Origin of the sequence: Maribacter algae, from assembly GCF_047345745.1 — a bacterium.
In the GTDB taxonomy this organism is placed as follows: domain Bacteria; phylum Bacteroidota; class Bacteroidia; order Flavobacteriales; family Flavobacteriaceae; genus Maribacter.
On the sequence record NZ_JBLFES010000003.1, the window covers coordinates 403,698 to 461,368 of the forward strand.

Below are 57,671 nucleotides of genomic sequence, written 5' to 3' on the forward strand. Positions count from 1 at the left end.
TTTTGGTGACCAGATATGCTACTTGATACCCTCCCCAACTTTGACCTTGAAGAGCCAAATTGTCACTATCTACATAACCTAATTTCTCAACCGCTTCAATGCCGGATACAATACAATTATAAGCGCTTTCACCGGGTTTTCCATCTTTATAGACTATGTCCGGTACGAACATTACGTATTCGTTACTTACCAAATAAGTAGGGTTTACTATAGACCTACTTGGGTTCGGGGTGGAATGCCGCGTATAATTGTCCGAACGCTTTTCATAGAAATATGTAATCATGGGATACTTTTTGTTTGCATCAAAATTTTCCGGTTTGTAAATGAGTCCATCTAACTTGGTACCATCGTAAGCATTCCAAGAAAATTGCTCTACCGTACCCCATTTAAAATCCTTTTCATGGGGATTCAAATTCGTAATCTTCACATTGCTCTTGAACCCGTCTTTGGTCACATATGTATCCGGATATACCTGAAAATTCTCTTTGGTATAGGTTAGAACAGGGGCATTTTTAGCCATTGTATAATTTTGAAGATAGAATTTGGATGGTTTTATCTTTTCCTTCAGTTTCCCTCTTTTATATGTGTACAATCCAGAAGCCTTTGTTTTTCTGTCAAAACTGGTCAGAAGCAGTTCATCTTTTAGGTAGGATGCTAAATCGGGATTTTCCTTGTCCAAATTCAAAACGCGATAGGTTGTATTATCCAATCGACCTGTTTTGGAAATGTTCTCCGGTGTCCTACTCCCATCCAAGGTTAACTTCCAAACATCATATTTATCATAGACCAAAGCATTTCCGGAACTGTCAAAACCACCAAAACCGTGAGGAAACGCCAGGGCGGGATGATCGTCGTCCTCATCATGAAAACTGACAGACAGCGCTCCTGTCAAATCCTTTATGGAGCCGGTCTTTAAATCAATAGAAAACCAATGTTGCTTTTCCATATCAAAATACAGCGCATATGAACTTTTTGAACTTATGAATGCCGTATGCCTGGCTTTTTCCAAAATTGGCTTTGTTTCTCCCGTAGCAGAATTAATGCTATAAAAATCCATGGCCCATGGCCATTCCCAAGAACGCGAAATAGCATAGGAAGCATTAGATGTGCCGATAATATAAGGTTGTTCCTTTTCCTTGTCAAAAATCAAATTTTCAACAACATTATTCTGTAGCTGAACGTACGTATTGTTTTTTGTGTCGAAATAGGATAAAAAGGCTTTTGCCTCTAATTCTTCTTCCCGAACTTTTTGCTCGGGTTGCAAAATTTTATCTTTCCAAGTCCATACATCCACTTCCGGTAATTCGTCATCCAGTTTTGTCGTATCCCTATTCAACTTTGGTTCCGGTTTTGATGAAAAATACAGCCGCTTTCCGCTTTTGGAGAAATAGGGCTTATTGTTCTTACTTAAAATCCATCCGTTTTTTATATTGCTCCCAAGCGTATCCACCAGTGTGCGTAATGTATTTTCCCTGTAATAGAATAGTTGGTGTTTTAATGAATCGGTATGTGTAGAATCACTGGCCGCAATGTAGGCGAACTGATCGGATGTATTATCAACAGCCAGTTTTGAATATTGATATTGTGTGGTATCGATGCTAATCTTTTCTTTTTTTATAATATCATATTTATAAATACCGATATCCTTCTCTTCCTTTTTGGAATTTTTTAAAGAGAAGAGAAATGAATTTCCGCTTTCCGGAAGCGCATATTCCTTGATTTGATGAATCGTATCCTTTGATTTGGTCTTCAGATGATAAACTAAGGCGTATGGTTGTTTGTAGGCTAGCTTTACTTTTTTCTTTAGGCTATCCGTTTTTGTTTCAACTATTGAATCTTTCGCGGTATTCTCCGAGACCGAATCTTTCCTTTTTTCTTCTTTGTACTTTTCTATCACCAGCCAGTCTGAATTCTTTTTGGGCAAATCGTATTTTTTTACCCTGACAATGGAGTCTATAATCCTATTGCTCAAGGCGTCATAGACAAAGAGTTTTTCTTTTGCCCGATTTTCTTTTTTAACCTCTTTCTTCTTCTCCTGACGGATACTATCATATGCTACTTTTTGCTTAAAGATAACATACCGCTCATCTTCTGTGATAGCGGCATGATATCCCCTCGGAAAAGTAAATTTTTCATCCGTTACGGTGTTGTAAATTTCAATATGCCCGTCCCCTCTCTTGGTCAGCAATTCAATCTCGGAAACTACCAGTTTTCCCTTATTGGATATTTTAACATCAGAATTCACCTTCCATAAATCATAATCATCGTGGGTAATGGCCCTTTTTTGGGAAAAGGTTACGATAGAAATAGTAAAAAAAATGAGGGTAAGTATTCTCGTGAGCATAACAGAACTTGTTTAGAATGGACAAGATAAATAGATTGACTTACTTTTTACTCTAAAAAATAAAAAACCTCAAAGACCCAATAAATGAGCCTTTGAGGTTTTTAGTATTTTATAAAGTTGATGGAACCTAATCCGCCAGAACGATCACTTTGTTATCCTTCATTTCAATAGTGCCGCTTCCGATGGAAAGTATGGTTTTACCATCTTCTTTAGCAAATTTGTTTTCATGAGCTTCATCTATGGCGATATTTCCTTCGATCTTTACTTTTCCTTGTTGTAATAAGGATACGATGGGAGCGTGATTTGATAATAATTGGAACTCACCATTTATTCCCGGAACCGTTACCGATGTTACATCGCCTGAAAATAATGTTGCTTCCGGAGATACAATTTCTAAATACATATTCTTTAGTTGTTCGTTGCTTGTTGTTGGTTGATGGTTTACTTACTGAAAACCTCAACTATCAACTGACAACCATTTAAGCCTCAGCTAACATTTTTTCACCTGCTTCAATAGCTTCTTCAATAGTTCCTTTAAGGTTAAAGGCAGATTCTGGCAAGTGGTCCAACTCCCCGTCCATGATCATATTAAATCCTTTAATGGTATCCTTAATATCGACTAGAACTCCTTTAAGGCCTGTAAATTGCTCCGCTACATGGAAAGGTTGTGACAGGAAACGCTGTACACGTCTCGCTCTACCTACCGCAAGTTTATCCTCTTCGGATAATTCCTCCATACCCAAAATAGCAATAATATCCTGAAGCTCTTTATAGCGTTGCAACAACTCTTTTACTCTTTGAGCACAGGCATAATGGTCATTTCCTAAAATTTCCGGAGTAAGAATCCTCGATGTAGAATCCAATGGATCCACCGCAGGGTAAATACCTAATTCAGCAATTTTACGGGATAATACCGTAGTGGCATCCAAATGCGCAAATGTAGTTGCTGGAGCAGGATCCGTTAAATCATCAGCAGGTACATATACTGCCTGTACCGATGTAATAGAACCTCTTTTGGTCGATGTAATACGTTCTTGCATAGCTCCCATTTCCGTTGCCAAAGTGGGCTGATACCCTACCGCCGAAGGCATACGACCTAAAAGTGCCGATACCTCTGAACCTGCTTGTGTAAAACGGAAAATATTATCTACGAAGAACAGTACATCTTTTCCTTGGCCATCACCAGCACCATCACGGAAGTATTCTGCTATAGTTAATCCGGATAAGGCAACACGTGCACGTGCTCCCGGTGGTTCATTCATCTGTCCAAAAACAAAAGTTGCCTTGGAATCTTTCATAGCTTTTTTATCCACTTTGGATAAATCCCAACCACCTTCTTCCATGGAGTGCAAAAAGTCATCACCATACTTGATAATGCCCGATTCCAACATCTCACGAAGTAAATCGTTTCCTTCACGTGTACGTTCCCCAACACCTGCAAAAACAGAAAGACCACCGTGACCTTTAGCGATATTATTGATCAATTCCTGAATCAATACTGTTTTACCAACACCGGCTCCACCAAATAGACCAATTTTACCCCCTTTTGCATAAGGTTCAATTAAATCGATTACCTTAATCCCGGTGAACAATACCTCTGTAGAAGTAGATAAATCTTCAAATTTTGGTGCTTCCCTGTGAATTGGCAAACCATCTTTTCCAGCTTTGGGAAGGTCACCAAGACCATCGATAGCATCTCCGATTACATTGAACAAACGGCCATAAACATCATCTCCAATTGGCATTTGAATCGCATTTCCCGTAGCAACCACTTCCGTTCCCCTACTTAATCCATCCGTAGAATCCATAGAAATAGTTCTTACGGTATTTTCACCAACGTGGGACTGTACCTCTAAAACCAGTTTGGATTTATCCTCCTTTATTATCTCAAGGGAATCATAGATTTTTGGAAAGTCATCACCCGATTGAAATTCTACATCAACCACTGGTCCAATGATTTGCGAAACTTTACCTGTAACTTTTGACATTACTTTTATGTTTATGTATTACGTTTAAAAACAGCTGAAAAATGGTTTCATTTTCAGGCTGCAAAGATATATCATTCCCTTTTAAAGAAAAATTGTTTTCCACCTTTTTTGCAAAAGAAAAAAGGCGCTTTAACAGCGCCTTTTCGTTTTGGTCTTTTAAACTGATAATCAGTAGTTTATTGAAGTGACGGAGAATAGTTTGTGGGATAATCACCTACATTCACAAAGTTCCCCGATGCTTCAAAATTAGAGCCATAGGTAGCATCGATAGCTCTCATAAATTCATTCGCCAAAAGTGCATATCCTCTTGCCGTGGGATGTATACCATCCAAAGAGAAAGCACTCCCCGTTACCAAATTAGCGGTTAGTGTAAAATCTCCGCTGGTGATTCCCCCATTGGCCAATTGGTTCAATAATGTGTTTGCATCTACCAAGGCCAAGCCTGCGCCACTGGCCGCATTTGCTATAATTGCATTAAAAGCCTCGGTCGCTACTGCTATCTCTTCCTGTTCGCTGGGTATCAGCACCCACTTATCCGCTAGTGGCAAAGTAATCCCTTCCACGGAAAATTGTCCTGCCAAGGCCAATGGAAGTTGAGTTGATAAAGCAGCTACCGATGCTTCATTCACTGTGCCTATTACATTTGAACTTGGCAATACAAATAAATCATCTTCTGTAGCCTCACGTGTTTGGCCATATGTGTTCCCTAATAAAGTAGCTACAGCTGGCGCGGCAGCGGCAGGCAACCCAAAGGATTGTACAAAAACTGGAAAGGTATCACTAGCAAGTAAAACATCTCTTATCTGTTCGGATATATCAATCAATGTTTCGTCATATATGACCACCTCACTGGCACCTGTTGTAGAAAATTCAATAGAACGTTCCTCCGCAGAAATTGCCGGATTCACACTTTCTAAAAAGGTATATACTTGATTTAATTGTCCGAAGATTCCGTTTAAAGTAGGAATCTGAGGTCCGAATCTCGGATTAGTTGGATCTAGCGGGTTATGCGGGACCGTTGTAAAATGTGGTATGCTAGTCACATCTGGAATATTGGCCACCACCCCACTGGCTCCATTGGCTGTAAGCGCAGCAATTAATGCCCCATATGAACCATCAAAACCTACACCTGGCATACCAGATACCGGTGTAATAGGATCTGTACCATCTCCTCCCGAGGTTGCATAGCCCAAAACGTCATTATTTCCAATCCATAATGAAAAGAAAGTAGGTGCTTGTGCAACGGCATCACCTATCACAGAGGCATCTGGGGCAGTAGCCATTCTTACAAAATATGGATTTGCAAGTGGTGGGTCCAATGACAAACCTGCAATGTTACCATATCCCGGAGCCAACAGATGAAAGCTTTTTGCTCCCGGCACACCCATATTATTAAAAGGCCCTGTTGGATTGTTCACACCTAAACTTGATGTAGGCAAAGGGGCGGAACCACCCTGTTCTTCAAAAAACTCATTTAAGCGTTGTGGTCCAGACCCATTAAAAATGAGCCTATATTGAACAACTGGCGTCGCTCCTAACAGAAGTCCACCAGTATTATCGCTCATTAGTGGTTGATCAAATGATCCCCCTCCTGCAAGTGCAAACTTCTGGGATAGAATATTGGGTATTGAATTTTCCTGTCCCGCAATAAAAAGTGCTCCGTCCGTAAAACCGGCCGTTAAAGAATTACCTAAAGAAACATAATTGGTAAAATCTGCCGAACCTGCGGTAAGTTCGGGAAGTGCCGCAGTCTCTACATCGGGTGTCAAATCAATATCTTCAATGTCGTTACAAGCTGCAAAGCTTATGGTTAACATTACGAGAAATATATATTTAAAAGTTTTCATATCGAATTTTTGATTTCTTTTTTTACCTAGTTATTAATGGTCCATGAAACATAATAGATAGACCCTATAAATCCGGTTCCGAAGGCCGTAAAATACTCATCTCCCAAAATGTTGTTTCCACCAAGCTTAAACGTAGATTTAATATTTGGCACATCATAGCTGATCTGGGCATCCACAACATGAAACTCCGGTACTATACCATTACCAAAGGTGGCTTCCCAGAAATAATCATCACTAAAGCGATAGTCAAAATTGAATCCGAAATTTTTGAAGAGTTGCGTGTTTCCAAAAGAAGCTTTAAACTTATGCTCGGGTGTATTGAACTGTACTTGAAAATCTGGATTGGCTTCCCTATCAAAATCCAACTTAGTATAAGTATAACTTCCGCTCAAATCAAAATCACCAAATATTTTTGTGGTTAACCCAAGTGAAGCGCCAAACGAATTTACATCTGCATCTGAGTTGGTATAGGCTTGATAGGTTTGAAAATCTCCATTGGATATGGCTGCTAATGAAAGTGAACCATCACCTGCCGTACCGTATAAAGGTGCTACAACATTTTCCGGTGAAATAAAATCCGTGTAGCTGTTATAGTAAGTACTAAAGTCTACGATCAATTTGTTGATTTTTCCTCGATACCCTACTTCAAAAGAGGTAACCTGTTCCGGTTGTACCAAGCCTGGGTTGGACACTACCAAGTCTGCAGGATTTCCTGATGCAGCCAATCTTTGAACAGATCTTGCCGAATATGAATTCTCATAAGCCGCTCTACCGGTCTGGGTAATTGTTTCGGGTTGGCCCAATGCTTGACCACCACCACTAACATTATAATCTCTAGAAAAACGATCTAAGTTGTCAGGAGCAGCACCAATCAAAGTAGCTCTACCAGCATTAAGTCCAATAAATAAATCCTGCGTAGTCGGGTTTCTAAAACCTGTTTGTACAGAAGCCCTAATATTGTGGTCCCTGTTCAACGTAAATCCGGCAGACAGTCTGGGTGAAAAGAACCCATCGAAAAATTCCGATTTATCATATCTCACTGATCCTGTAAGTTTTAAGCTTTTTTCATTTTGAAGTTCAATAGTTTTCTGAACTTGTGTATATAATCCAAATTCTGAATAATTGATAGGACCATCCACATCCGTATAAATGGTTCCCGAAGAATTCAAGCTATACTCCCTAAAAGATCCTCCGATTTGGATTTCGGCCCAATCAATCAAATGGCTAAAATTATAATTGGCATCTGCGTGATAGTATTTAGATGCATCTTGAAATCTTGAACCCGTTGATAAGTCAGGGTCTTGGATAATTCTATTAAAAGCGTTTTGAAATTCTGGGGTTCCCGGAAGAAAACGACCCGATTCTGCTTGTGCTCTTGCAGCGGCATGCGCCTGCTCATTGGTTGCTCCTCCTAAAGTAGCCTGAACATAAGCACCCGTGTATTCCCCAAAATAAGTTTGATCATCTTTCCATGCTCTATTGATATTGATGCCTGTAAAAACCATATCATAAGAATCCCCAGCTTTATCAGCTACCAAATATCCTCTTACAAAAAAGTTATCGTTCCTAACTTCCAGTTTGTGCTGTTCTTGAAAAAACCCATTAATGTTATATCTATTGGTTCCTTGATAAATTGTGGAACCGGTTCCTACTTTCCCCACATAAGAAATTTCAAAATCATTTTCCCAAGGGCGATAGTAGAGGCCCCAATCTGCCTTAATACTTTCCGCTCTATAATTGGTTAAATCTGCCTCATTGTATCCAATCCTAGTAACTTGTTGTGAAGGCACTAAAGCATTGGCTCCAGCAGGAAGCACTCCAAGACCTTCCAAGGTAACCGCTACATCTTTGATATCGACCGAGAAATCATCACCATATACATTTATTCCATCGTAATCCAAATCCGCCCTAGTTCTGGTAGGATCAATTTTATCCGTTTCATTGGTTGCGGCCCAGTCGGTTCCTCTTAAATAACCGAAATTCACCTTTCCAGCAAATTTATCACTGAATTTGTATGCCGCACGAATTCCAACATCTGTATAGGCATTATCTCCAGCGGCTTCTTGTGAAGTTATTCCCCTTTTCACGGAAACACTGATGCCTTCATAATCAAAAGGATTTTTGCTTCGCATAAACAGAATACCATTGAAGGCATTTGCGCCGTACAATGCCGAAGATGCACCTGGCAAAAGTTCTACACTTAGAACATCTGTCTCTACCAGACCTACCAAATTACCTATAGGAAAGTTAAGGGCCGGAGTAGAATTGTCCATACCATCTACCAATTGCATAAATCTTGTATTGGCAAATGTGGCAAAACCTCTTGTATTAACAGATTTAAAAGTTAAACTGTTGGTGTTTACATCCACCCCTTTTAAATTTTCGAGTCCCCCGTAGAAATCTGCGGAAGCGGTATTCTTTATCGTTTCGAGGCCCATACGTTCTACCGTTACGGGCGATTCAAAAATACGTTCTGGCGTTCTTGAAGCGGATAGTACTACTTCATCCAAAAAGGTCTGTGCTTCGTTCAAAACCACGTTAATCGTTTGATTGTTCGTAGTAATGTTTTCAGTTGCCTCCGTATAACCAAGACTGGTAATCCTCAATTGAAATGGGGGATCTTCCGAAGTTTGTAAGGTGAAATTACCGTCAAAATCAGAAACCGTACCTATTGCTTTGCCGACTATAACAATATTGGCCCCGGGGATAGGCTCGTTGTTTTCATCAACAACGTTTCCATTGATCGTAGTTTGGGACATTCCTATAGCCCCAACCATGACCAATGCTAAAAATAGTATTGTTCTCATTTGAAATTTGAGTTAAAATTAGTTTGACAACCAAGATACAGATTATTTAATCTCAAAAGTAAGAAAATGAAAAAAATTATGCATGCATAGTATTATTTTAATAAAATAGGAGGTTGAAAATCGGTAAATTCATAAAAAACAAAAGAGGCGCATTGATCAATGCGCCTCTTTTTATGTTAATATAATGGGTTTTGTTTATTTACTCTACCGTTACGGATTTTGCCAAATTACGGGGTTGATCTACATTACAACCACGCATTACCGCTATATGGTACGACAATAATTGTAGTGGGATTGTCGTCAACAAAGGCGAAAGACTTTCCAAGGTTTCCGGTACTTCGATTACATGATCTGCGATTTCGGTGACCTGCTCATCGCCTTCCGTGACAATCGCTATGATTTTACCTTTTCTGGATTTTATTTCCTGAACGTTACTTACTACTTTTTCGTAATGGCCTTTCTTTGTCGCTATAACAAAAACGGGCATTTGTTCATCTATTAGAGCAATAGGGCCGTGTTTCATTTCAGCTGCAGGATACCCTTCCGCATGGATGTAACTGATCTCTTTAAGCTTTAAAGCCCCTTCCAGTGCTACTGGGAAATTATACCCTCTTCCCAGATATAGGCAGTTCGTAGAATCTTTGTAAACATCCGATATAATCTCAATCAATGGATTGGATTCCAGTGCTTTTTCTACCTTATTTGGAATATTTTCCAATTCTGTTAAATATTCATGAAACTGTGTTTGAGAGAAAACACCTTTTTCCTTTGCCAGTTTCAAAGCAATTAAGGTCAATACCGTAATTTGCGTAGTAAACGCCTTTGTGGAGGCCACTCCAATTTCCGGACCTGCATGAGTATAGGCTCCGGCATGGGTTTCACGAGCAATGGAAGAGCCTACTACATTACAAACTCCAAAAACGAAAGCTCCTTTTTCCTTTGCCAATTTAATGGCCGCCAACGTATCTGCCGTCTCACCGGATTGAGAGATGGCAATCAGTACATCTTTATCGGTAATTACGGGATTTCTATACCTGAATTCAGAAGCATACTCTACTTCCACAGGAATTCTGGCCAAATCTTCAAAAATATATTCCGCTACTAAGCCAGCGTGCCAAGACGTGCCGCAAGCTACGATGATGATTCTATTCGCGTTAAGGAACTTTTCCAAGTTTTGGTCAATTCCCGCCATACGGATCAGGCCTTGCTCGGCAAGTAACCTTCCTCTATAGGTATCCTTTATTGCCCTAGGTTGCTCATAAATTTCTTTGAGCATAAAATGGTCGTAGCCTCCTTTCTCTATTTCCTCCAAGTTCATTTGGAGTTCCAATATTCTGGGATATGCTACTGCATCGTCCTTAATCTTTCTCAGTTTTATCTCTTTACCCAATCTGATGATCGCCATTTCTTCATCCTCCAAATAGACGGCGTTGTTGGTAAACTCAATAAATGGCGAAGCATCCGAAGCAATAAAAAATTCATCTTCCCCAATTCCAATAGCTAACGGACTTCCTAATTTCGCTACTACGATTTCATCCGGCTTTTTTTTATCGAACACTGCAATGGCATAGGCTCCTACGACTTGATTTAAAGCTATTTGGACAGCTTGTCCCAACTTTACATCTTCCGTTTTTTTAACTTCCTCAATAAGGTTGACCAAGACTTCGGTATCCGTATCGGAAGTAAAAGTGTATCCCCTTTTGGTCAACTCCTTCTTTATGGATTCATAATTTTCAATGATTCCATTATGAATAATTACCAAATCACCGGAGTTGGAATAATGAGGGTGAGAATTAACATCATTAGGAACCCCATGGGTAGCCCATCTTGTATGACCTATCCCCAAAGTTCCTGCTTGTGATACTCCTTTTGCCTTATTTCTTAAATCCTCTACCTTGCCCTTGGTCTTAGTAAGATTTATTTGTGAGCCATCGTATAATGCAATTCCTGCACTATCGTAACCACGATATTCCAATCTTTGAAGTCCTTTGATAATCACCGGAAAAGCTTCTCTATGACCAATATATCCTACAATTCCACACATGATTTAATATTTTATGATTTAATAAAATTCTTACGCAAAAATAATTCAATACCCTTTTAAAAGCGAGTTTCTTAGCTATTAAACGTGTAAATTCTATGAAGTGATATGTATCTGGTAAAAAAACCTTTGTAAATGGTAAATTTTGGTTTTGGTCAAACTAAAAACTAGTCGATTTCAGTAAAAAAGATTTCTAATTTCAATCTTTTATCAAAATCGGGGTTATCCAAAGGAATATTTGGACCATAAAGTACGGTGCCCAGAGGCGTTAAAGTGGATGTAACTGGTAAATCCTTTTCTGCTTCTACTAGCATTGCATTTGCAAAAGAGTTGTTCAAAATATCAGTGGTCAGTGTTAGTCCCAAAGGGACATTATCCGCATCTCGGACCAAAATATTATTTATATGGTCTGTAATCTTAATCGAATATTTTATGCCTTTCCCATCGGTATCCTTTTCAATTATTCCGTCATAATTGAGAAATGTTCCAAAAAGACCCTGCGATTCATTATTCTGCTCGGTAAATCTGTTTATAAGCTCCGTATTAGTATCAGCATTATAGAGATAAAGACGCGGTGGCTCGGTTATAGCGCCCGCATTATCAAGTTGCTCCCTGTCTATATAAAAAACCAAATTGGCCTCATTGATCACCCTATTTTTAGCCCTAAGTTCCTCAATTATATTTTCTGCACCTTCTTCGGCCTCAAAAAGATTTATTTGGGTCGTAACCCCTGCGCCTCCCTTCACATAAATGCGAGATGCATTGGTTTCATTATCCAGTTCCTCTTGAATATTGGTAGGATAATCTTCGTTTACAAAAGTATTAACAGCATTGCCCCCCGCTTGTAGTAGTTGCAATTTAAAAGTCTTCTCCAATTTTACTATACCGTCATCACTGGTGTCATCAGTAGTGCCTCCATTACTAAAACTATCATGATTGTAGACAATATCTATTTCCGCTTGCGAAATATTTAGCAATAACAGCACATCAGTATCAATGGACAAATGCAGCCCTCTAAAGAATTCCCTTAAATTTGCATTGGACAAAAGCTCTGAAGATCCTTCCTTATCCAAGATATTTTGTTGAAAAAAATCGTTATTTAATGGCACTCGTATACCAGGCGGCAATGTGGAAGATATCGTTCCCTCCTCATTCACATCTTCCGTATCAGGGTCATCATCTTCCACAACAAAAAGTATTTCTTTATTGCTAATAGTGACTTCCCCGTCAAACAATACCTCATCGGTAAAGGTTGGGGAAAATTCCTGTGAAGAAAAGTATTCTTGGGACTCCTGGAAATTTGTATTCGGGTCCAAATCCCTCAAGAAAAAAGTAGAACGTTCCACTTTTAGATTAAAAATCTTTGAAAACGCTGCATCATCCTTTACCTCATCATACCGTCTTCCTCTGATATAGATACTATCTAAATCTCGTTCAATGGCAAAACGATCTCCAAAGGTTTCTTCGTCAACATCATCATTTATACCGTCATTATCCGTATCCACCTCTAAAGGATCGGTATTATTGATACTTTCCTGTATATCAGTAACACCGTCATTATCACTATCACTATTGGGATCGTTTGGATCGGCATCCTCGCTATCCACAACCCCGTCCCTATCCGTATCTATACTATTATTTAAATAGGGAATGTACAAAAATACCTCTTGAACCGTTTCATTTTCCTGAATTTGATTTTGATTTTCGGGATCAGGATTTTCCTCAACGTCCTGTGTTAGTATTCCAAATGTTGGGTTGGCTTCACTGCTGTTGGCAGTAACCATGAAGTTTACTTGTGCCGTAATACTGGCTTGTGTTCTTCCAAAAACGGGATCGTTAAAACTTCCCAGCTGATAAATTGGCAATCCATTGGTTCTTACCGCTTCAATATTTTTATTAAAAGCAAATACATTGAATACTTCTTTACCTGTTTCAAAAGGTTCAGAACCTACCACGCCAGATCCAATATCCGTTAAATCTTCTTCGCAAGAAACAAAAAGTAGTACAACCAAAACCATACCCAAAAATTTGGGAATAGAGAACTCTGTATTAAAATTCATTCAGATTATTTTAAAACTTTCGTGTTATAAAAGTCAGCATACGCTTCTTCAAATTCTTGGACAGAAACATAAGGCAACACCGGTTTTTCTTGGTTGGCAATGTGTGTGTTCAATTCCTCTGGAATTTCTTCCGATGCTAAAATAACGGCATCTGAAAAATCTACGGCAACCTTTAACAAATTATTATACGTAGGCTCTCCCAGAGATGCTATCTCTTCTTCAGGAATACCATCAAAAGCAATTCGTTTTAGCATATCTTGATCAAGGGCACCATCAAACGTTTTTCCATATACGGAAAGTACTATTTTACTATCGGCAAAAAGAGGTTCGTCCGCGTAATATTTTTTAAGATAAAGTGGCAATAAGCTGGCCATCCACCCATGTACATGGATGATATCCGGAGACCAGTTTAATTTTTTAACGGTTTCCATTACACCTTTTGCAAAGAAAATTGCACGTTGGTCATTGTCAGGAAACAGATTGCCTTCCTTGTCCGTAAACGTAGCCTTACGCTTAAAATATTCCTCATTGTCTATAAAGTAGACCTGAATTCTTTCCCTTGGTATAGAAGCTACCTTGATAATCAAGGGCATGTCCATATCATTGATTACCAAATTCATACCCGATAGACGGATTACCTCATGTAATTGATGCCTCCTTTCATTAATATTACCGTACCTGGGCATAAAAATCCTTATTTGGCCACCATTGCTGTTGACCATTCTAGGCGTCTCGTATGACATTAAGGAAACTTCGTTTTCGGGTAGGTAAGGAACTAATTCTGAAGATACAAACAATATCTTTTTCCCATTCATAAAGGCTGTTTTTTATTTTTCACTTGAACGTAGCGGCAAAATTACAAAAAATAAAGAGATTAGCCGTATTTATAGTAAGTTTGCTCGCCTAAAACAGCTATTGGATGTTAGTTTTTGAAACAAAAAATGAACTGGAAGAAAGATTAAATAAAATCTGGCCCAGTAACAATCTAGGGTTGGTTCCTACCATGGGTGCTTTACATGAAGGACATGCCTCACTGATCAAAAAAGCGTTCCTAGAGAATAAACACGTGGTTGTGAGTATTTTCGTAAACCCTACCCAATTCAACAATGAGGAAGACCTTAAGAAGTATCCAAAAACGTTATCGGCAGATTTGGAACTGATCAAATCCTTATCTAAGGATATTATCGTTTTTGCCCCAAAAATCAATGAGATCTATGCTGATGGTCCTATCCTTAAGAAGTATGATTTTGATGGGTTGGACAAGGTCATGGAAGGTGAGTTCCGCGAAGATCATTTTAACGGCGTGGGCACTATAGTAGCATTATTATTGAAACTTATAAAACCTACAAGGGCTTATTTTGGAGAGAAAGATTTTCAACAACTACGTATCATCCAAAAACTGACAGTTTTAGAAAATATACCCGTAGAAATAATTGGCTGTCCCATAGTTCGGGAACCACACGGATTGGCCATGAGTTCAAGAAATGAAAGACTTTCCAAGGATCTGCGACTAACGGCAGGTTTTATTTATGAAACCTTAACAACTGCCAAAAGAAAATTTGGCACAAAAAGTGCTTTGGAAACAAAGAAATGGGTACGGAAGATGTTTAAAAACCATGAAAAACTCAATTTGGAATATATTGAGATTACCGACGTTACATCTTTAACACCCGTTAAGCGAAAAAGCAACAACAAAAAATACAGGGCTTTTATCGCTGTTTACGCCGGTGATATTCGGCTGATAGACAATGTAGCACTGAATTGATTAATTTTGAACCATGCAAATAGAAGTAGTAAAATCTAAGATTCATCGCGTAAAAGTTACTGGGGCCGACTTGAACTACATAGGCAGTATTACCATTGATGAAGATTTGATGGACGCCGCCAATATCATCAGAGGTGAAAAAGTCCAAATCGTGAACAATAATAACGGAGAGCGTCTAGAAACATATGCCATTCCCGGACCAAGAGGCAGTGGAGAAATTACCTTAAACGGAGCAGCATCCAGAAAAGTGGCGGTTGGTGATGTTTTAATATTGATCACGTATGGCCGTATGGATATTGAGGATGCCAAGACCTTCAATCCTTCTTTGGTATTCCCTAACGAGGAAAACAACTTATTATCCTAGTTAAAAACAAGAACTTGGTTAAATTCGAATTAAAATAGCAACGTAGATTTTGACCAATTCCCTAAAAAAAACCCTAAAAACAATTCTTCCGATTGCTATTGGAATTTTTTTGGTCGTCTACTGGTATAATAATACAGCGGCGGCGGATAGGGAAAAAATTCTCTTTTACATTAAAGAAGCCGATGTTTTTTGGATTATCCTTTCCCTTATCCTTGGGCTACTGGGCCATATTTCCAGGGCCATTCGTTGGAATTATTTATTGGAACCCTTGGGATATAAACCCAAGTTGATCAATAACATATTAATGATATTTATGGCCTATTTGGCCAACCTTGGTGTTCCAAGAACTGGAGAGATTTTAAGGGCAACGGCACTTACTACGTATGAAGGTGTACCTTTTGAAAAGGGTTTTGGTACCATAGTAACGGAGCGAGTAGTAGACGTATTCATGCTTTTGGTCGTCGTTATTATTACACTTTTACTTCAAACCGATATTATCATTGATTTTTTCCAGCAACGCGGATTAAATTTAAACGGCATCTTCTTATTGCTTGGAGCAGGCATCTTTGGATTCGTTATCTTTTTCCTTTTTATCAAAAAGTCAAAGTCCAAAATAACACAGAAAATAAAAGTCTTTGTAACCGGGCTAATGGACGGTGTTTTCAGCATTTTTAAAATGAAAAGAAAATGGGCCTTTGTTTTCCATACACTGTTCATTTGGATTTGCTACATCGGTATGATGTGGGTCATTAAATTTACCGTTCCGGAAACCGTTGCTCTTTCATTAAGTGAAGTCATGGTAGCCTTTGTATTCGGGGCGTTTGCCATGGCCACTACAAACGGTGGCGTAGGCTTATTTCCCATTTTGGTTAGCAAAGCCTTGGCACTTTTTGGTATCAGTAGTGTCTCCGGAGATGCCTTCGGATGGATCATGTGGATTGCACAAACCCTTATGAATGTGGTTTTTGGTGCAATATCTTTCCTATTATTACCGTTATTGAACAGAAATCGATAGTATTCTTACACTATCAACCAATAGTCGTACATGAAAAGAATTGTGCTTATTTTATTTTTGAGCTTGGGCACAATGGCTACGGCTCAGGTAAAACAAGAAATCTTTGAATCCTTCAAACTTCAGGAAAGGCGAGACGTTCAGTATTATTTTCCCGAAAATCTGGATGACACCAAAAAATATCCTTTGATTATTGTTTTGGATGCCGAGTACCTGTTTGACCAAGTGGTGGCAACATCCAAACTCTACAGTAGGTTTCATGGCATGCCGCAAAGCATCATCGTCGGTATCAATCAAAGTAAAAATGATTTGCGATATGAGGATTGCGCCTTCAATGACGAAAACGGGCTTCCCTCGGAAAAAGGTGAAAAATTCTTTGAATTTATAGGGATGGAGCTCATCCCTTATTTGGATTTGAATTTTAGTACCGCACCCTTCAAAATGATCGTGGGGTATGATATTACTGCAAATTTTCAAAACTATTGGCTCTTTAAGGGCAATTCTCTTTTTAGTGCTTATGTAAATATTTCGCCAACTTTGGCCCCAGAAATGGAGACTAGAATACCCTCCCGACTTTCCGTTTTTGAAAAGCAGCTATTTTATCAACTAATTGTAGAGGGAGAACAAAGCAAGGACACTCCGGCAATCATGGCATTGGACAGAGGAATCAAAGCTTTGGACAAAGAGACCTTGCATTACTTTTTTGACGAATACAAGACTGCGGACCATATTTCAGTAGTCACCTATGGCCTTGGAAAAGCTTTTGATAATATTTTTAGTATGTTCAAGCCTATAAGTCCAAAAGAATATAAGACAAAGATTTTGGCCTCGGAGGAACCTGTTTTTCAATATCTAGACGATAAATACCAAGGAATAGTTGATGTTTTTGGATTCAGCAAGCCGGTTGAGCTAAATGATATCATGGCAATCTATGCCGCCTCCAGAAAGAAAGAAGATTTTGAATCGCTTAAACCGTTATCGGATTTATGCAAAAAAGAATATCCCGAGACTATGCTCGGCTTTTATTTTGAGGCCGAATATCTAGAACAATTAGGAGAGCCCAAAAAAGCTTTAAAGACTTTTGAAAAGGCTTTCCAGATGGAAGAAATAGATTTTTTAACCAAAGAAATGGCACTAGAAAAAATGGATGCACTCAAAGCCGATTTTGGCTTTTAATTTTTATTAAACTGGCATAACACTACCCCAAATCGTGTTATTCCAAAAAAACCTACTTATGATGATTAAACCTAGATCATTGTTTTTAATATGCTCCGGTATATTATTTACATATTATGGATTAAAAGGCGAATTTATTCTGGCCTATAGCGGTTCTGCCCTAGTTATGGCCTGGACTTCTTTCTTTCTTGCCTTTTCACAAATCAGTAAAGAAAAAGCCAAAATCGATAATCGGTCGGAATGATTCAATTGATTTATAAATAATTTTCGGTTCAGCTTTTATGCTTTTCGCATCTTTTTTCTATATAATGGTGTAAAATGCCTGCGAAGCCAAAGAAGATGTTACGATCAATAGTCCACAAAACATTTGGATTATTTTTTAAACTTCTTGTTACCTTTATCCCAAAAGGTAAAGGGTAAGCATGGCCAAAACGAAAACAGCTTTTTTTTGTCAAAATTGTGGAACACAGTACGCCAAATGGGTAGGACAATGTTCCGCTTGTAAGGAATGGAATACTGTTGTAGAAGAAGTTGTTCAAAAAGAGGAAAAAAGTAACTGGAAGACGCAGAACAATACGAGTAGAAAGGTTTCGAAACCCTTGCGTGTCAATGAAATCAGCACAGAAAAAGAACTACGCCTAAACACCTTTGATTTGGAGTTTAATCGTGTTCTAGGAGGTGGTTTGGTACCCGGTGCCCTAGTCCTTTTAGGCGGTGAACCTGGTGTCGGAAAAAGCACCTTGCTTTTGCAGATCGCCTTAAAACTACCCTACAAGACCCTTTATGTTTCCGGTGAGGAAAGCCAGAAACAAATTAAGATGCGTGCGGATAGAATACATCCCCACAGCGAGACTTGTTTTATTCTTACCGAGACGAAAACCCAAAATATATTCCAACAGATTGAAGCTACCGAACCTGACATTGTGGTCATAGATTCCATTCAGACATTGCATTCGGACTATATTGAATCTGCTGCAGGAAGTATCTCACAAATACGCGAATGCACCGCAGAACTCATCAAATTCGCAAAAGAAACCAATACTCCTGTTATCTTGATAGGTCATATTACCAAAGACGGGTCTATTGCCGGACCAAAAATATTGGAACATATGGTAGATACCGTTCTCCAGTTTGAGGGCGACCGTAATTATGTATATCGCATTTTACGTTCCTTAAAAAATAGGTTTGGCTCTACGGCAGAACTTGGTATTTATGAAATGCATGGCAGTGGTTTAAGAGAAGTAAACAATCCGTCCGAAATACTTATTTCCAAAAACGATGGTGGACTTAGCGGAACGGCAATTGCCTCTACCGTAGAGGGCATGAGGCCTTTATTGATTGAAATCCAAGCGTTGGTCAGTACCGCGGTCTATGGTACGCCGCAACGTTCTGCAACAGGTTATAATGCCAAACGCTTAAATATGTTATTGGCCGTTCTGGAAAAAAGGGCTGGTTTTAAATTAGGGGCCAAAGACGTTTTCCTGAATATTACTGGAGGTATTTCGGTAGATGATCCTGCGATAGATTTAGCGGTCATTGCCGCAATTTTGTCAAGCAATGAAGATATTCCTATTGAAAAAGGGGTCTGTTTTGCCGCGGAAGTTGGACTTGCCGGCGAAATACGTCCGGTACAACGTATTGAACAGCGTATCATTGAAGCCGAAAAATTGGGTTACACCTCAATAATTGTATCCAAGAACAACAAAATAGGATTAAAGAATACCAAAATCAAAATACAATTGGCCTCCAAGATTGAAGATGTGGTGAGCAACTTGTTCGGTTAACGCTTATCTCGCATAATTCTCGCTATTACCATAAAGATGATTACCACGGCAACGATAAGTACTATTTGCCAAAAGCCTATCTTTAGAAAAACCAAACTCATCAAGGTGCAGGGTTTGGAATTTCTTCATGGATGGCATCGATCTGCTCCAAAATTTCGTCGGAAAGCTCCATATTAATGCTAGCAATATTTTCTTTTAGTTGCTTCATGGTCGTAGCTCCAATAATATTGCTTGTCAAAAAAGGTCTTGAATTTACAAATGCCAATGACATCTGCGCCAATGACAGATCGTTGGCCTGTGCCAATTCATAATATTTTTGCGTAGCCTTTATAGCCTCCGGTTTTATATATCGATTGTAATTGGGGAATAAAGCCAGTCGTGAGCCTTCTGGCATTCTGTCCCCCAGATATTTTCCACTTAAAACGCCAAATCCCAATGGTGAATAGGCCAAAAGTCCTATTTGCTCTCGCATAGAAATTTCGGACATCCCAATTTCAAAAATACGGTTCAATAGGCTGTAAGGGTTTTGTACCGTAATCGCTCTAGGCAAAGTAGCATGGACCTTACTTTCTTCCAGATACCGCATTGTACCCCAAGGGGTTTCATTAGAAATACCAATATGTCTTATCTTGCCTTCTCTGACCAAATCCCTGAGTGTTTCCAAGACTTGGTGAAAATTATCTTCCCAATGGTCCGTGATATCGACTTTATAACCTCTCTTTCCAAAAAAATTGGTGTTTCGCTCAGGCCAGTGAAGTTGATACAAATCTATGTAATCCGTTTGCAAACGCTGCAAGCTGCCTTCTACCGCTTCTATGATAGATTCCCTTTGAAAACCTGTTGTTCTTATAAATTTTGTGAACTCGGCCTTCCCGGCAATTTTACTGGCCAACACAACTTTGTCCCTATTACCTGTTTTCTTAAACCAAGTGCCTATGATTTTTTCCGTATCGGATTTTCTATCAGGATGTGCCGGTATGGGATATAACTCTGCCGTATCAAAGAAATTGATTCCTTGTTCCAAAGCGTAATCCATCTGCTCGTGGCCCTCTGCTTCCGTATTTTGATTTCCCCAAGTCATTGTGCCTAGGCAAATTTTACTTACTTCAATATCCGTATGGGGCAACTTGGTATATTTCATTGCTGATCGATTTGAATTTTAAGCTTGCAAAAATACAAAATTAACAGGGTTAATCTGTAATCTCCACCAATATTGGGCAGTGATCACTATGTTTTGCTTCGGACAAAATGACGGAACGCTTTAACCTATCTTTTAGGGATTCGTTCACCATTCCATAATCCAGCCGCCAACCTTTGTTGTTGTTTCTTGCATTTGCCCGGTAACTCCACCATGTATAATAATCAGGTTCCTTATTAAAATGGCGGAAACTATCTATAAAACCACTCTTTATGAAATTTCCGATCCATTCCCTTTCCACTGGTAAAAAACCGGATACATTCTTAAGCCCTACCGGATTGTGGATGTCAATAGCTTCATGACAAATATTATAATCTCCAAGCACTATCAGATTTGGGTTCGTTTTCCTAAGCTCATCTGCATACTTTTGAAAATCTGCCATGTAGGTAAGTTTAAAATCCAAACGGTCCATATTGGTCCCGGATGGCAAATACATGCTCATCACGGAAACATCCCCAAAATCGGCCCTTATATTCCTACCTTCAAAATCCATATAGTCTATCCCAGTTCCATATTCTATATGATCTGGCTTGGTTTTGCTCAATATGGCAACCCCACTATATCCTTTTTTTTGAGCACTGTACCAATAATTATATCCATAACCTGCAGCCTCAAAAAGAGATAAATCCAACTGCTCCCGACTGGCTTTAATTTCCTGTAAACAAACCACATCAGGATTTACGGATCGCAACCATTCCATAAAACCTTTTTTAAGTGCCGCACGGATTCCGTTTACGTTATAGGATATTATTTTCATTCATACAATTTTGCCTAAAAATAGCTATTTTTAGGGCTTATCCCATTTTAATGAAACAAGTTTTTTCGCTTCTCTTTTGCTGTCTTTTTTTTTCTTTTTTTTATGGCCAAAACGATTCCATCACTAAGCTGGATGAAGTCATACTTTTGGATACTTTCACATCCTCTGAGATTTTAGGCATTACGGCTTCTTCTATTTTACAGCCTGCACAAATAAGAACCAATAGCCCCATTGATTTTGCCACTACCTTAAACCAAGTAGCGGGGGTGTATCTTCTTTCAGGGGCACTAAACACAAATAGAATTACCATACGCGGGGTTGGTGCAAGAACTCCTTTTGGCACCGATAAATTGCGATTATATTTTAACGGAATTCCTGTTACCAATGGCACCGGGTTTTCAACTATTGAAGCTTTTGACCTTGAAAATCTAGGCAGTATAGAAGTCATTAAAGGACCTAAGGCAACAGCTTACGGAACCAATTTGGGAGGGGCCATTCTTCTGAATACCTCGAAAAATAGTATTGTAGAAACTAAGTTGTCCAATAACTTCAGTGTGGGATCTTATAATATGTTGAAAAACAATTTATCCTTTCGCCATTCGGATGAAAAATTCAATCTCAACTTAAATTACAATCACTTGGAAACTGATGGATTTCGTCAAAACAATCGTTTTAAGAGGAATGGAATATTATTAACAAGCGAAGCCTTTCTAGGACCTAGCACTACACTGGGTCTTGTTCTCAACCATATAGATTACAATGCACAAATTCCAAGTTCCCTTAACCAAACCGATTTTGAGGAAGACCCAACAAGAGCGGCCGGTAATTGGCTCGCGGCCCAAGGTTTTGAAGACAATAAATATACTTTGACAGGATTGTCATTGGAACAAAAATTAGGCCCTTCCATAAAAAATTCCACAAGCTTGTTCTATTCTTATTTGGACCATTATGAGCCACGCCCCTTTAATATTTTAGATGAATTTACCAACGGTTATGGCTTTAGGACACAATTTGAAGGAAATCTAAAAAAGTCCAAATTTGTTTTTGGTGCAGAGCTGTACAAGGACGAATATCATTGGGGAACTTTTCAAAACAACTTTGCCGACAATAACGGAAACGGAAGTTTACTTGGTGATAGATTAAGCAAAAACAAAGAATTCAGAAATCAACTCAATCTGTTTGGAACATTAACCTATCCCCTGAACAACAATCTTTCAATACAGGGTGGCTTAAATTTAAATAAGACAGATTATGATTTTAGGGATTTATTCAATAACGAAAACAATACTTCCGCAGCGCGAAATTTTGATGCCATTCTTTTGCCCAGTTTGGGCATTCGTCACCAAACCATAAATACAACGCTTTATGCCAATATAAGTCATGGTTTTTCCAACCCCGGTTTAGAAGAAACCCTGACTCCTGATGGTGTCATTAATCCGGAGATAGCTCAAGAAAAAGGAATAAATTATGAATTGGGGAGTGATTTTTCCTTTTTTAAAAACAAACTCAGCGTAAACGCCATTGTTTATCGCATGAACATTAAAGATCTATTGGTTGCCCAGCGTATTGGTGACGATCAATTTGTTGGAAGAAATGCCGGTCAAACACGGCATCAGGGGTTTGAGTTAGAAGTAAATTCCAACCTCCAAGTTTCCAAAAAAATAACTGTTATACCTTATTTGAATTATACCTTAAGCGACCATAGTTTTATTGATTTTATTGATGGAGAGGATAATTTTTCAGGAAATCCTTTAACCGGGGTTCCAAAACACCGTATACAATCCGGGTTAAATATTCTTTCCAAAAAATTACAATTGAACTTGGTGCATCAATTTGTAGATGAAATTCCATTGACCGATGCTAATTCGCTAAGTAGTGATTCTTTTAATGTTTTCAATATGCAAGCGAAATATCAAACCATATTATTTTCAGATTTTAATTTGGGGCTCAACTTCGGAATCAACAATATATTCGACATCAACTATGCACAGTCCGTTCTCATAAACGCTTCCAGTTTTGGTGGAAGGGCACCAAGGTATTTTTATCCCGGTAATGGAAGAAATTACTACTGTGGCCTACGAATACAATATGTATTATAATATCGCCATATATAACGAAAAAACGCCCTGATTACATCAGGGCGTTTTCATTTTCATAGCAATATAATTTGCTTATCAGGCTAAATCGAAACGATCTAGATTCATCACTTTTGTCCAAGTGGATACAAAATCCTTAATGAACTTTTCTTCTGAATCTTCACAACCGTAAACCTCGGCATAAGCCCTTAACTCCGTATTGGAACCGAAAATAAGATCTGCACGAGTTCCCGTCCACTTAACCGAACCCGTCTTGCGATCGCGACCTGCAAAAATGGTTTCATCATTAGAGGTATCTTCCCATTTTACGCTTAAATCCAGAAGATTTACAAAGAAATCATTTGTCAACACGCCCGGACGGTCAGTCATGACACCATGAGTAGAGCCATCGTAATTTGTATTCAACGCACGCATACCACCAATTAAAACCGTCATTTCTGGTGCAGTCAAGGTCATTAATTGGGCACGGTCTACCAGCAAAGCTTCTGCGGAAGCCTTAAAATCAGGGTTTTTGTAGTTTCTAAAACCATCTGCCCTTGGTTCAAGTGCTTCAAAGGAATAAGCATCTGTCTGCTCTTGAGAGGCATCCGTTCTTCCCACAGTGAAAGGCACTTCAATATCGTGTCCCGCATTTCTAGCTGCCTCTTCAATACCTGCACTGCCCCCAAGTACAATCAAATCTGCCAAAGAAACTTTCTTGTTGCCGGATTGTGCATCATTGAACTCTTTCTGAATTCCTTCCAAAACGGATAGAATTTTAGATAGCTCGGCCGGATTATTGACTTCCCAGTTTTTCTGAGGTTCCAAACGAATACGTGCACCATTAGCACCACCTCTTTTATCCGAGCCACGGAAAGTGGACGCTGATGCCCAAGCCGTAGAAACCAATTGAGAAACAGATAACCCAGAAGCTAAAAGTCTCTTTTTAAGCTCAGCAATATCGGCATCGTTTACCAGCTCATGGTCAACCTTTGGTATTGGGTCTTGCCATATAAGGTCTTCTTCAGGTACTTCCGGACCTAGATATAATGCCTTGGGACCCATATCCCTATGCGTTAATTTGAACCAAGCACGTGCAAAGGCATCTTCAAGTTCCTCAGGATTTTCATGAAATCTTTTTGAAATCTTAAGATATTCCGGATCCATCTTTAAGGCCATATCCGCATCTGTCATCATCAATTCCTGTGTTTGGGATGCATCACCTGCTCGAGGAGCCTGTTTTGCTGCTGATGCTGCCGTGGGTCTCCATTGGTTAGCTCCCCCTGGGCTTTTTGTGGGCTCCCAGTCATATCCTAACAATACTTTTAAATAATCGTGATCCCATTGCGTAGGGTTTGGCGTCCATGCCCCTTCAATACCGCTTGTAATTGTATCATCCAACACACCCGTTTGGTAGTTATTTTTCCATCCCATGCTTTGCTCTATAATACTGGCACCAGCTGGTTCGGCACCTACATATTCATCAGGATTTGCAGCACCATGTGCCTTTCCGAAAGTATGGCCCCCAATGGTCAGAGCCACGGTTTCTTCATCGTTCATCGCCATACGACCAAAAGTTTCTTTCATTAATTTTGCTGTTCCCAAGGGATTAGAGATCCCATTTGGTCCTTCCGGATTTACATAAATAAGCCCCATGTGTGAAGCACCAAGGTTTGCTTCCAATACGTACTCCCCTTCGGAGAAACGCTCTTCATTACCCATCCATTCCGTTTCGGAACCCCAGTAAATATCTTCTTCGGGTTGCCAAATATCCTCTCGGCCTCCAGCAAAACCAAAGGTTTTAAAGCCCATGGATTCCAGTGCACAATTTCCGGTCAAAATCATTAAATCTGCCCAAGACAGTTTTTTGCCATATTTTTTCTTGATGGGCCATAGCAATAATCTCGCCTTATCCAGGTTTCCATTATCCGGCCAACTGTTCAAAGGTGCAAATCTTTGAGATCCCGAGCCCGCTCCTCCGCGACCATCGCCTATACGATACGTACCCGCACTATGCCATGCCATACGAATCATAAAAGGCCCGTAGTGTCCATAATCTGCCGGCCACCAATCTTGAGAAGTAGTCAAAACCTCTATTATATCTTTTTTTACTGCTGCCAAATCCAAGGATTTAAACTCTTCTGCATAATTAAAGTCCTCATCCATTGGATTGCTCAACTCAGAATTCTGACGAAGTACGTTTAACCTTAACTGGTTGGGCCACCAATCTTGATTTGTAGTTCCACCACCGGCGGTCTGTTTTAGTTCCCCTCCCAAATACGGGCATTTGCTGGAATCGTTTATGTCCCAAGCTTCCCCGTGCGGGTTATTGTTTTTATTGTCCATGTTATTATTTTTTAGGTTTTGAATTATCTAAAAGTACAGCGATGATTCTGAAAATTAGAAACAATCTTATTTTTTTGAGCTATCCAATTATTGGTAATGTTTATACTACGCAACAACTTTAATTGTTTTTGACTATGTCAAGTATGATAGCTTAGCAAATAGCATTTGAAATTTAAACCCGATGCTTTCTTATATTCAATAAAATCGGTCAGTAAGATTCAAATTTTTTGCAACCACTCCCGCATATCCACTTCTTTGGAAATAATGGATTTTAAATCGGTAATTTTTACACGTTGCTGATCCATTGAATCCCTATGACGCACGGTAACCGTTTCGTCTTCTAAAGTTTGGTGGTCTACCGTAATACAGAAGGGTGTCCCATTAGCATCTTGTCTACGGTACCTTCGGCCAACGGCGTCTTTTTCGTCATAGGCAATATTGAAATCCCATTTCAAATCCTCCACTATATTTTTGGCCAATTCCGGAAGTCCGTCTTTTTTCACCAAAGGCAAAATGGCGGCCTTGGTCGGTGCCAATACAGCAGGCAACTTCAAGACGGTTCTCATACTACCGTTTTCCAACGTTTCTTCTTGTAAGGAATTGGAAAAAACGGCCAGAAACATCCGGTCCAGACCAATGGACGTTTCCAATACATAAGGTACGTAGTTGGTATTCGTCTCATGATCAAAATACTGTAACTTTTTGTTGGAGAATTTTTCATGTGCCCCCAAATCAAAATCAGTTCTGGAATGTATGCCTTCCAATTCCTTAAACCCGAACGGAAAACGAAATTCAATATCGGAGGCAGCATCTGCGTAGTGAGCCAATTTCTCATGATCGTGAAAACGATAATTGTCCGCTCCCAGACCCAAGGAAAGATGCCAGTTCATACGTTTCTCCTTCCAAGTTTCATACCACTCTTTTTGAGTGCCCGGTTGAATGAAAAACTGCATTTCCATCTGTTCAAACTCGCGCATTCTAAAAATAAACTGTCTAGCGACAATCTCGTTTCGGAATGCTTTTCCGGTCTGGGCAATCCCAAACGGAATCTTCATTCTTCCCGTTTTCTGGACATTTAAAAAGTTAACGAATATACCCTGGGCCGTTTCCGGTCTCAGGAACAGATCCATGGCATTTTCCGCACTAGCGCCCAGTTTAGTGCCAAACATCAAATTAAACTGTTTTACATCTGTCCAGTTCTTGGAACCTGACATGGGGCAAGAAATATCCAACTCTTCTATAAGGGATTTTACATCTGCCAAATCTTCATTTTCCAAAGATTTTCCCAATCTTTTTAAGATAGCATTACCGCGTTCTTGATATTCCAAGACCCGTGGATTGGTTTCCAAAAATTTTTCTTTGTTAAAGGAATCCCCAAAACGTTTGGACGCCTTTTTGACTTCTTTTTCGATTTTTGCATCGATCTTGGCAACATAATCCTCCACCAAAACATCTGCTCGGTACCTCTTTTTGGAGTCTTTATTATCAATCAAAGGATCGTTGAAAGCATCTATATGTCCCGAAGCCTTCCATGTGGTCGGGTGCATAAATATGGCAGCGTCTATCCCAACAATATTATCATTGAGTTGTACCATGGCTTTCCACCAGTATTCGCGTATGTTCTTTTTTAGTTCGGCACCGTTCTGACCGTAATCATAAACAGCACTTAAACCATCATAAATTTCACTGGACTGGAATACGTAACCGTATTCCTTTGCGTGGGATATAACTTTCTTGAAATCGTCTTCTTGTTTTGCCATGTGGCAAAAATAGAATTTTAGCTAAAAAGAAGGATAATTATTTTAATTGAAATTCGGATGAGGCCAGAAGTCTTTCATCCTCAAAAACATTTAATGTGTACATACCTTCTTCCAAAGATTCTTCCGGGATAGTGATGAAATCGCACACATCCATCTGCTCACCTCTGTAAAGGACTTCTACCCTTTTGCTATATACGTTGCCATTTACCGTAATCGTATTCGCATTGTCCTCTATAACCTGTTTGTCAGGATTCAAGAACTGAAGATAAAGTACCTTTTCTGCCCTTGTTTCGCTTGGGTCCGGCATAATGGTGAAGCAACCCCTTATTTTTTCAACGGTGGAAGCTTTGTTGGTTTCTATGGGCCTAGAACCGCGTAATCTAAAGGAAGCCGCTTCCGGAAATTGCAACTTTAAATAACTCTTGTTCTTTAGTTTTTGATTCAGTTCCAAGATTTTCCTGCGTTGCAGGGCTTCTGCTTCGGCCAAGGTAGTGCTACTGGCCCTGAGCAATTCCGCTTCTTTGCGCATTTGTTCATACTTATCGGTCAACAAAGAGTTGTTATATCTTAGAAAATTATTTTTCAACTTAAGACTGTCATTTTTAGATTCCAACCTGCGAAGTTCGGTTTTGAATTCCCTTAGCCTTTCAACCGTAAAATTTAACCTGCCTACGGAATCCAATAGTTGTTGTACCTTATCTTTTGAGTCCTGTAGTTCTATTTCGTTTATTTCGTTCAAGGCAGAAAGTCGGTCAACATCAGCCTTCATTATGGTAAGGTCCTTTACCAAAATGGCTTTTTCTTGCTCCAAGAAATTAATTTGGCTTTGAGATTGGGCATAACTATAATAAAAGGCGATTAGGACCCCAATTACCACAGCAACCAAAGCAGCAAGGATTATTTTGTAATTGAATTTATTATCTTGACTCTCCATCCAAACAAATGGCCTTTTGTAGGTTAATTTAATTATAAAGATTTGTTACGCGCTAAGCTTGTAAATATAATAAATGATGTGAACACCGTACTCCTGCCTATAGCGTGTTTTGGATGTAATGCTCGATTAAATAGAGGAGAGAAGCACATCTGTACCGTTTGTCGACATCAATTACCACTCACCGAACACACCTTTAACGTAGAAAATAGTGTTGACCGTATTTTTTATGGTAGAATTAACATAAAAAAAGCAAGTTCCTTTCTCTTTTATGCTGAGCAGGGGATTGTAAAAAACTTGATCCATCATTTAAAATATAAGAATCAGGAGCAAATCGGAGCTTTTTTGGGAGATTGGTATGGTGCGACCATTAAGGAAAATGGTTTTCTCACAGCAATCGATTTTGTAATCCCTGTTCCGCTTCATCAGAAAAAGTTAAAAAAAAGAGGCTATAATCAGGTGGCTCTTTTTGCGGAGAGGCTGGCTTTTCACCTAAATAGCAGGTATTGGCCGGATGCCCTTATCAAAACGGCCGATACCCGTACCCAGACCAAAAGAACCAGATTAAGCCGTTGGTATGACAACAGGTCGCTATATGAGCTCTCCGATTCAAAATTGCTGGAACACAAAAATGTTCTCTTGGTAGATGATGTCATTACGACCGGTGCCACTATGGAAATCTGCACCCAGGCGTTCAAAGATGTTAAAGGAATATCAATATATGTAGCCAGTATGGCCATAGTTCCCTAATTTCATTTTTCAATTAAATATATTGTTTCTTTGCGGAAGAGTTATATGAACATGCTACGAAGAATTTTAGCTTCACTTTTTCTACTATTCATAGCCTTAGGGCTATACCAATGCGCTAGACGGGGAACCCCCACCGGAGGACCTAAGGACGAGACACCACCTGAGTTGTTACGAGCGGACCCACCGAATATGACCCTTAATTTTGACAAACAGAAAATAAGGCTATATTTTGATGAATTAGTGAAGTTGAAAGACGTGCAGGAACAACTTATTGTTTCTCCGCCCTTAAAATATCCACCCCAATTATCTCCCCAAGGCGGTACGGCCAAATATGTGGAAATTCAGTTGAAGGATACCCTGTTGGAAAATACTACCTATACCTTGAATTTTGGACAAAGTATTGTTGATAATAACGAAGAAAACCCTAATCCGTTTTTGACCTACGTTTTTTCAACCGGCGACTATATAGATTCCTTGGAATTGGCAGGTGTGGTCAAGGATGCTTTCAATAAGGAGGCCGATGAATTCATCAGTGTGATGCTCTATAAGATAGATACCGCATATACTGATTCTACCATCTACCGGAGGCCACCTGATTACATCACCAACACCTTGGATAGTACCGTTATCTTTAGGCTGAAAAACCTAAAAAAAGGAAAGTATTCGCTCTTTGCCATCAAAGATGCGAACAAGGATAACATCTTTGATCAAAGAACGGACAAAATTGGCTTTGTTGCGGACACCATCAATTTGCCTACGGATTCTATATATCTGCTTAATCTTTTTAAGGAAGTACAAGATTATGCGGTTGCCGTACCCTCAATGGTTTCTAAAAACAGAATCAGTTTTGGTTATTATGGGAATGGAAAGAACATTGAAATAAAACCTTTGACCACTTTACCGGATACCGTAAAAACAACCATTTTGAAAGAACCAAAAAAAGATACGCTGAACTATTGGTTCACTCCCTTTGAAATGGATTCCATCGTCTTTACCGTTACCAATGAAACGCTAAAGGTCATTGACACCTTTACCGTGAAGAAGAGAAAGGTTGCTACAGATTCACTCATTCTGAGTGCGGAACCAAGAGGAAGTATAGATTTTGGCCAAGAATTCAATATTAGTCTGAATACACCTATTGTTTCTGCGGATACTTCCAAAATTTCCATGATGGTAAAGGATTCCATACCAATGGATTTTAAAGTAAAATTAGATAGTGAAGAGAACAGGTTGAATTTTGACTTTCCGTTAGAACCAAACGAAACGTATAAGATAGCATTACTGCCGGGTGCCATAGAAGATTTCTTCGGGAATAAAAATGATACGTTATTCTATGGTTTAAACACAAAAAGTTTGGCGGATTACGGAAATTTGACATTGAACCTAAACGGTAACAATATAAAGTATCCCCTAATTGTGCAACTGACCAATGAAAAGGGCGAGACGCAACGGGAAATCTATGCGGAACAACCAACTGTATATGAATTCAATAATATAAAACCGGCCAGTTATATGGTCAGGGTTATTTTTGATGAAAATAAAAATGGGAAATGGGATACCGGGAGTTTATCGAAAAAACTACAGCCCGAGAAAGTAAGTTACCGACCTAATATGATTGAAATAAGGGCCAATTGGGAAGTAATAGAAACGTTTAATCTGTTAGATTAAAGCTATCCCTATCCTTTAAAAAGCCGAGTTTGCTTCTTGTTTTTTGTAAATGCCCTAAGCTCAGAGAAACTTCGAGAACTTGATTTTCATCAGAAAAACACAACTGCTTTCCTAAACTATCAAAGGCAGCGGAATGTCCTGAATACGCATGCCCATTGATATCAGTTCCTACACGGTTAACGCCTATGCAATAGGACATATTCTCAATGGCCCTAGCCTTTAACAAAGTGTCCCAGGCCGCAATCCTGACTTCTGGCCAGTTGGCAACATAAACAAGTACATCATAGTCTTCCGTATTTCTGGACCAAACCGGAAAACGCAGATCATAACAAATCAACGGGCAGATACGAAATCCCCTAAAGGTTTCAATCAGTTTTTCAGTGCCTTTACGATATTTTTTATCCTCTCCGGCCAAAGTAAAGGTGTGTTTCTTATCATAGAACGATAAATCTCCGTTAGGCTTAACAAAAAAGAGCCTATTGTAATATGTACCGTTCTGGTTATATACAAAACTCCCGACTACAGCCGCATTCTTTTGGGCTGCCTTTTCCTTCATCCAAGAAATGGTCAAGGCACCTTCATTTTCGGTAATATTTTCTGGAGACATGGTAAAACCAGTTGTAAACATTTCTGGAAGAACGATAAGGTCTACGTCATCTGAAATTTCTTGGATTCTGTCTGAAAACATTTTCCTGTTTTCCATCGGGTTTTCCCAGTGTAGTAAAGTTTGTACCAAGGCTACTTTTAAACGCTTTCCCATTGATCTATAACTGTTTATTGTAAGACATTGATCAACGCGGGCACTCCTTTCATTTTTGCATGGTCCAAAGCCGTATTGCCCTTTGCATCCTTTATGACCTTGTCCGCCCCGTTCTCAATTAATAACTTTGCAATCTCCAAGTGATTGAACGTAGCCGAATAAATAAGACTTGTGGCTCCCATGGTATTTCTTTCGTTAACATTGGCTCCTTTTTGGATCAATAACTTGGCAATATCAGTGTAACCCTTGAAACAGACCCCCATCAACGCTGTATTTCCTGAAGCATCTTTAGCATCGATTGCGGCTCCTTTATCAATAAGTAATGAAGCAATATCTCCTTTTTTATAATACGTTGCCAATATCAAAGGGGTAGAGCCTCTTTGGTCTTTGCTATTTATCAATTTGGGGTCTTTTTCAAGAATTATATTAACTTTTTCCAAATCTCCTTTCCTGATTTCTTCAAAAAAGCGCTCTTTTGTATCCATACCTAAATGTATAAAAAAACTGATACATCCTAATACAATTTCAATAATCCCGCTCCATACCCGTATTCTGTTTTAAAGGTGTTAAACTCAATATTAAAAGTTAACAAATTGCCGGTGTTCATTCGATTTATTTAATTTATTGCAATTTATATGTATTTTCCTACGTTACTTTAAAATCTTATATTTACCTAAAACCGTTTTTAAATGGAAACCCTTTCCACCAACTTTTTGATAAAGGATTCACCAGCGGCAGTTGCCATCTTGGATACACAATTAAGATTTAATAGCCATTCCGATGAATGGTACAATAGATATGCCACTAATAAAAATTCCTTGATCGGTAAAAAATTCTCTGTGATTTTTGAGGAAACTCCAACAGAACTAAAAAACGCTTTGCACGAAGCGTTAAATGGGAATACACAGTTGAATCCAGGTTCTAAATGCTTTTTGCCAAGTGGGCGCACAAAATGGTTCAAATGGAAAATAAAAGCATGGAAAAATCAAGATAATACCATTGGTGGGGTAATTGTTATACTTGACGATATAACCAGTGAACAAAGGGAGAAAGAACTGTTATTAAAGGCCGAAGCTGTTGCAAGAATTGGTGGATGGGAAGTAGACCTTACAAATAATAGCGTGTACTGGAGCAGTATTACTCATGATATTCATGAGGTTCCCGAAGGTTTTACGCCTGATTTGGAAAAGGGGATCGATTATTACAAAGAAGGTGAACACCGAGAGAAAATTACAGAGTTAGTGAGCCTCGCCATGACGGAAGGGAAACCTTGGGATACGGAACTGATCATTACTACCCATAAGGGCAACGAAGTTTGGGTCCGCACAAAAGGGGAGGCAGAGATTATAGATGGTAATTGCGTTCGCCTTTTTGGAACATTCCAAGATATCAATGAAAAGAAAAAATCCGAATTAAAATACCAAGAGACTGCTGAACGCTTAAAAGTAGCGACAGTAGCTGCAAATATTGGTATTTGGGAATACGACATCTCAAATAATTCCCTCATATGGGACGATAACATGTACCGCCTCTACGGTATAGATAAAAAAGATTTTTCGGGTGTTTATGAAGCATGGCAAGCTGGCGTGCATCCAGAAGACAAGGAAAGAGGTAATCTAGAAATAGAGCAGGCCATTTCTGGAGAAAAGGAATTTGATACGGAATTCCGCGTACTATGGCCCAATGGCGAGGTCAAAAACATAAAAGCAATAGCAAAAACAGAAAGAGATAGCAAAGGGAATGCCATTAAAATGGTCGGTACCAATTGGGATATCACAGAGTTAAAACAGACTAAACTAAAACTGGAACGTAGCAAGGAGTCGTTCAAGAATACTTTTAACAACTCTGCCATTGGTATGGCTTTGGTAGGATTGGATGGGCGTTGGGTAGAAGTAAATAAGGGCCTATGTGACAGTTTGGGCTATACCGAAGAGGAACTGCTTGAATTAACATTTCAGGATATTACCTATCCCGAAGATTTGGATACAGATTTAGGTTTATTTAATGAAGTAATTGAAGGAAAAAGAGATAGTTATCAATTAGAAAAAAGGTATTATCATAAAAGCGGACGTACAGTGTTCGTAGTGCTCACAGTAACCGTAGTAAGAACCATTGAAGGAAAAATTTCCCATTTTATCTCCCAGATAATGGACATTACACCCAGAAAAATTGCCGAACTAAAACTTGAAGAAACCGCTAAGCGTTTAAAAGTGGCCGCCCGGGTAGCAAAAATTGGAATATGGGATTATAGAATTGAAGAAAATATGGTTATCTGTAATGATAATATGTATGAAATGTACGGTATTCCAAAAGATTCTTCGGATTTGTTAAATGAGTGGATGAACAGAATTCATCCAGAAGATAAAGAAAGAGTTGGTGAAGAACTACAAATGACAATTTTAAAAGGAAAGCCTTTTAACACGCAATTTAGAGGTATCAGACCCAATGGCACTATGATTCACTTAATTGCATTTGGAGAAGCACAAAAAGGCCCAAGTGGAAAAGTCGAAAATATTATTGGAGCCAATTGGGACATTACAAAACTGAAACAAACTAGACTAAAACTGGAACGCAGCAAGGAATCTTTTACAGAAACTTTTAAAAACTCAGTAGCGGGTATGGCCTTAGTTGGCCTAGACGGTAAATGGATTTCTGTAAATGAAGGACTCTGTGAGAGTTTTGGATATACGGAAGAAGAATTCTTAAAAATCACTTGGCAGGAAATTACACATCCGGACGATTTGGATGCAGATATGGAATTATTGCAGCAGGTATTGGATGGTAAAATCTCTACATATCAATTTGAAAAAAGGTTTTATCACAAAAATGGCCGTTTAATACATACCATTCTCACGGTTACCGCCGCCAAGGATTTAAATGGAAAATTGAGCCATCTTATTTCTCAGGTTTTGGATATTACCTCTAGAATAGAAGCGGAAAAGAAATCACAGACTTTAATAGAAATTACAAAAGGCCAAAATGATAGCCTATTGAATTTTGCACATATCGTCTCCCATAATTTAAGGTCTCATTCCAGTAATTTGAGCATGTTATCAAAATTTCTTGATCAAGAGAAAGATGAGAACGAACGAAAAAACCTAAATGGCATGCTTACCAATGCCACCGAAAGTTTATCGGAAACTATAGCCCATTTGAACGAAGTAGTCCAGGTAAAAACCGGGGCATTGGAAAAAATGGAAAGCGTTGGTGTTTTAAATACAATAACACAAATCGAAAAAAGTATTGAAGGATTAATTCTAGAAAAAGGCTTGACATCAGAAATTAATGTCGCTAAGTCTCATTTTGTAATGGCAGTACCTGCCTATCTTGAAAGTATATTCTTAAATTTGTACACTAATGCCATTAAATATAGTGCTCAGGAACGGAAACCCGTCATAGAAATAACATCTACCGTTAAAAATGGTTATGTTCAAATTGAGTTTAAAGACAATGGTCAAGGAATAGATTTAAAAAGGCATGGCAAGACGATATTTGGAATGTACAAGACCTTTCACAAACACAAGGATGCCAAAGGAATTGGATTGTTTATTACAAAAAACCAAATAGAATCAATGAACGGAAGTATTTCCGTAACCAGCGAGGTAGACAAAGGAGCTACTTTTTGCATAAACCTTAAGCAAGGATAAAATGAACACTACAAAAATTGAAAGTTGCTGTCTTATAGATGATGATCCCATTTTCATTTACGGGACCAAAAGAATCATGCAAGAAATTGATTTTTGCGATTCTATTATCATCTACAATAATGGTCAAGAAGCATTGGATGGGCTAATGGCAATTTCCGAAGCGGGAGAAAAAATACCACAGTACATCTTTCTAGATTTAAATATGCCCATTATGAACGGTTGGGAGTTTTTGGATGAATTTGCACAAATTCCAAATGAAAATTTGCAAAAAACCGTTATATATATTATAAGTTCTTCAGTAGACCCTAGAGACTTGGAAAAGGTGAAGAACTACAAAACGGTGAACAACTATATCTTAAAACCAATTACTCCAAACGATTTGGAAAGTATTTTAGGAGGTGCAGTGGCTTAATATTTAGGCCTTTATTATTTTTTGGACTGAAAAATAAACTTTTTGTTTAACTTTTTTGATATAAAATCTGCATTTGAAAAAGTAATGTTCAACAAAATAAAAGTGCCTTACTTTTTTTAAAAAATTCTCATTAAAATTCACTAATTTATAAAAACACTTATGTGGATTTGCTTACTGGTTAAGAATGGGGAATTTTAACACATGTTGTATTGTAGATGATGATGATTTTTTTGTTTTCAATACAAAAAGAATCATGAAAGATACTGGCTTTTGTGATAATATTATTTCTTACGGAAATGGCCAAGAGGCCATAGATGGTCTAATAGGTCTTCTCGTCGAAAATATTCCTTTGCCGGAAATCATTATATTGGACTTGAACATGCCTAAAAAAAATGGTTGGGAATTTCTAGAGGAGTTTGTAAAAATCCCAGAGAGCAAAATCCAGAATTGCGACATTTATGTTGCAAGTTCGTTTATTAGTCCTGAGAACATAGCAAAATCCAAAAAATATGAAGTCGTCAAGGACTATGTTTTAAAACCTATTTCTGACGATTCTTTAGATTTGATTTTATCCTCAAGACGCGTCTTTTAAATTCCCCTGACTCCAGGATTAAAATCCTCAGGTGCACTCTGAGGTTCATTCGTTGTTCCGGCATTACCGGTATCGTTAAAAATAGTCCATTCCGAAAAGGTAAAGACGGGATTGCCATTTAGAATATTTATATTCCTTACTGCCCTGCCATCCTCAAACTCATGATCCGTATTTGTGCCATCCTCGCCAATTCTTCCGAATACATCTATTACTTCTCCAAAGGGGTCTACCAATTGCAAGTTGTCGTCTCCATTAGAATCTGCCGGAGAATTTGTTCCAATGCCCAAATCTGGTATAAAACCATATACTATTTCAAACTCCTCCGTATTTGGCGAAATGATAAAAGTACTTTCTGCTGCAATCGTATAATCCGACAAATCTATAAAAGAACTAACCGTTGTGCTAGCGTTCGTATAACGCTCCAATCTCCAACCCTTTAGAGACAAAGACGAATCGGACGAATTATAGAGTTCCACAAATCTAGCTCCAACATTATTGTCCGGATCGGCCAACTCGGAAATGAAAATATTCCGGGATGTAAACTCATCAATCAAATCTTCACATCGTTCCTGATTAAAATTGATGTCCTCCAAATCTCTAACCACTAAAAGGTAATCATCATTTTCACGCAATAGAACCCCAGTTATTGACCCTCTTCCTTCTGGTAATATCTCAGCCTGAAAATCTGAGAAACCACTATTCAATAAAGTCAATTCGTTATCATTACAATCAATCAAGGTACGTTCCGTTTCTTCGCGCTCAACTGCATAGATTTCCCCTATTTCCGCTTCTGAAATTTCCATATCCATGAATTGAACCAGAGTATTGGTCAAATTCTCGTTTAGACCTTCAATAGAAACAAGGTTCGGCTCCAAAATGGCCGGAACATCACAAGAAACAAAGATATGATCGGCTACCGCCGCGGATGGCAATCTTCCAACGGAAATATTTCCAAATGCGCTAAAAACACCTCCCAGTTTAAATACCCCCTTTGATTTACCCAGATATAATCCCTTTAATTTGATAAAAACCTTTTGCCCAAGCCCATAAAACAGATGAGAATCCCTAAGGTCGATTTCAATTTGAAAGCCTTCCGTAGGATTTACGGGGCTATCCTGAAAATAAAGTACACTAAAGAAATTACCGGCCTTATCAGATGAACTTATATAGCCTTCAATAATCAAATCTTCCTGAATTTGAACGGTTTCTTCATTAAATAAGGATTTGACTTCCGCATAAGTAGTATTTGCCGTAACATTATCTGAACAAGTAATTTCAGGGGCATCAAAGCTTCTATTTTTGACACATCCTACACATAGCAATACGCTTACCAAAACTCCAAAGACATGTATTTTAAAGACTTTAAATTCCATTTTAAAAACTAAAGGCCACATTTAAAAAATAGGTGCGCCCATAACCGTACCAATATTTAGGAGCAAAAGATGGCGAACCGCTGAGATTATCTTCTTTCAACTGTCCAAAATTCCCATTCCTACTCTGTTCAAAGCCGCCAGTCCTAAAAATAGTGTCCAATGCATTATTTATACTTAGAAAAATACCTAGATATTTTCCTTTTCTTAACCATGATTTTCCAGCTGTAAAATTCAGTAAATAGAAATCATCCAAAGGATTTTGTCTCAATAGCGAAGCAACATTCTCTTCCGTAGCATCATTGAATTGCTCATCTGTTTCAGGGTCTATCAAAAAACTATTGGTTCTCGTAATCGTAGAAATATTGGCATAATTATTTGCCAAATAGTTGACCGTCATACCGGCCCACCAATATTTTGGGTCTCTATATTCTATGCCCAAAGCAAATGCTTGTTGCGGTCCTTGCGCCAATTTATAACCTTTTATAGTAGCAACGCCCAAATCTTTTGAACCACTTACGTCTATTAATTCCTCATCCGCCGCTGCAGTATCAAAATTTATGGTAACGTATGGATTACTGGCATAAAGATATTTTCCAATGGAGGCAACGCCCGTAAGCTTCACGGATGCGGACAACTCATACTGTAATCCCAACTCAATGCCCATGTGCAGTTTGTCCAAATCTGTCAATACTTCCTGTACAAAATCTGAGCCCACACCGGAATCCACAAAAAAGAAGTTGATATCCGTTGTATTTTGAAACCGAGTATAAAACCCGGACAACCTCCCCGTAAGGCTTGGCATTCTTATAAAGTAGTTTGCATCTACGGTAGAAATAGTTTCCGACTTCAAGTTTGGCACCGTTGCATTGGATTCCCTTGGGTTCACAAATACATTCTGAAGCACCGGAGCCCGCTGTATATAGGCCCCGTTTGTAGTAATCCAATGCCTACCGGTTATTTTTCGTGTAAGACCTCCCTTTATGCCAAAGTTCGAAAAGTGAATAGCTTCGCTTTTTCCAAGGGAATTTTCCAAAAACCGTTCGTTCTGGAAAAACCCGTTGCGCTGATAGTTTATATTTGAATATTGCCCTGCCAAAAAGCCTTTCCACTCATTAAAATCTAGATTCAATTGAACAAAAGCTTCGGTTTTATCAGCTTTCAGTCCATAATCATAATTGAAAATATCGCCTTCTATTTTGTTCACTTGGCTCAGAACATTATTCCTAGTATCCGAAAAAGTATCGATATCCTCGTGGAAATCGGCTCCCAGCAAATCGAATATTTTAGCATAGTTTTCAGAAGTCAACCCCGTAAAACCAAGTCCAAAGTCCAATTTAAGTTTTTCGTTTATGCTATAATTCCCGTTTATTCTAGCTGACAATTGGGTATCGGCCGCTGTATCATCATACAGCACATATGCCGCCTTACCATTTTGCGATACACTGCTGTTGGCGTTAAAAACACTATTCCAATTTAGCTGTGGATTTTCAAGAAAGCCATCCTTGGCAATATTGGCACTAATAAAGTTGGCCCCTATTGGGCTATTGATGTAAAAGCTTGGCAAATATCTGTAATAGGTGGGGTCCGGATTGGGAGCATTATAATATCCTAATCTGCCCCTAGCATTCTTACCGGTCTGGAAAGCTAGGCCGGCCCTCAAATTAAAAACATCCGCAGTATAAAAATAGTTTAGCATTACCACAGGTTCGGCAATTTTACGTTCCCTTGCGTTTCTTATTTTGCCATCCTGTTCTCCCCAGTAGGGATTATACTTATTACCGACCAAATTAAAAACCTCCTCAGTAATCGCGGAAGACCGCCCCCTTCTATTTGAAGCTAAAAACGCTGTCAAGGAAATCGTGTTTTTATCATTAAACCGATACTCCAAAGCACCAAAAACAGAGTACGCATCATACAAAGTACCATCTATATAGCCTTCCTTGGCCCATCTCCTAGAAGCCGAAAACATATAGGCCAAACCGTTCTTTTGCATACCGGAATTGTAAGTGGCCATTACCCTACCTGTGTAGGTGCGGTTGGATGCCGAGGAGGAAATCCTGTATCCCGGTCTGAGTCCACTAGGCCTCAAATCAATATTTGTATTTCCCAGAATTCCTCCAAAGGTATACACTGATGGATTCAATCCGTTTGAAAACTCCTGATTCCGCACCACGTCGTTCAGTCCCCCAAAATTGTTCCACTGTGGTCTCCCATCAAAAAACTTGTTTATAGGAATTCCGTTCAACAATACTTCCCCGTTTTGAGCATCATAGCCCCTTACCCTGAAAAAGGCCTGCCCAAAATCAAACGCGGCCCTAGTGAGAAAAACATCCCGCGTGGATTGTAAAAGACCTAAAGCATTGGAGCTGGACTCATCATCTAAAAGTTCGGCATCCGTTAACGTAATGAGATTATCATTCTTTTCAAAACTAATATCCCGCGTTAAATAGATGGTCCCCAAATCCAAAGGTCCTTTTTCAATGTTCAAAGGAATCCTTTTTACAGTGTAATTCGGATAGGTTATGTTCAGGATATAGTCACCTTTAAGAGAAATGTTCAATATAAAATTCCCCAAAACATCCGTTTGGTTTGAAATTTGCTCTCCCTCAATACCAACAATAACATTCGCTAAAGGAAGCTGACTTCCTTCTTCCAAAATAATTCCAGTAATGGTGACCGGGGCTTGAGCACAAACGTAAGCTATTTGCAAAACAAGGAATAAGGCTAGTTTTAGTTTGAGCATTTTAATGGTTGGTGCAATGCTATTGTATGACAATATAGAAAATAATAAATACAGGTCGGAAATTTCTTTATAATATGAAGTACTTTAGATGTAAATCTGATGTAATGCACATTCTATTTTTGAGTTCTTTTATTTTTCTATTTCAGCTCTCTATTGCACAGGATTCTGGAAAATATCAGTTACGGACCATTGCTTTTTATAATTTGGAAAACTTATTTGACACTAAAAATGATTCGCTCATATATGATGACGATAGAACTCCGGAAGGTAAGGATAAATGGACCCCGGAACGATACCGAAAAAAAATAGCGAACATGTCCAAGGTGATTTCCGAGATAGGCACTTCGGAAAACAAGAATTCACCGGATGTCATTGGTGTCTGTGAAGTGGAAAACAAACAAGTCCTGATTGATTTGGTCAACCATCCAAATCTTAACATGAAAAATTATGGGATAGTCCATTATGATTCTCCCGATGAAAGAGGTATTGACGCAGCGTTGCTATATAAAAAAGCATCCTTTTTACCGATTTCCTCTAAAAGTCATCGTTTGTTATTGTTTAATGAAGATGGCTACAGGGATTATACGAGAGACCAATTATTGGTAGAGGGGTTATTGGATGATGAAAAAATATTCTTTTTAGTGAACCATTGGCCCTCGCGAAGTGGTGGCGAGCTAAGAAGTAGGCCCTACAGACTGAAAGCCGCAGAATTGAATAAGCGCATCATTGATTCCGTTAAAAGAATAGATGTAGCCGCAAAGATTATTGCCATGGGAGATTTTAACGATGATCCGGTTGACCCAAGTTTAAAAAAGATACTTGGTGTTAAGGGGAAAAAGAAACGTTTGGATACCACCGATCTGTTCGGTCCTATGGAAAAACTGTTCAAAAAAGGATCAGGCTCTCTTGCCTATAGGGACAAATGGAACATTTTTGATCAAATCTATATGACCTCCAATCTCATTTCCGAACCCTCTTTTTCCTATAGTTACTGGAAAACAGGAATATTCACCCCTCCTTATTTATTGGACCCCAAAGGCAAATACAAAGGATATCCGTTACGAACTTATGCAGGTGGAAGTTATATAGGTGGCTATAGCGATCATTTTCCCGTGTACATTCACCTCATTAGAAAAGTGAATTAATTTTTTCCCCTGTACGCAACTTTTTTTAAATATCCCATCTTATCGGAAACCTCTTAACATGAAAATGAATATTAGCTCATTATTGACGTTTTTAATTATTTTATTTTTAAGCTGTAATAATAATGATAGTGATCCGTGTGAAGGACTTGTTTTAGATGTAATTCAACAAACATTGATAATTGAAATAATAGATGCCAATGGCAACAATCTCATTGAAAATGGCACCTATGCTGCATTAACTATTTTTACGGAGCGAAACGGTTTCCAAACGATACCTGTTGTGTTTGACAAAGCGCAATTGCCCAGTGTATCCGAAGAACTTAAAAACGTTGTGGTCGTACCAATATTTGACGGTAACACAATTTCACATACTGTGAACATTCATTTGAACCAAGATGAGATAGATGTCTTAACGATGGATATAAGAGCGGAAAGTATGGGTTGTAGCGGTACCTTTTATGAAATTTTGGAAATAGGCTATAACGAAGAAAAAATAGATTTTCAAGATATAGGAAACAATTATTACAAGATTACTGTAGTGAAATAATCAGTGATTAGAACCATTGGCCCCAAGGAATTCTGCTCAATATCAGTACCAAACCAATCCCATAAAAAATAGCGATACTTTTAAATTTTTTATCGCCTTCCACAAATTTCTTATGTCTTGACCATCCAACGGTTATAAAGGCAATGGCCAAAATATTGATAAACGGATGTTCCACTGCCAACAAACGCGCTGCAGCCGTTAAACCGCCCATTCCAAACTCCTGTATGGCGTTTAAACCACTTGGAGAAACGAAATACAGTATTAGACCCACTACTAATTGTATATGACAGAGAATGAGGGCAAAAAGACTTAGACGCAAGTCCTTGTTCATAGTAAACATTCTTTTTGATAGCAATCCCGTAATCGCATTTGCTGTGGCCAAAAATAATATTGCCAATGCTACATAGGCTAGGTAGGAATGAAGCATTTGGATAGTCTCGTACATGATTTTGTTTTTAGAATCTTAAAAGTACTGATTTTTGATCATAAAAAAAGCCCTGCCTAAGGCAGGGCTTTTTAGTATTTATAAAGCTGAACTTAGAAACTATATCTTAATCCAACTTGCATTTGCCATCTTGAGGAATTCAATCCAGCGTCATCAATAACATTTCTGTTTTCGTTTGCCCTATCATTAAATGTATACGTTGGAGTAGTACCGTCTGCTTCGAATCCTCTAAAATTGAGCAACTGAGCTTGATTAAAGTTTGTAAACGTCCTTACACCCCATTCTTTATTCAATAAGTTGGTGAAGTTAAAGATATCTGCGGTTAACTCAAACCTATGCGTAGTATTACCTCCAAAATTAAACCGAAATTCCTGAGCAAATTTCAAATCAATGATATGTGACCAATCCGAACGGCTAGCATTTCTTTCTGCAAACTTTCCTCTTCTTGTTCTTAAGTAATCATCTCCTTCAATAAAAGCATCAAAGGCTTGCCATTGTTCCGCAGCAGAGGTAATAACCGCTCCTGTGTCACGATCGGTTATGTCTACAAATTGAGCATCTGCTTCGTTTGCAGGAATAAATGGTAACGCTGTGGCAAAACCACCTGTATCATCTAATAATCCGTCGCCAACTACGACGTAGCTAAAAGGACTCCCTGCCGCACCTTCATAAAACAAACCTATTCTAGTTCTTACGTTATCTGTCCATTTTAACTCTACGGTTGAGTTAGCAATAATTCTACTTCCCGGGGAAAAATCAGATCTAGAAAGGTCAGGTCTGTTAGAACCATTTACAGATTCTAAATTCTGCCACTGTGAGCTGTTCTGTGATGAAGTAGCATCAAAAAGAGCATCAGAATCTCCATAAGAATACGTGGCCGAAGTTCTTACGTCTACCTTTTCCGAAAATATATTTTTGGTCAAAGTACCACTCACATTATAAGAACTACCTGCCCCTGTATTATACCCCAATAGAATAAGATTATAAGTATCATCTATGATTTCATTTCCATAGTTAGGCCTTGAACCTGGACCTGTAGTTGTAAACTGAGGTCCTGCTAAGTTTAAGTTTTCATAAGCTACCGCTGTTATGTTATCATTCCATAAAAAATCAGCAGAAAACACGAAACCAGCAGGTAATTTCTGGTCAATAGCAATATTAGCTTTGAATGTTTGTGGCAATTTAAAATCCTCTTCAAACAAGTCAACATTTCCGCCAAGACCACCAGAACCAGGAACTGGATCAGCAAACTGTGAAGTAACATCTGGATTAAACTCTACACTGCGATCTCTAATATCCAAGCGTCCAGAAGTTATACCATTATTATTGTATGCACCGCCTGGCCATACTAGTGGCAACCTTGAAGTAAATACCCCGAGACCACCTCTTAATTGTGTACTTCTATCTCCTTTTAGATCCCAGTTAAACCCTACACGTGGAGAAAAGTGAGCCGTTGCGTTTATTCCTTGACCTACACGCGCTCCTCTTAAATCTTTTCCGTTAGCCTCCAACAATGCTATTCCCCTTGAGTTAAAATCTTCATTTTCCGAACCGTCCGCCCAGTAAGGAATATCTATTCTTACACCCATGGTGAATTTGAAGTCATCGGTTACATTAACTTGATCTTGTATATACAATCCAAATTGAAAAATATCAAATTCTGCAGCACCTTCGGAATCATCACCTAAACCACCCAAAAGAGAGTATCCGTAACGGTATCTATTTGCTCTTTCCTCATTAATAAAATCATCAAGACTATCGAATCTGTAGTACCCAAAATTACGTCCAAAGAATACATTCTTTACAGATGAAAATTCATTGTTCGTACCGATGGTAATATTATGTGCTCCTGAGTAAATCTCAAAGTTATTAGTTAACGTTAAAACACTTTGTTCCAATAAGTTTGCCGTAGAGAAAGGCTCAGAACCAAAGAAAATTCTATCATTGGTATCACTATCATTAATTTCTACAGCAGGAAAAGGGTCTCCTAAGATTTCTCTATTATCGTTTACAGTAGTGTAACCAATTACCAAATTATTGGCCATATTATCTCCAATTTGAGAATTCAATTCCAATGCCGTTGAATTGGTAACAGATTCAAAATTCAATCCATTATTGAAGAATCCTATACTTCCTTGATTTGAAGCATTAGGATCTAGTTCTACTGCCCTAACATAACTGTGTTTTAAAGATAATTTGTTGTTTTCATTGATATTCCAGTCTATTTTGGCAATTAATTTATCACTCTTCAATGAAGATGTATTATTATCATATGTCCCCGGATCGTATCCATATCTACTATCCAAAATATCTACTAGTCGATCTAGATCTGCAGCAGTTGCACCACCTCTGTAAGTGCCAATATCAAAAGGCTGAGGAGTTTCATTATTCTGTCTTTCGTAATTTACAAAATAGAACAACTTATCCTTTTTTATAGCCCCACCCACTCTTACACCATAGGTTTGAGCTGTAAAATCAGCTAAGGGAGTCCTTTCATTATCCCCTGCAATACCTACGGGTGTTTTACCAGATAAACTTTGGTCTCTGTAGAAACCATAAACAGAACCTTCGGTAGTATTCGTTCCAGATTTTGTAATAGCATTTATACTACCTCCAGCAAAACCTGATTGCCTAACATCAAAAGGTGCAACGTTAATTTGAAAGGATTCTATTGCATCCAAAGAAATCGGACTAACACCTGTTTGGCCACCATTTGTGCCGGAAGCTGCCAGACCAAAAACATCATTATTCACAGCTCCATCAATGTATATTGAATTGAATCTGTTATTTTGCCCTGCAATAGATATTACGTTATCACCAGTAATTTTAGCTTGCGGCGTTAACCTTGCGAAATCAGATATATCTCTAGAAATAGTAGGCAATGTATTTACCTGACGCTGACTTACATTGGTTTCTGCACCTGTTTTACCTGCATCAAAAACTCCTCCTGATTGTGCCGTAACAACAACTTCATCAAGTGCATTTGCCTTCTCTCCTAATTTTGCACTTATTCTTCTCGAATCACCTAATTCTAAATAAAGGTTCGCATTTTCGAAATTTTCAAACCCTACATAGGAAATGGTTACTTTGTAGGGTCCACCAGTACGCATTCCGGATATACGGTAATACCCATCAAAATCGGTAGCTGCGCCATAGGTAGTACCAGATGGTGTGTGAATGGCCACAACACTTGCTCCTGGTAAGGGTTCACCTGTTTCGTCAGTTACCTGACCTCCGATTGCAGAGGTAGTCACCCCCTGCGAAAATGCTGTTGCAGCCATAAAAATGGCTACAATTGCCAAATAGATTTTTTTCATCTTTTCTAGTGTAAATGTTAGTTTTTTACTCGCTGCAAAAGTCCTTTATTTTAAAACTTTAAATGTTAAGCGAACGTTAAATTAGCCATGCTAAAATTAACTTAAAAAAACATAATATTACCCTGTAGATGAATGTGTTACAAAAAATAAAGAAGTATTTGATTAATTCTTAAAATTTTGAAGAAGTCGCAATGTAGAAGCGTCATGCTTTGCAATATCCGAACCTTGTATATCCTGTAAAATAGTACCCGCTAACTGCTTTCCCAGTTCTACGCCCCATTGATCGTAACTGAATATATTCCAAATAACCCCTTGGACAAATATTTTATGTTCGTACAAAGCAATTAAAGAACCTAGTGTCTTGGGTGTAAGTTTCTCGATAAGAAGTGTGTTGGTAGGTTTGTTGCCCGAAAAGACTTTAAATGGTGCCAATTTATTAATTTCGGCTTCCGAAAGTGCTTTTTCCTTTAACTCGGAAACTACTTCTTCTTTTGTTTTACCGTTCATCAACGCTTCTGTTTGCGCAAAAAAATTGGCCATTAATTTATTATGATGATCCACATCCCCGTAAAGCGATTTTTTAAAGCCGATGAAATCTGTAGGTATGAGTTTTGTCCCTTGGTGGATCAACTGAAAAAATGCATGCTGTGAATTCGTTCCCGGTTCTCCCCAAATAATAGTGCCCGTTTCATAACCAACGGGTTGTCCGTTCCTATCTACACTTTTTCCGTTGCTTTCCATAATACCCTGTTGCAAATAGGCGGAGAACCTGCTCAGGTATTGCGTGTAGGGAATAATGGCTTCTGTTTCCGCACCGTGAAAATTGTTGTACCAGATGCTCAACAAAGCCATAATCACGGGCATATTATTGTGAAGCTCGGTTTCTTTGAAATGAACGTCCATTTCATTGGCACCTTTTAATAGCGATTCGAAATTATCATACCCTATGGCTAAAGCAATGGAAATGCCCACGGCACTCCATAAGGAGAATCTTCCCCCTACCCAATCCCACATGGGGAAAACATTATCCGAGGAAATCCCGAATTCCCTAATTTTTTCTGTGTTTGTGGACACCGCGGCAAAATGCTTGGCGATATCATCTTGTTCAGCATACTTCAAAAACCATTTTTTGATCGTTGTAGCATTACTCAAGGTTTCTTGGGTTGTAAAGGTTTTAGAAACTACTACAAAAAGTGTTGTTTCAGGATTCAATTCCCTGAGAATTTCCTGAACATGGTCCCCATCTACATTACTAACAAAATGCATCTTCAAATAGTTCTTATAGAACTTCAATGCTTCGGTAACCATGGCAGGTCCCAAATCTGAACCTCCAATACCAATATTTACCACATCTGTAAACGATTTATTGGTAAATCCCTTTTTATCCCCGTTAATTACTGCATTACAGAAATGCCTCATCTGATTTTTCACTTCCGCAACTTCTGGCATTACATTTTTCCCATTGACCACGACAACGTCATCCTCTTTGGATCGCAATGCCGTATGCAATACGGCACGACCTTCCGTTTCATTGATCAAGTTTCCTCCAAAATATTTGGCAATGGCATCTTTAAGTGCTACTTCATCAGCCAAATCGAGAAGCAATCGCAACGTCTGATCCGTAATTCTATTTTTAGAAAAATCTAAAAGAAAATCGTTCCAAGCAATACTAAAATCAACAGCCCTGTTGGAATCTGAGGTGAATAATTCTTTTATGTGAAGTTGTTTTGTTTCTACGTAGTGGTCTGTTAGTTTTTTCCAGGATGCTGTAGTGGTAGGGTCTATTTTATTTAGCGCCATTGTCTTCATTAAGTGTTAATAAATCCTCTTCTTCAATTTTTTCCGGGTATACGATGCAATCCAATTGGTCTTTTTTAGGATTAATGTGGGCAAAATAATCAGGCCTTAGCGGCTCGGGAAGCGGTTCTGCCAAAGGCAGTTCTTCCTTTAATGGATCCACCTGTCTCCCATTTTTCCAAAACCTGTAGCAGACATGCGGGCCACCAGTATTCCCGGTCATCCCGATCCAACCTATAACATCTCCCTGCCGCACAAACTCCCCCTTTTTTACTTTTCGATTTTTCATATGCAGGTATTGTGTGGAATACGTACCATTATGCCTAATTTTAACGTATTTCCCATTGCCACCTCTTCGTGTGGACTCTGTTACCGTACCATCTGCCGTGGCCAAAATGGGTGTGCCTATTGGGGCCGCATAATCGGTTCCTTTATGAGGTCTTAATTTATATCCATAATATCTTATTCGCCTCTTAAGATTGTAGCGTGAAGAGATTCTGCTGAATTTTACCGGCGCTCTTAAAAAAGTACGTCTTAGATTATTTGCCTCATCATCAAAATAATCGATGATATTTTTTAAGGAGTCGTTCTCATAGGCAAATGCATATATAGGCCTGCCGTTATGCTCAAAATAGGCCGCCTCTATGGGTTCGGCACCAGCATAAACGGTATCATTGATAAATTTTTCTTTATAGATGACTTTAAATTTATCGCCTTTTTGCAATCGGAAAAAATCTATGGTCCACGCATAGATTTCAGATAAGCTATTGGTAACGTTATAATCAATGCCTTGTTCTAGAATTGCTTCGGATAAGGAAGATTCTATCACTCCAGAAGCTTCCCTTTCTACATATCTTACTTTTTTCCTGCCCCGGTAAGCGGTTACACTATCCCTAAAATCCACTACGGTATAATTAATGGCATCGTTTTCATAAATGAAAACCTCAGCTTTTTCCGTAGTGTCCTTTGACTTTAGAATAACGTACGGTTTTCCTACCCTAATTTTCCGAACGTCAAAAGTGTCTTTAAATTCTTCCGATACTTTATAGATTTTAGGGTAATCAACTTTATGCTGTAGCATTAGTTCGCCAAAACTGTCCCCATACTTCAAAGTGTCCAATTGTACATTGAATTCTCCCCAATTAAAACCAAAATGGGTTACAATTGGATCTTTAATAGGAGTAATTTTATTAAAATTCTTCTTTACTTCCGGTACCTTCTCCTCTTTGCACGATATAATGAATACCAATGCCAAGATTACGCCCCAATATTTTTGCATTCTTATTTACTCATTTTTTCGGGGTTAAAGATATGGTCTACCCATTGTTTACCCCAATCATTTAACTCTTCTTCCGAATATATTATAGGAAAAAAGACAACTTTTTGAAAACTCGGTGGAAGATAGGCACGCCAATTTGTTCCTCCGGTCGCATCTAAATTACCGGACTCTTTGCCCAAATACCGATGTGCCGAACCCATATGCATCAAAGGCCAGTTTACATTGGCATTTACATCCAACATTTTTAACACTTCCAACAATACTTTATTTTGTCTTTGCCCTTCTGAAAGTTCTAAAAATTTATGGTAAATGGTGGAAGACTTTACTTGCTTGGCTATCCTTATCAATCTCGGGGTGTACCTATACTCAAATTGTTTTAACGTAAGGGTCTTTTCGCCAGTATCCTTATCCGTAGCTCCATTTTTCCAATAGATATTTTCGTAGAGCTCTTCTATACTATTTTTTGAGGAAAAATCATTTCTCTTGGAGTGGTGTACCAAATTTTCCATAGGGGTTGCATACAGCTCTATCATTCTATATTGCGCAGATTGAAACCCACTTGCCGGCAACAACGCCATACGGTATTGCAGAAATTGCTCGCGCTCCATGCCCTTGATCATAATACCGAAAGAGGAAATCAAAGCCGTATAATAGCTATTGATTCTTCTAATCTTCTCGATAAAAAAATCCAGGTTTTGAGATTTATCGTCCACCAATTGCTTTTGCTCGTGCAGAATGAGTTTAAAATACAACTCCGTAATCTGATGGTACATAATAAAAATCTCCTCGTCCGGGAAATGGGTTCTGGGAACCTGTAGGCTTAAAAGTGTGTCCAGATGAATATAATCCCAATAGGTAAGATAGCGTTGGTATAATAATCCGTCCAAATAAGAGCTAATATCCTGACCAGAATCTTTATACTTTTCCTCAAGTTTTGAAATTTGGGATTTGATCAGCTCCTTGTCCTCCATCTAAAGTTTAATCCATTAGTATCTTAAATTGATGTTTTAGACCATTATATCCATCCAAATCTGCTTTTATGGCCCCAACGGCCAAATCTGCCTTTATCCTGATCGGAATCCTATTGTCGTCATTTGACACCCAAAGGGACAAACTTTCCTGTTCCTTAAAAACACGACCCGATTGTACCAGCGGTCTAAATTTGAGGCATTCTACTTTGCCATATTTGCTTCGGACGATTTCCTTTCCCAAATATTTCAATTTAAAGTTGAAAATACCATCATCATCGTACAGCATTTTCAAATCGATCGCTTTTCCAACCTCCAAATCTTGAGGATTATAATTATTTCTCAAAAAATAGAACGCGGAAATCAAGTCTTGAATGCTGTCCTGAAGTGTAAAATTAAGTTTTTTCTTGTTTTTCTTATCGTTTAAAACAGCTTTATCTTTTTCATGGTCAAAATTTATCTCCACATCCTTTGTATAGCCTCCTTCATTGATTTTTCTTATGAAACGGTAGGGCTTGCCGTCTTGCTTATCAAAATAACTTTCATAAGTGTCATCTACCTTGAAAAAGATACTGGCGAACCCTGTGGTTTCCCCATGGCCCACCACGTGATAAACCCATTTGTCATCTATTTTTGCATTCTTTACCTGGAGCGTGGCATAGCTGGCATTCAAAAAACCATAATGCATTCTGAACTTCAACCATTCGCCCGGCTTAAAAGCAGATTCTCTATTCTGGGCATGCAGTCCACAAAAAACGAGTAAAAAAAAGAAAAGTAATACTCTTTTCATATTTATGGTTTTAGGTAAAATTACTAAACATCTATCTCCAAATAGTGTGCCTAACATTAAGATAAACAATATTTATTCCAAAGTATTGTACAAAAAAAGCCCAGCTTATAAACTGGGCTTTTCCTAAATAACCAACCAAACTTTAAATTATGAAAAACCAATACTTAAAGTTGTAAGGGAACCACCCCTTACTTATGTAAATTTAAAACAAGAAATAGATACTCAAGTAAGTTTTAACTTACTTTAACGATTAGCTTAACAGTAATTAATATTTCACTGTCAGATTTGGGAGATTATTAAGAATAATTAGGGCGGATTTTTTAAAACCAGTATCCTACACTGATAAAGATATTGGAGTTATCCCCTTCCGGAGACCAAGAATAAAAGAGTTGAATGGGGCCAATAAAAGACTCCCAACCATATCCTACACCATAACCGGAATAATCCGGAGCGGTAAACCATTCTCCCGTTCTAAAAAGGTCATCATCCACATTGGCATAGTTGGCGGCAAATAACAAATGATTTTTTCTGGCAAACTCAAAATCCAGCCGCCCGTATGCTTTTACGTAACTGTTACCTGCCAAACTTAAAAAGTCATATCCAAAAAAGGGCACAAAATTATTGATGGGATTTGTACCGTATCCTCCCAACACGAAATCAAAAGAAGTTACATTGGAAGTTCCCAATTTAAACCCTCCTTCCGTTTCTACGTTTAAAGCTAAATTTTTTAGGATAGGAACGGCCATCCCCAATCGCGCTTTTGAAATGGAAAAATCCTTGAAATTATTATTAAAGTCAGAGGAAAGTACATAATAGTGTAAATCTCCATTGAAATACAGCCCTCTCGTAGGAAAGTACTTGTCATCATAACTGTCCAAAATCAAATTTCCAAAAGCACTGAAAAAATTACTTTTCTCAAAAAATGTTCTTCCGTCCGATGAGTTTAAGTTAAGTGCTTCGGTGGTCATATTGGAAAGTTCTCCTAATGTCCTTGTGCTATACTTTAAGAACTTATGTTCTATTCCTGTAGTAAAAGCAAACTCCTCTCTCACCACTGTTTGTACATAAATTTGATTGGTGACATCCGTTACCTCAAGATTGATTGTATTTACGGTAGTTCCGGGAGGAACTTCAAAATTATTCCTAATGATATCGAAATCTATTTCCTTTTGAAAATCATTGAACCTTGAACTCAGCCCAAAACTCCAATAACTTCCCTTATCCAAATAATATTCAAAGTTGTACCTGACATTATCTCCCAATATTAAATCGAAAGAAGTCACGTCATCCGTGAAAAGAATATTTTTTTTGGTGTAATTGATAATAGCCGCGCTTTTATACAGGTCATCATAATGTGCTCCCAAACGAAGGAAAGAAGTGTTTTTTGTCTCGTTCAGACGTAAAATCAAATCTTCTCCAAGACCATTTGAAGTAAGTTTATATCTATTGGTATTGTAATTTCCCGTCGCGGCAAGATTGCTTATCCCTTGTTGTAATTTTTTAAATGCAATGGGTTCCCCCAAATTAAAGCGAAGCTTTCCTTTAACATACCCTCTAGTGTGAATATTGTTCCCGTCTATAAGCAAGCGATTCACAACAATACTGTCTTCCATTTTCATGGCTACGATCCTATTCTTTTTGGGCACATAAAATGCCGATATCTTTTTTAAATCGCTCAGCTTTTCCTTAGCAGCTTTTTCTCCACTCTTTATAATCTCATCGGATTTATTAAAATCTAATACAGAATAATTCTCTATTTGAGGTTTGATGTAAATATCCGTCTTGGCCGATTTCTCCACCATATCCTCGACCGTTCTATAATTATTTATCTGCAGCAGTATTTCCGTTGCGGAAAGCAATGCCTCTCTGTTGGACAAACCATGCTGCACGTCAACACCAATAATAATATCCGCTCCCAGATCCCTGACCTTATCTATGGGATAATTATTGACCACCCCGCCATCTATCAATAATTTATCGTCGATACTTGTTGGTTCGAACAGGGAAGGCAACGTACCACTGGCCATAATAGCTTCCGGCAAGTAACCGGAATCCAGAACTACTTCTTTTCCTGTTTCAACATTCGTGGCCACACATACAAACGGGATAGGAAGTTCAGAAAAGTCCTCTACATCTTTTACATGATATAATAGACGAACCAGTTCATTATAAATATTCTGCCCTCCAGAATATCCCGAAGGTACACTTACCTTAAAATTATTAAAAGGTAGGGTTAACGCGTAACGCTCGGAATCTTCCTTTTCATAAAATGTTTTGGCATTTCTAGGAAGGTTGTCCTGAATCAAAAGGCCAAAATCAGAAGCCCGGAACATAGAATCTAACTGGGTTGCGGAATATCCAGAAGCATATAGGGCCCCAACGATAGCTCCCATACTGGTACCCCCTATGTAATCGATTTTGACCCCTGTTTCCTCAATTATTTTTAGAGCGCCTATGTGCGCGAGCCCTTTTGCGCCACCTCCACACAGCACTAACCCAATTTTTTGATCCCCGGTATTTATTGAATCCTGCGCCTGAACGCAAATAGAAAAAAAGCAGAGAACCATCACAGTTGCCACTGTGTTCCTAACCTTTAGCGCTATTATGTTTTTAATGAAAGGATTCATGAATCTTTTTTGCCTTTGATGGTCCTACTACTTCGGTTAAATTTGCTACAGAAGCTTCTTTGATTCGCTTGACCGACTTGAATTTCTTTAAGAGCTCCCTTGCGGTTTTTTCGCCTATTCCATCAATTTGCTCCAATTCCGAATTAATGGCCGCTTTGCTTCTTTTGTTGCGATGAAAGGTAATGCCAAATCTATGGGCTTCATTTCGCAATTGTTGGATAATTTTTAAACTTTCGGATTTTTTGTCCAAATATAAGGGTATAGGGTCCTCAGGAAAATAAATCTCCTCCAATCTTTTTGCAATGCCAACAATGGCAATCTTTCCCCTTAAACCTAATACATCCAAACTCTTCAATGCGCTGGATAATTGTCCTTTCCCCCCGTCTATAACAATTAGTTGGGGCAAGGGTTCCGCTTCTTCCAACAATCTTCTGTATCTTCTGAAAACAACCTCTTCCATGGAGGCAAAATCATCCGGGCCGGTTACCGTTTTGATATTAAAGTGTCTGTACTCTTTTTTAGATGGCTTTCCATTTCTAAAAACAACACAAGCGGCAACAGGGTTGGAGCCTTGAATATTACTGTTATCAAAACATTCTATATGGCGCGGCTCTTCAGAAAGTCTCAAATCTTTCTTCATTTGGGCCATTATCCTGTTCGTGTGCCTGTCAGGGTCAATAATCTTTATTTGATTGAATCGTTCTTGCCTATAAAATTTAGCGTTTCGCTCGGACAGTTCCAAAATGCGTTTTTTATCGCCCAACTTCGGAATCGTAATTTTTAAGGAAGGATCTACCATAACTTTAAATGGTAGGTATAACTCTTTGGAGGTAGATTCAAACCGTTGTCGTATTTCTACGATAGCCAATTCTAAAAGCTCCTCGTCCTCTTCTTCCAACTTCTTTTTGATTTCCATGGTGTGCGACCTTATAATGGAACCATGTGATAATTGGAGAAAGTTCACATAAGCGAAGGCATTATCGGAAACAATCGAAAAAACATCCACGTTACTGATTTTGGGATTGACAATGGTTGATTTTACTTGATAATTCTCAAGAATGTCGATTTTATCCTTGATACACTGCGCTTCCTCAAACTTCATTTCTTTCGCCAGCCTTTTCATTTGTGCCTTGAAATAATTCAAGGAAGATTTAAAATTCCCCTTTACGATTTCGCGGATGTCATCCACTTGGCGTTCGTACTCCTCAAAAGTTTGCAGGCCTTCACATGGCCCTTTGCAATTTCCCAAGTGATATTCCAAACAGACTTTGTATTTTCCGTCATTTATTTTATCCGCGGACAAATCATAATTACATGTTCGTAAAGGATAAACACTTTTAATAAGGTCCAATAAAGTGCGTACCGTTTTCATACTTGTATACGGCCCGTAATATTCGGAACCGTCCTTGATTACGCGCCGGGTGGGAAACAGTCGTGGAAATCGTTCTTTTTTAAGACAGAGCCAAGGATAGGATTTATCGTCCTTTAATAGTACATTATATTTAGGTTTGTGCTCTTTGATCAAATTGTTTTCCAAAAGCAAAGCATCGGATTCCGTGGGAACAACAATATGTCTAATTCCTTGAATTTTTTTTACCAAGACCCGAGTTTTTCCGTACTCATGATTTTTTGTGAAATAGGAAGAAACCCTTTTTTTTAAATTTTTGGCCTTACCAACATACAAAATGGTATCATTGGCATCATAAAATTGATATACGCCGGGATCGTTTGGAAGAGCACTTAATTGAACGTTGATCGGAATTGAAGGCATAAAAAATAGAGATTATCCTATTACTGAAAGGATGGTTCAAATTACTGCCTTTTACTAAAAACAGGGAATATTTTTTGGTTTTTAACAATACCTATTTATTCAAGTCAAAAATCCATTATGCTCATGGTCTATTCATAATTATTCCTAAAATACCTTTCCCTTCTTAAGCTAATTTTTCAATAATGGTATTTTAAAATGTAAAATATTCAGTCCGTTTTTTATGAAATATTAAAAATGATGTGCTAAATAATTTTAAAATGACAAATTGATTTAAAACTCATACTTTTTTAAAGAAATATAACTATTTGATTTTCAACATTTTAAAATTTTACAGGATTCAATCTATTCTCACTAGCGTTAATTTTTTCAAAAAAATGTGCTTTTTATCGATAAAAATGAGCTGTTTAAGGAGATTTAATATTTTTTTTACCTAAATTTAAATCCAAACAAACACCAACTTAATGGAAAATTACATCATCACGTTAGGGACCTATTTGATTTTAATGCTTTTCTTCAAGGTTTTCTTCGCCGTTGCTGGGAAAGAGTAGATTTTTATTGTCCAAGACTGTGACTATCTTTCAACAATGTTGAAAAGAGATTTACGAAAAAAATACATTGATAAACGAAATTCAATTACTTCAGAATTAATTTCATCTCAAAGTTTATCAATTTCAAATGCGATTTTAAAACTCCCTATTTGGGAGTTTAACAATTATCACCTTTTCTTATCCATCATCGATAAAAAGGAAATCGATACTACTTTCATACTTTCAATTTTACAGGGAAAGGACAAAAACGTAATTGTTCCCAAAATACAAGGGGATTCGCTTGAAAATTATCTTTTAACGGACAACACTAGAATAAAAAATAACAAATGGGGCGTTCCCGAACCAGTAGATGGTATAATCATCATTCCAAAGGAAATAGATGTAGTGTTCGTTCCTTTGCTCGCCTTTGACAAAAGTGGACACCGGGTAGGTTATGGAAAAGGTTATTATGATGATTTTCTTAAGAAGTGTAAAACAACGGTGATCAAGATAGGCTTATCCCTTTTTGAAGCGGAAGAGAAAATAACAGATTCTTTCTCAGGAGACATTCCATTGGACTACTGCGTAACTCCTAAAAAAACCTATTTTTTTTCTGAAGAAACTTCTACCTCTTCATAAGGTAGTTCCTCTTCAACGGTTTCTTCTTTTTTGAAGGCTCTTTTATTAAATACCAATAAAATACCAACTCCCGTGCTTATTGCCGTATCTGCAATATTGAACACAGGTTCAAAAAAGCGAAAATTATTTCCTCCAACAAAAGGAACCCAATCCGGCCAAGTGGTATCTACCATTGGGAAATATAGCATATCCACAACCTTACCATAGAATATCTTCCCATAAGGTTCATCGGAAAAAAGCGTAGCAACTTCATTATAGCTCTCATTGAAAATAAGACCATAAAAGACAGAATCCAAAATATTGCCCAATGCCCCGGCAAATATCAAAGAAACTGCTACAATCAAAGTTTTGGAAGCATTCTTTTTAATAACATCAAAAAGCCAATATCCAATTCCAACAATGGCGAATAGCCTAAAAATGGTCAGTATCAATTTTCCCACGGCATCGGACACCGGTAAAATGTCGCTCAATTTTGCCCCCCATGCAGCTCCTTCGTTTTCTATAAACAAAATTTTGAACCAACTGAAAACATCAACCGATTCCCCCAAAACAAAATGTGTTTTAATATATATTTTACTCCATTGATCCACAATGAGAATCAATACAATGAGGACCAGTGATTTCTTAAGGTTCATTTTGATTTTTTCAATGGGCAAAAATAGAAATATTATTCGGTTTTATATAGCGCGATGTTTCCTGTGACCGTATTTAACGTATAGCTATTCTGGCTTTTTGGAATAGCGTCCAAATGAATTGTACCATATTTGGATTTAGCATGCACCAAACCGGACAGTGCTTTCACTGAAATATCTCCGCTGTGCGTTTTTGCATTTACATCTTTTCCAATAGCTTCTAATTCACAAGAACCGTCCGAAAGCGTTATACTTAACTTTTCATAGTTTCCAGAGGCCACCACTCGTGTATTCGTACCAAAGAGCGAAACCAATTTCCATTCGGGAATAGTAATCTTGAGGGCAATGGCAACTACTTTGTGCGCACTCAATTTATCGTTCGGGTCTTTAAAATTGGCACTGAACCCTGCATTGATGAAAATAGAGTTGCCCTTCTTTACAAGATCTACTTTTAAATCTTTGGAATATTCGCCATCAATTTCACCTGTTACCACAACTTCATCCGTTTTGGTATTTGTACTCAAAAACACTTCGAAACAATTGTTGGCATCAATCTGCACAGATGTAACGTGGTCGTCCAAAACCGATTTTTTAATCAATTTTTGTGAGGAGACAGAAAACGAAATAATCAATAAGAAAACAACTGGGAAGCTCCGCATGAATATCATCAAAAAAACGCCCGAAGGCGTTTTATTATTTTTGCATGTTTTTGGCTTCAATGCTCAAAGTTGCGTGCGGCACCAATTTTAACCGTTCTTTATTAATGAGCTTTCCGGTGACACGGCATATGCCATATGTTTTGTTTTCAATCCGTAGGATAGCGTTCTTTAAATCACGTATGAATTTTTCCTGTCTAATGGCCAATTGCGTGTTGGCTTCCTTGCTCATGGTTTCGGAGCCTTCTTCAAAAGCCTTAAAGGTTGGGGAGGTGTCGTCAGTACCATTATTACCATCGTTCATATATGAACTTTTAAGCAGTTCCAAATG

The 57,671-nt window shown here is 38.4% G+C and carries 43 protein-coding genes (2 of these 43 cut by a window edge); 15 read left to right on the top strand and 28 right to left on the bottom strand.

What is annotated here, in order from left to right; genetic code table 11:
• From ACKWBX_RS13385 to ACKWBX_RS13420, 8 genes are all read right to left on the bottom strand, one after another.
• A protein-coding gene (locus ACKWBX_RS13385; protein ID WP_413969207.1) for an alpha/beta hydrolase family protein crosses the window boundary here: on the bottom strand, positions 1 to 2,344 show its 5' portion. Its footprint begins 485 nt before the window's first position; 2,344 of the gene's 2,829 nt are visible here — the first part of the coding sequence; its start codon is at positions 2,342 to 2,344; its stop codon lies off the left edge, out of view.
• A 127-nt stretch (positions 2,345 to 2,471) separates the two neighbouring features.
• Positions 2,472 to 2,747: a F0F1 ATP synthase subunit epsilon gene (locus ACKWBX_RS13390; RefSeq protein WP_413969208.1), complete on the bottom strand. Its 276-nt coding sequence runs from the start codon at positions 2,745 to 2,747 to the stop codon at positions 2,472 to 2,474.
• 76 nt (positions 2,748 to 2,823) lie between these two features.
• Positions 2,824 to 4,332, bottom strand: coding sequence for a F0F1 ATP synthase subunit beta (atpD, locus tag ACKWBX_RS13395; RefSeq protein WP_413969209.1), 1,509 nt, complete (start codon positions 4,330 to 4,332; stop codon positions 2,824 to 2,826).
• A gap of 176 nt (positions 4,333 to 4,508) precedes the next feature.
• On the bottom strand, positions 4,509 to 6,179 hold the full coding sequence (locus tag ACKWBX_RS13400; RefSeq protein WP_413969210.1) for a G-D-S-L family lipolytic protein: 1,671 nt from the start codon (positions 6,177 to 6,179) through the stop codon (positions 4,509 to 4,511).
• Positions 6,180 to 6,205: 26 nt separating this feature from the next.
• The gene (locus tag ACKWBX_RS13405) at positions 6,206 to 8,986 is read right to left on the bottom strand and encodes a TonB-dependent receptor (protein ID WP_413969211.1); all 2,781 of its coding nucleotides are present in this window, start codon (positions 8,984 to 8,986) and stop codon (positions 6,206 to 6,208) included.
• Between the two features lie 199 nt (positions 8,987 to 9,185).
• Complete coding sequence (gene glmS / locus ACKWBX_RS13410) at positions 9,186 to 11,030, bottom strand: glutamine--fructose-6-phosphate transaminase (isomerizing) (RefSeq protein WP_413969212.1); 1,845 nt, start codon at positions 11,028 to 11,030, stop codon at positions 9,186 to 9,188.
• A gap of 164 nt (positions 11,031 to 11,194) precedes the next feature.
• On the bottom strand, positions 11,195 to 13,087 hold the full coding sequence (locus ACKWBX_RS13415) for a DUF4270 domain-containing protein (protein ID WP_413969213.1): 1,893 nt from the start codon (positions 13,085 to 13,087) through the stop codon (positions 11,195 to 11,197).
• A gap of 5 nt (positions 13,088 to 13,092) precedes the next feature.
• Positions 13,093 to 13,902: a glycogen/starch synthase gene (locus ACKWBX_RS13420; RefSeq protein ID WP_413969214.1), complete on the bottom strand. Its 810-nt coding sequence runs from the start codon at positions 13,900 to 13,902 to the stop codon at positions 13,093 to 13,095.
• A 104-nt stretch (positions 13,903 to 14,006) separates the two neighbouring features.
• On the opposite strand from ACKWBX_RS13420, the gene panC reads away from it, so the two are divergent.
• The 6 genes from panC (at position 14,007) to radA (ending at position 19,188) form a co-directional block, all read left to right on the top strand.
• A complete protein-coding gene (panC, locus tag ACKWBX_RS13425) occupies positions 14,007 to 14,852 on the top strand; it encodes a pantoate--beta-alanine ligase (RefSeq protein WP_413969215.1) in 846 nt (281 codons plus the stop codon).
• A gap of 13 nt (positions 14,853 to 14,865) precedes the next feature.
• On the top strand, positions 14,866 to 15,216 hold the full coding sequence (gene panD, locus ACKWBX_RS13430) for an aspartate 1-decarboxylase (RefSeq protein WP_413969216.1): 351 nt from the start codon (positions 14,866 to 14,868) through the stop codon (positions 15,214 to 15,216).
• Positions 15,217 to 15,265: 49 nt separating this feature from the next.
• Positions 15,266 to 16,231: a lysylphosphatidylglycerol synthase transmembrane domain-containing protein gene (locus tag ACKWBX_RS13435; protein WP_413969217.1), complete on the top strand. Its 966-nt coding sequence runs from the start codon at positions 15,266 to 15,268 to the stop codon at positions 16,229 to 16,231.
• A gap of 30 nt (positions 16,232 to 16,261) precedes the next feature.
• On the top strand, positions 16,262 to 17,404 hold the full coding sequence (locus tag ACKWBX_RS13440; protein ID WP_413969218.1) for an alpha/beta hydrolase: 1,143 nt from the start codon (positions 16,262 to 16,264) through the stop codon (positions 17,402 to 17,404).
• Positions 17,405 to 17,465: 61 nt separating this feature from the next.
• A complete protein-coding gene (locus tag ACKWBX_RS13445) occupies positions 17,466 to 17,648 on the top strand; it encodes a hypothetical protein (protein WP_413969219.1) in 183 nt (60 codons plus the stop codon).
• Positions 17,649 to 17,826: 178 nt separating this feature from the next.
• The gene (radA, locus tag ACKWBX_RS13450; protein WP_413969220.1) at positions 17,827 to 19,188 is read left to right on the top strand and encodes a DNA repair protein RadA; all 1,362 of its coding nucleotides are present in this window, start codon (positions 17,827 to 17,829) and stop codon (positions 19,186 to 19,188) included.
• A gap of 100 nt (positions 19,189 to 19,288) precedes the next feature.
• Here radA and ACKWBX_RS13455 read toward each other — a convergent pair whose 3' ends face one another.
• Positions 19,289 to 20,329, bottom strand: coding sequence for an aldo/keto reductase (locus tag ACKWBX_RS13455; RefSeq protein ID WP_413969221.1), 1,041 nt, complete (start codon positions 20,327 to 20,329; stop codon positions 19,289 to 19,291).
• 49 nt (positions 20,330 to 20,378) lie between these two features.
• Positions 20,379 to 21,143, bottom strand: coding sequence for an exodeoxyribonuclease III (locus ACKWBX_RS13460; protein WP_413969222.1), 765 nt, complete (start codon positions 21,141 to 21,143; stop codon positions 20,379 to 20,381).
• A 50-nt stretch (positions 21,144 to 21,193) separates the two neighbouring features.
• Between ACKWBX_RS13460 and ACKWBX_RS13465 the strand changes: the two genes are divergently transcribed.
• Positions 21,194 to 23,242 carry a TonB-dependent receptor family protein gene (locus ACKWBX_RS13465; RefSeq protein WP_413969223.1) on the top strand — a complete coding sequence of 683 codons (2,049 nt, stop codon included), beginning with the start codon at positions 21,194 to 21,196 and terminating at the stop codon, positions 23,240 to 23,242.
• 75 nt (positions 23,243 to 23,317) lie between these two features.
• Here the strand turns inward: ACKWBX_RS13465 and katG are convergent, their stop codons facing one another.
• From katG to ACKWBX_RS13480, 3 genes are all read right to left on the bottom strand, one after another.
• Entirely contained in the window at positions 23,318 to 25,564 is a 2,247-nt protein-coding gene (katG, locus tag ACKWBX_RS13470; RefSeq protein ID WP_413969224.1) for a catalase/peroxidase HPI, read from the bottom strand.
• Between the two features lie 218 nt (positions 25,565 to 25,782).
• Positions 25,783 to 27,324 (bottom strand): glycine--tRNA ligase, encoded by a 1,542-nt coding sequence (locus tag ACKWBX_RS13475; protein WP_413969225.1) that lies wholly within the window; start codon positions 27,322 to 27,324, stop codon positions 25,783 to 25,785.
• Positions 27,325 to 27,361: 37 nt separating this feature from the next.
• Positions 27,362 to 28,258 carry a hypothetical protein gene (locus tag ACKWBX_RS13480; RefSeq protein ID WP_413969226.1) on the bottom strand — a complete coding sequence of 299 codons (897 nt, stop codon included), beginning with the start codon at positions 28,256 to 28,258 and terminating at the stop codon, positions 27,362 to 27,364.
• 78 nt (positions 28,259 to 28,336) lie between these two features.
• Here ACKWBX_RS13480 and ACKWBX_RS13485 point away from each other — a divergent pair, with 78 nt between their 5' ends.
• Together ACKWBX_RS13485 and ACKWBX_RS13490 are read left to right on the top strand one after the other, a co-directional pair.
• A complete protein-coding gene (locus ACKWBX_RS13485) occupies positions 28,337 to 29,005 on the top strand; it encodes a ComF family protein (protein ID WP_413969227.1) in 669 nt (222 codons plus the stop codon).
• A 51-nt stretch (positions 29,006 to 29,056) separates the two neighbouring features.
• A complete protein-coding gene (locus ACKWBX_RS13490) occupies positions 29,057 to 30,673 on the top strand; it encodes an Ig-like domain-containing domain (RefSeq protein ID WP_413969228.1) in 1,617 nt (538 codons plus the stop codon).
• Here ACKWBX_RS13490 and ACKWBX_RS13495 read toward each other — a convergent pair.
• Together ACKWBX_RS13495 and ACKWBX_RS13500 are read right to left on the bottom strand one after the other, a co-directional pair.
• Positions 30,657 to 31,433 carry an amidohydrolase gene (locus ACKWBX_RS13495; protein ID WP_413969229.1) on the bottom strand — a complete coding sequence of 259 codons (777 nt, stop codon included), beginning with the start codon at positions 31,431 to 31,433 and terminating at the stop codon, positions 30,657 to 30,659. The genes ACKWBX_RS13490 and ACKWBX_RS13495 overlap by 17 nt on opposite strands.
• A 14-nt stretch (positions 31,434 to 31,447) precedes the next feature.
• Positions 31,448 to 31,918 carry an ankyrin repeat domain-containing protein gene (locus ACKWBX_RS13500; protein WP_413969230.1) on the bottom strand — a complete coding sequence of 157 codons (471 nt, stop codon included), beginning with the start codon at positions 31,916 to 31,918 and terminating at the stop codon, positions 31,448 to 31,450.
• Between the two features lie 204 nt (positions 31,919 to 32,122).
• Here ACKWBX_RS13500 and ACKWBX_RS13505 point away from each other — a divergent pair, with 204 nt between their 5' ends.
• From ACKWBX_RS13505 to ACKWBX_RS13515, 3 genes are all read left to right on the top strand, one after another.
• Positions 32,123 to 35,080 (top strand): PAS domain S-box protein, encoded by a 2,958-nt coding sequence (locus ACKWBX_RS13505; RefSeq protein ID WP_413969231.1) that lies wholly within the window; start codon positions 32,123 to 32,125, stop codon positions 35,078 to 35,080.
• 1 nt (position 35,081) lies between these two features.
• Entirely contained in the window at positions 35,082 to 35,492 is a 411-nt protein-coding gene (locus ACKWBX_RS13510) for a response regulator (protein ID WP_413969232.1), read from the top strand.
• Positions 35,493 to 35,676: 184 nt separating this feature from the next.
• Positions 35,677 to 36,084 (top strand): response regulator, encoded by a 408-nt coding sequence (locus tag ACKWBX_RS13515; RefSeq protein WP_413969233.1) that lies wholly within the window; start codon positions 35,677 to 35,679, stop codon positions 36,082 to 36,084.
• Here ACKWBX_RS13515 and ACKWBX_RS13520 read toward each other — a convergent pair.
• The gene (locus ACKWBX_RS13520) at positions 36,081 to 37,457 is read right to left on the bottom strand and encodes a DUF5689 domain-containing protein (RefSeq protein ID WP_413969234.1); all 1,377 of its coding nucleotides are present in this window, start codon (positions 37,455 to 37,457) and stop codon (positions 36,081 to 36,083) included. The two genes, ACKWBX_RS13515 and ACKWBX_RS13520, sit on opposite strands and share 4 nt — an antisense overlap.
• Before the next feature lies 1 nt (position 37,458).
• The gene (locus tag ACKWBX_RS13525) at positions 37,459 to 40,200 is read right to left on the bottom strand and encodes a TonB-dependent receptor (protein WP_413969235.1); all 2,742 of its coding nucleotides are present in this window, start codon (positions 40,198 to 40,200) and stop codon (positions 37,459 to 37,461) included.
• A 104-nt stretch (positions 40,201 to 40,304) separates the two neighbouring features.
• On the opposite strand from ACKWBX_RS13525, the gene ACKWBX_RS13530 reads away from it, so the two are divergent.
• Together ACKWBX_RS13530 and ACKWBX_RS13535 are read left to right on the top strand one after the other, a co-directional pair.
• Positions 40,305 to 41,345 carry an endonuclease/exonuclease/phosphatase family protein gene (locus ACKWBX_RS13530; protein WP_413969236.1) on the top strand — a complete coding sequence of 347 codons (1,041 nt, stop codon included), beginning with the start codon at positions 40,305 to 40,307 and terminating at the stop codon, positions 41,343 to 41,345.
• A 58-nt stretch (positions 41,346 to 41,403) separates the two neighbouring features.
• Positions 41,404 to 41,892: a hypothetical protein gene (locus tag ACKWBX_RS13535; protein WP_413969237.1), complete on the top strand. Its 489-nt coding sequence runs from the start codon at positions 41,404 to 41,406 to the stop codon at positions 41,890 to 41,892.
• A 7-nt stretch (positions 41,893 to 41,899) separates the two neighbouring features.
• Here the strand turns inward: ACKWBX_RS13535 and ACKWBX_RS13540 are convergent, their stop codons facing one another.
• The 8 genes from ACKWBX_RS13540 to uvrC all read right to left on the bottom strand — a co-directional run bounded on the left by ACKWBX_RS13540 (position 41,900) and on the right by uvrC (position 54,886).
• On the bottom strand, positions 41,900 to 42,337 hold the full coding sequence (locus ACKWBX_RS13540; RefSeq protein ID WP_413969238.1) for a hypothetical protein: 438 nt from the start codon (positions 42,335 to 42,337) through the stop codon (positions 41,900 to 41,902).
• Between the two features lie 92 nt (positions 42,338 to 42,429).
• A complete protein-coding gene (locus ACKWBX_RS13545; protein ID WP_413969239.1) occupies positions 42,430 to 45,654 on the bottom strand; it encodes a TonB-dependent receptor in 3,225 nt (1,074 codons plus the stop codon).
• A 162-nt stretch (positions 45,655 to 45,816) separates the two neighbouring features.
• A complete protein-coding gene (gene pgi / locus ACKWBX_RS13550; RefSeq protein ID WP_413969240.1) occupies positions 45,817 to 47,454 on the bottom strand; it encodes a glucose-6-phosphate isomerase in 1,638 nt (545 codons plus the stop codon).
• Complete coding sequence (locus tag ACKWBX_RS13555) at positions 47,441 to 48,730, bottom strand: peptidoglycan DD-metalloendopeptidase family protein (protein WP_413969241.1); 1,290 nt, start codon at positions 48,728 to 48,730, stop codon at positions 47,441 to 47,443. The genes pgi and ACKWBX_RS13555 overlap by 14 nt, the downstream gene beginning before the upstream one ends.
• Before the next feature lie 2 nt (positions 48,731 to 48,732).
• A complete protein-coding gene (locus ACKWBX_RS13560; protein WP_413969242.1) occupies positions 48,733 to 49,701 on the bottom strand; it encodes a tryptophan 2,3-dioxygenase family protein in 969 nt (322 codons plus the stop codon).
• A gap of 7 nt (positions 49,702 to 49,708) precedes the next feature.
• On the bottom strand, positions 49,709 to 50,488 hold the full coding sequence (locus ACKWBX_RS13565; protein ID WP_413969243.1) for a DUF3108 domain-containing protein: 780 nt from the start codon (positions 50,486 to 50,488) through the stop codon (positions 49,709 to 49,711).
• Between the two features lie 320 nt (positions 50,489 to 50,808).
• Entirely contained in the window at positions 50,809 to 53,115 is a 2,307-nt protein-coding gene (locus ACKWBX_RS13570; protein ID WP_413969244.1) for a patatin-like phospholipase family protein, read from the bottom strand.
• Complete coding sequence (gene uvrC, locus ACKWBX_RS13575) at positions 53,099 to 54,886, bottom strand: excinuclease ABC subunit UvrC (RefSeq protein WP_413969245.1); 1,788 nt, start codon at positions 54,884 to 54,886, stop codon at positions 53,099 to 53,101. Before uvrC ends, ACKWBX_RS13570 begins: the two co-directional genes overlap by 17 nt.
• 584 nt (positions 54,887 to 55,470) lie before the next feature.
• Here uvrC and ACKWBX_RS13580 point away from each other — a divergent pair.
• Positions 55,471 to 56,052, top strand: a complete 582-nt coding sequence (locus ACKWBX_RS13580) for a 5-formyltetrahydrofolate cyclo-ligase (RefSeq protein ID WP_413969246.1) — start codon at positions 55,471 to 55,473, stop codon at positions 56,050 to 56,052.
• On the opposite strand, the gene ACKWBX_RS13585 is transcribed toward ACKWBX_RS13580, so the two are convergent.
• The 3 genes from ACKWBX_RS13585 to ACKWBX_RS13595 form a co-directional block, all read right to left on the bottom strand.
• Positions 56,016 to 56,687, bottom strand: a complete 672-nt coding sequence (locus tag ACKWBX_RS13585; RefSeq protein WP_413969247.1) for a lipoprotein signal peptidase — start codon at positions 56,685 to 56,687, stop codon at positions 56,016 to 56,018. The genes ACKWBX_RS13580 and ACKWBX_RS13585 overlap by 37 nt on opposite strands.
• Before the next feature lie 32 nt (positions 56,688 to 56,719).
• On the bottom strand, positions 56,720 to 57,283 hold the full coding sequence (locus ACKWBX_RS13590; protein ID WP_413969248.1) for a DUF4097 family beta strand repeat-containing protein: 564 nt from the start codon (positions 57,281 to 57,283) through the stop codon (positions 56,720 to 56,722).
• A gap of 94 nt (positions 57,284 to 57,377) precedes the next feature.
• Positions 57,378 to 57,671, bottom strand: partial view of a TraR/DksA family transcriptional regulator gene (locus tag ACKWBX_RS13595; protein ID WP_413969249.1) — the 3' portion only. The gene runs 90 nt beyond the window's last position; only the last 294 of its 384 coding nucleotides appear in the window; its start codon lies beyond the right edge, outside the window; its stop codon occupies positions 57,378 to 57,380.

Excerpts from the sequence above, each read along its gene's own strand:
- ACKWBX_RS13490 (WP_413969228.1), top strand. The coding sequence starts at position 29,057 with ATGCTACGAAGAATTTTAGCTTCACTTTTTCTACTATTCATAGCCTTA.
- ACKWBX_RS13515 (WP_413969233.1), top strand. The coding sequence starts at position 35,677 with ATGGGGAATTTTAACACATGTTGTATTGTAGATGATGATGATTTTTTT.
- ACKWBX_RS13455 (WP_413969221.1), bottom strand. The coding sequence starts at position 20,329 with ATGAAATATACCAAGTTGCCCCATACGGATATTGAAGTAAGTAAAATT.
- glmS (WP_413969212.1), bottom strand. The coding sequence starts at position 11,030 with ATGTGTGGAATTGTAGGATATATTGGTCATAGAGAAGCTTTTCCGGTG.
- ACKWBX_RS13545 (WP_413969239.1), bottom strand. The coding sequence starts at position 45,654 with ATGAAAAAAATCTATTTGGCAATTGTAGCCATTTTTATGGCTGCAACA.
- ACKWBX_RS13530 (WP_413969236.1), top strand. The coding sequence starts at position 40,305 with ATGCACATTCTATTTTTGAGTTCTTTTATTTTTCTATTTCAGCTCTCT.
- atpD (WP_413969209.1), bottom strand. The coding sequence starts at position 4,332 with ATGTCAAAAGTTACAGGTAAAGTTTCGCAAATCATTGGACCAGTGGTT.
- ACKWBX_RS13465 (WP_413969223.1), top strand. The coding sequence starts at position 21,194 with ATGAAACAAGTTTTTTCGCTTCTCTTTTGCTGTCTTTTTTTTTCTTTT.
- ACKWBX_RS13495 (WP_413969229.1), bottom strand. The coding sequence starts at position 31,433 with ATGGGAAAGCGTTTAAAAGTAGCCTTGGTACAAACTTTACTACACTGG.
- ACKWBX_RS13535 (WP_413969237.1), top strand. The coding sequence starts at position 41,404 with ATGAAAATGAATATTAGCTCATTATTGACGTTTTTAATTATTTTATTT.
- ACKWBX_RS13560 (WP_413969242.1), bottom strand. The coding sequence starts at position 49,701 with ATGGAGGACAAGGAGCTGATCAAATCCCAAATTTCAAAACTTGAGGAA.
- ACKWBX_RS13525 (WP_413969235.1), bottom strand. The coding sequence starts at position 40,200 with ATGCTCAAACTAAAACTAGCCTTATTCCTTGTTTTGCAAATAGCTTAC.
- ACKWBX_RS13505 (WP_413969231.1), top strand. The coding sequence starts at position 32,123 with ATGGAAACCCTTTCCACCAACTTTTTGATAAAGGATTCACCAGCGGCA.
- ACKWBX_RS13540 (WP_413969238.1), bottom strand. The coding sequence starts at position 42,337 with ATGTACGAGACTATCCAAATGCTTCATTCCTACCTAGCCTATGTAGCA.
- radA (WP_413969220.1), top strand. The coding sequence starts at position 17,827 with ATGGCCAAAACGAAAACAGCTTTTTTTTGTCAAAATTGTGGAACACAG.
- ACKWBX_RS13570 (WP_413969244.1), bottom strand. The coding sequence starts at position 53,115 with ATGAATCCTTTCATTAAAAACATAATAGCGCTAAAGGTTAGGAACACA.
- ACKWBX_RS13390 (WP_413969208.1), bottom strand. The coding sequence starts at position 2,747 with ATGTATTTAGAAATTGTATCTCCGGAAGCAACATTATTTTCAGGCGAT.
- ACKWBX_RS13400 (WP_413969210.1), bottom strand. The coding sequence starts at position 6,179 with ATGAAAACTTTTAAATATATATTTCTCGTAATGTTAACCATAAGCTTT.
- ACKWBX_RS13500 (WP_413969230.1), bottom strand. The coding sequence starts at position 31,918 with ATGGATACAAAAGAGCGCTTTTTTGAAGAAATCAGGAAAGGAGATTTG.
- ACKWBX_RS13460 (WP_413969222.1), bottom strand. The coding sequence starts at position 21,143 with ATGAAAATAATATCCTATAACGTAAACGGAATCCGTGCGGCACTTAAA.
- katG (WP_413969224.1), bottom strand. The coding sequence starts at position 25,564 with ATGGACAATAAAAACAATAACCCGCACGGGGAAGCTTGGGACATAAAC.
- ACKWBX_RS13555 (WP_413969241.1), bottom strand. The coding sequence starts at position 48,730 with ATGCAAAAATATTGGGGCGTAATCTTGGCATTGGTATTCATTATATCG.
- ACKWBX_RS13565 (WP_413969243.1), bottom strand. The coding sequence starts at position 50,488 with ATGAAAAGAGTATTACTTTTCTTTTTTTTACTCGTTTTTTGTGGACTG.
- ACKWBX_RS13510 (WP_413969232.1), top strand. The coding sequence starts at position 35,082 with ATGAACACTACAAAAATTGAAAGTTGCTGTCTTATAGATGATGATCCC.
- ACKWBX_RS13420 (WP_413969214.1), bottom strand. The coding sequence starts at position 13,902 with ATGAATGGGAAAAAGATATTGTTTGTATCTTCAGAATTAGTTCCTTAC.
- ACKWBX_RS13405 (WP_413969211.1), bottom strand. The coding sequence starts at position 8,986 with ATGAGAACAATACTATTTTTAGCATTGGTCATGGTTGGGGCTATAGGA.
- ACKWBX_RS13580 (WP_413969246.1), top strand. The coding sequence starts at position 55,471 with ATGTTGAAAAGAGATTTACGAAAAAAATACATTGATAAACGAAATTCA.
- ACKWBX_RS13440 (WP_413969218.1), top strand. The coding sequence starts at position 16,262 with ATGAAAAGAATTGTGCTTATTTTATTTTTGAGCTTGGGCACAATGGCT.
- ACKWBX_RS13520 (WP_413969234.1), bottom strand. The coding sequence starts at position 37,457 with ATGGAATTTAAAGTCTTTAAAATACATGTCTTTGGAGTTTTGGTAAGC.
- ACKWBX_RS13415 (WP_413969213.1), bottom strand. The coding sequence starts at position 13,087 with ATGAATTTTAATACAGAGTTCTCTATTCCCAAATTTTTGGGTATGGTT.
- panC (WP_413969215.1), top strand. The coding sequence starts at position 14,007 with ATGTTAGTTTTTGAAACAAAAAATGAACTGGAAGAAAGATTAAATAAA.
- pgi (WP_413969240.1), bottom strand. The coding sequence starts at position 47,454 with ATGGCGCTAAATAAAATAGACCCTACCACTACAGCATCCTGGAAAAAA.
- ACKWBX_RS13445 (WP_413969219.1), top strand. The coding sequence starts at position 17,466 with ATGATTAAACCTAGATCATTGTTTTTAATATGCTCCGGTATATTATTT.
- ACKWBX_RS13585 (WP_413969247.1), bottom strand. The coding sequence starts at position 56,687 with ATGAACCTTAAGAAATCACTGGTCCTCATTGTATTGATTCTCATTGTG.
- panD (WP_413969216.1), top strand. The coding sequence starts at position 14,866 with ATGCAAATAGAAGTAGTAAAATCTAAGATTCATCGCGTAAAAGTTACT.
- ACKWBX_RS13475 (WP_413969225.1), bottom strand. The coding sequence starts at position 27,324 with ATGGCAAAACAAGAAGACGATTTCAAGAAAGTTATATCCCACGCAAAG.
- ACKWBX_RS13480 (WP_413969226.1), bottom strand. The coding sequence starts at position 28,258 with ATGGAGAGTCAAGATAATAAATTCAATTACAAAATAATCCTTGCTGCT.
- uvrC (WP_413969245.1), bottom strand. The coding sequence starts at position 54,886 with ATGCCTTCAATTCCGATCAACGTTCAATTAAGTGCTCTTCCAAACGAT.